Below are 57,023 nucleotides of genomic sequence, written 5' to 3' on the forward strand. Positions count from 1 at the left end.
TCCGTGCAGATGGTTGTCTTGGTCGATAACCCATCTACCGGAGACCTCACCGCATCCCGGTCACCGACACGCCCAGCCGATCTACCTCACAGCCAGGACCACAGGGCACTTATGACACACGGCCTAGAAGACCGGTACGCCCTCCCGGACCAGCCGCCAGTTCGGCTGGAAGAAGTCGGCCGGGTCGATGCTGCCCCGCTCCTGCGCCCAGTCGATCAGCAGCTGGCGGATCTCCTGCTGCGCGTTGTAGACCTGGGTCTTGACGATGCCCGGGAAGTTGCCGCCGCCGCTGCGCCGGTAGTTGTTCACCGCGACCACGAACTGGTCGGTGTCGGCGACCGGGGTGTCGGTGCCTGACCGGACGAGCCGGGTGATCCGCTGCCCCACCGGCCGGCTGATGTCGATGTCGTAGTCGACGCCGGAGAGGGCGTCGTAGTTGTAGTCCGGCACCGCCGGGTCGCTGATCTCCGCCGGGTCGACCGGTGCGCCCGGGCCGAGGGTCCGGAAGTACTTCGCCGAGTACTCCAGATAGGCCCGTACCTCGGCGCCGCTGAGCACCACCGCTTCCAGCGTGTTGTCGTAGATGTAGAGCCCGGCCACGTCCTTGATCCGTACGTCGCCGGCCGGGAAGACCGCGGTACGGCTGAACGGCGCGGCGATCGACAGCACCGGCAGGCTCGCGTACTGACTGCCGGCCAGCGCGGCGGTGACCACGTCGGTCTGCACCTGATTGATGTAGTCGAGGATCGGGGTGTCCTTGTACCGGGACTCCGCCGCCGACAGTTCCACCGCCGAGGTGGCGACGACCTGGTTGACGTAGGCGACGGTCTTGTCGTGCTGCCGGCGGACGGCCGCGAGTACCAACGGATGCTCCGGCACCGTGTTGGTGTTCAGCATGGTGGCCCGCTTGCCGGTGATCCGCCAGCGGCCGTGCTGCCGTTCCAGGGTGAAGTCCATCCGGGTGAGCCGCTGGCCCCACTTCGACGGCTCCGACATCAGCACCCGTTCGCCGGTGACCCGGTTGACGACAAACCGCTCGACCACCTCGGCGTGGGCGTGTCCGAACAGGATCGCGTCGATCCCGGGCACCTGTTCGGCGATGAGCGCGCACGGGTTCTCGTTCGGCAGTTCCGGGCCGTAGCTGGAGGTGCCGCTGTCGCCGCCGTGCGCGGAGATCAGTACGACGTCGGCGCCACGTTGCCGCATCACCGGCACCCAGCGCGCGGCGGTCGCCACCATGTCCTCGAACCGGAGTCTGCCCTCGACGTGGGCCCGGTCCCAGATCGCCGTACCCGGGTTGGTCAGGCCGAGGATGCCGACCCGCAGGGTCGGGGCGCCGGGTCCGAGCGAGACCTTCTTGATGACGTACGGGGTGAACGCCGGCTTGCCGGTCCTCTCGTTGACCGCGTTCGCGGCCAGCGCCGGGAAGCCGAGCTGCCGGATCCACCGGTCGAGCAGCGGCAGCCCGTAATTGAACTCGTGGTTGCCGAGCGTCACCGCGTCGTAGTCGAGGATGTTCATCGCCCGGGCCATCGGGTGCGTCTCACCGGTGGAGGTGATCGGTTCCTGCTTGGCGTAGTACGTGGCCAGCGAGGTGCCCTGGATCGTGTCACCGGCGTCCAGTACCAGCGTCGCGCGACCGCGCCGTTCGGCCCGGATCCGCGTGACGAGGCTGGCCAGCTTCGCCACGCCGACGTCGTTGTGTGCGCTGTCGTCGTACTCCGCGTCCCGGTAGTAGTCCCAGTTGTAGACGTTGCCGTGGGTGTCGGAGGTACCCAGCACGGTGAGGTCGTAGGTTTTCGGCCTGGTCGGACCGTGGGCCTGTGCCGGTGCCGCGGCGACAAGCGGCGCTGTCGCGGCGGCGGCGGCGACCGCGAGCACCTGGCGCCGGGAGGGGCCGGTGAGAGGGGACATGCCGAGCCTTTCTCAGGGGTTGACGAGCGCCTGGTGGGCGCCGAGGGCACCCTAACCATCGGCTCCGCCTCCTGCCAGCTCACCCGTTACCCGGCGGTGCCCCGAGCCCTCGTCGCCGACACTGTGGTCGGCACCGAAGTGTCCGGGACCTACCGTCGATGACATGGAAGAACCCCGTACCCGGCGCCGCCCCGGACCGGCCGAGACCTTCGCCGCGCTGCACCACCGCGTCGGCCGGCCATTCGTCCTACCCAACGCCTGGGACGTCACCTCCGCCCTGCTGCTGGCCGACGCGGGCTTCCCGGCGATCGGCACCACCAGTCTCGGCGTCAACGCCGCCGCCGGTTCCCCCGACGGCGACGGCGACGGCGCCGACCGCGCGGTGGAACTGGCCCGACGGCTCGTGCCCCGGCTTCCGGTGCCGCTCACCGTCGACCTGGAGAACGGCTACCACGACGACGCCGCCACGATCGCCGCGCTCGGTGCCGAACTCGCCGCGCTCGGCGTCGCCGGAATCAACCTGGAGGACGGCCGGGCCGACGGGCGGCTGCGTACCCCGGACGAGCAGGCGGCCATCATCGGCGCGGTCGTCGCCGCCGCGCCCGGACTCTTTGTCAACGCCCGCACCGACACCTACTGGCTGCGGACCGGGGCGGACGAGAACAGCAGGTTCGACGAGACCCTCCACCGGCTGACCCGGTACCGGGCCGCCGGCGCGTCCGGGGTCTTCGTACCCGGCCTCACCGACCCCGGCCGGATCGGGGTGGTGACGGCCGCGGTGCCGTTGCCGCTGAACATCCTCTGGTATCCCGGTGCCGACCTCGCCGGGCTCGGTGCCGTCGGGGTGGCCAGGGTCAGCACCGGCTCCGCCCTCTACCGGCACGCCCTGGCGGCCGCACTGTCCACCGCGGCCGCCGCCCGTACCGGGGCGGTGCCACCGGTCGACCCGGTCGACTACCACCGGATCCAGGAGCGGCTCCACCTCGCCGACGGGGCCACCGCCGAGCCCGGCGGGTCAGGAACCGTACCGGGAGCTGTTTCCGAGCAACCCTGAAAGCGCTGGTCACCACCGGGATGCGTGGCCGCCGCGACTGTCGGACCGGCCGGCCGGACGGATAGGATCTTGGGGATCGGTCGGACGAGCCGGCGGGGCGGCCGGAGAGGGCGGGGACACGATGGGCCTGCGAGCGGACGCGGCGGAGATCCAGGACGAACTCGCCATCCTGCGGCGGGAGTTGCACCAGATCCCGGAAATGGGGCTCGACCTGCCGCGTACCCAGGAACGGGTGCTCGCCGCGCTCGAACCGTTGCCCCTGGAGGTGAGCACCGGCAAGGGGCTCAGTTCCGTCACCGCCGTGCTGCGCGGCGGCCGCCCCGGTCCGGTGGTGCTGCTCAGGGGCGACATGGACGCGCTGCCGGTGACCGAGGAGACCGGTCTCGACTTCACCTCCCGACACCCGGGGTTCATGCACGCCTGTGGGCACGACCTGCACACCGCCGGCCTGGTCGGGGCCGCCCGGCTGCTCGCCGCCCGCCGCGCGGACCTCGCCGGCGACGTGGTCTTCATGTTCCAGCCGGGTGAGGAGGGCTACGACGGCGCCCGCCACATGATCGAGGAGGGCGTGCTGTCCGCCGCCGGGCGCCCGGTCGAGGCCGCGTACGGCCTGCACGTGCTGTCGTCGATCCTGGAGCGGGGGGTCTTCTCCTCCCGACCCGGGCCGTTGATGGCCGCCTCGGCCGGTCTTTTCGTCCGGGTGATCGGGGCCGGTGGCCACGGGTCCCGGCCGGAGTCGGCCCTGGACCCGGTGCCGGTCGCCTGCGAGATGGTCACCGCGTTGCAGACCATGGTGACCCGCCGGTTCAGCGCGTTCGAGCCGGTGGTGGTCACCGTCGGCACCTTCCATGCCGGTACCCGTCGCAACATCATCCCGGACGAGGCGGCGTTCGAGGCGACCGTCCGGACCTTCGATCCCGCCGTCGACGCACAGGTCGGGGCGTACGCGGTGCGGCTCTGTGAACAGATCGCCGACGCGCACGGTCTGCGGGTCGAGGCGCGGTACGAGCCGGAGTACCCGGTGACCGTCAACAACGCCGCCGAGCACGAGTTCGCCGCCGACACCGTCCGCGAGGTCTTCGGCGAGGAACGGTTCACGCCGATGGAGCACCCGATGACCGGCTCGGAGGACTTCTCCCGGGTGCTGGCCCGGGTGCCCGGGGCGTTCGTCTTCCTCGGCGCCTGCACCACCGACGACCCGGCCACCGCGCCGTCCAACCACTCGCCCCGGGCGGCGTACGACGACAGCGTGCTCGCCGACGGTGCGGCGCTCCTCGCCGAGTTGGCGGTACGCCGGCTCAGCCGGTGACCGGTGCCGGTCGCGCGGTGTGGCCCTCGGCGCGCACCGCCGCCGCGGCCGCGAAGGCTCGGATCGCCGGGTGCGGGACGGCCCCGTCCCCGGCCAGTTCCGGTTGGAAGAGGGTGGCGAGGAAGAACGGGTGTCCGGGAAGTTCGGCGATGCGGAGGTCACCGTCGGCGTCGAAGCCGCTGAGCCGAAGGCCGTACTCCTCGAGGGTCCGGAGATAGGACCGGTTGATGCCGTACGAGCAGTGGTAACGCTCCTGGCTGCGGCTGGTGCCCAGCACCCGTTCGGCGAGGGTGCCCGGTGTGGTCAGCACCGTCCCCTCCCGCCCGACCAGGGAGCAGGACAGCGCCTCGACCAGCAGGTTCTCCCCGTCCGGGGCGTTCTCGGCGTGCGCCACGTCGACCAGCCCGCAGACGTTGCGGGCGTACTCCAGCAGGGCGTGTTGGAAACCGCCGCAGGTGCCGAGGAACGGGACGGCGCTCTCCCGGGCGACCCGGACGGCGGCGACCGCGCCGGCCTCGCTGCGGTACGGGCTGCCCGGCACCAGCCAGATCCCGTCGAATCCGACCAGCGTCGTCGGGTCCTCGACGTCCGAGGTGGCGACCCAGTAGACGTCGAGGTCGAGTCGGTCGCGTTCACGGAGCGTGTCGAGCAGGGCGGGGATCCGGGCGTGTGCCCGTACGTGCGGGGAACGGTCGCCGACCAGGGCGATCCGGGCGCTGAACGCGCTGTGGTGCTCGGTCATGTCCCCATCCTCGGCGCTCCGGCCTGTACAGCGCAAACGATGATCCGTGCATGATCGATAAGCGATACTGATGGGGTGGACCCCCACCTGTTGCGTACCTTCCTGGCGGTGGCCCGGTGCGGCTCCTTCTCCGCGGCGGCGCACCAGCTCGGCTACACCCAGTCGGCGGTTTCCCAGCAGATCGCGGCTCTGGAACAGGACCTGGGCGTGGCCCTGCTGCACCGCCGACCGGTGGGCCCGACCGGCCCCGGCGAACGGCTGCTCGAGCACGCCGCGACGATCCTGCTCCGGCTGGACGCGGCCCGGGCGGACGTCCGGCGGGCCGGCGCCGAGCCACCCGGGCGACTTCGGCTCGGCGTGACCCCGCTCGCCGTACCGGAACGGGTGGCTCGGGCGCTCGCCGTCGTACGCCGGTCCCGGCCCGGCCTGGCGGTGACGATCGGCTCGGGCGGCCGGTCGGCGGTCGCCACCGGGTTTGTCACCGGCGAGTACGACGTCGGCCTTGTCACAGGTGTGGTCGCGCCCAGTGACCCGCTGCCGCTGGCCGACCTCGGCGTCACCGCCGGCGTCGCGATTGCCGAGGAACCACTGACGGTGCTGCTTCCCGACGGCCACCCGCTGGCCGGGCGCGCCGAACTCCGGTTGGACGACCTGCTGGACGCCCGCTGGATCGACGCCCCCGACGTGGCCGCGCCCCTGTCGGAACTGGGCGCCGCGGCCCGCTCCGACAGCCCGCGTTCCACCATCTGTTACGACGGCACCGACCTGCGGAATCTGCTCGTCCTGGTCGCGGCCGGCCACGGTCTCGCGGTACTGCCCGGGTCAGCGGTACCGGGTCTCGCCGGGGTCTGCATGGTGCCGCTCACCGCTCCGCGGCTGGTCCACCGCACCGAACTGCTGCGGGCGGCAGCGGAGGCGCCGGCGGTGGGTGCGTTCGTCAGCATCCTCATCGGAGCGTGACGGGTAGTGATGATATCTGGCCGGGCGGTAAGGTGTCCCGGTGTCCGAAGGGGAGGACGTGTCGGGGCCGCGACCGAACCCCTCACCGTCCGGTTCGCCCGTCCCGTCGATGCGGGTGAGAGTCGCCTCAGCCACCGTGTGGGGTTGGTGTTCCTGGAAACGATCCCGGGAGTGAATCGACGCTGCCGATCCGCTGTGGGCTGACCGGCCGTGCGCTGGGCCGGCGGGCAGATACCGACCCGACTGTCCGGTCTGCCCGCGCGGTTACGCTCCGGGGGGGAACTGAGATGTTCGGGTGCGGAGTCCGGTCTCCGGGATGCCCGCCCCGGAGGCGAGTGGTTGCCGGCCGGTCGTTCCCGGTGTCCGGTTCCGGTTGATGATCAACTCGATCCGGTGGAATGTTGGCGGGCTGGGGGTCGTTACATTACGCGTACGGCTGAGTAGCACGGCCGCTGGGCTGGGCTGATGGGTTCGGGTCTGGGAATGATCCGGGGTTGCCGGTCGTTACATATGGCGTTCGCTTGAGTGCCTGCCCCTCTTTGGTACGTGGCGATCGAGCTTCTGGTCCCCGGGAGAGTGTTGGTTCTTCTGGTGTGGGCCGTTCTCTTTCTCTGGCACCGCACACATGCCCCCCGTGTGTGTGGGTGTTCATCCCCGATTGGAAGGAACGAACGATCATGAACAGGATGCTGTTCGGTCGGTGGATTCCGGCCATCGCTGAGACTTCTCTGGTTCGTAGGACGGCGCTGGGTCTGACTGGTCTGGCGTTTGTTGGTGGCGCTGTCGCTGGTCCGGCGGTTGCCGCGCAGGCCGCTCCTGAGCATCACGGGGTGAACCTGGTGGCGCAGTCCGTGGTCGTGGACAAGGGCGATCACAAGCCGTCGCGGGACCGGCTGGTTCCGCATGGTGTGCAGGGTGCGCAGGCGTCGATTCCGATCTCGCCTGAGCAGGCGGACAACGTGAAGGCGATTGTGAAGGCGACGAAGAAGGCTGGTCTGGACGAGCGGGCCGCGGTGATCGCCGTGGGTACGTCGCTGCAGGAGTCGAAGTTGGAGAACCTGGGTGACCTGGGTGCCAACAACGACCATGACTCGCTGGGTCTGTTCCAGCAGCGTCCGAGTTCGGGTTGGGGTTCGCCGGACCAGATCATGGACCGGGAGCATGCCACGACCGCGTTCCTGGACGGGTTGAAGCAGGTGGATGGTTGGCAGGATCTGCCGCTGACCGTGGCCGCGCAGAAGGTGCAGGTGTCGGCGTACCCGGACGCGTACGCGAAGTGGGAGAACCAGGCTGCTGACCTGGTCGCCAATGCCTGGAACAACAGCTAAAGAAGCGTGAACGATCCGCTGGCCGGGTCCCCACCACGGGGACCCGGCCAGCGGTGCACCCGTGGGCCGACCCCGGTCAGCGTGGCCAGCCGGCCAGCTTCTCGCGGATCTGCCGCACCTGGTCGGCGTCCCGCCCGTAGCGGGCGAAGCGTCGGTCGGGCAGCCGGTCCAGGTAGCGGCCGACCGCAGGAACGTCCTCCGGGTCGATCGCCGGGTCGTACTCGTGGGCGAGCCGGAGCAGGTCGGCGATCGTGTAGCGGTCGAGCGCGGCGGCGATGTCGATGTAGTCCCGGACCTCACGCCTGGTGATCAGCGCGGCGGTCTTGCTGGCCACCAGGTCCTGGACGTGCATCACCGGGCCGAGGTCCATCACCACCGGGCTGCGGTGCCGGTCGAGTCTGCCCAGGCTGAGCCGCAGCCGCCGGCCGCCCTGGCCGACCAGGAAGTCCTTCATGTCGAGCGCGAACCCGTCGAACAGTCCGGCAAGATCGGCCGACGGGTCCTCGTCGGCGACGGTGAACCCGGCCGCCGCCAGGGCGGCCCGGACCTCCGCCGCCGCGTTCGCCGCCGCCCCGTCGACGTCGGCGAACAGGTCGACGTCCTCGGTGGGGCGGCTGACCAGACCGTGTGCGGCCCAGGCGATGCCGCCGCCCAGGACAAAACCGTGTTTGTCAGCCACGGAGAGGGCGACCCGGGCGACCTGACGGTAGAAGTCGTCGAGATGGCTGGTGGTCATGCCGCCAGGCGGTCGCCTGACGAGTCGGCGGCCGGGCCGCTGGCCAGCGACGGGTGCCGCGACTCCCAGGCCGTCCGTACCCCACGGGGCAGGTTGAGCGCCGGCCACACCCGGCGGAGCAGGTGGCCGTTGAGGTAGCGGCGCAGGTCCTCGGTGCGGGTGCTCTCCCGCAGCACGTTCTCGTACATCCAGAGCAGTTGGTCCGGGTCGGCCAGCTCGAAGACCCGGTCCGGACCCCACATCAGCCGCAGCGGCAGAGTCACCCGGCCCCGGGTCGGCCCGGTCAGCTCGGTCACGGTCGGCGTCACCACGGCCGGCCGGCCCGGTCGGGCGAGCGGGGTCACGGTGGTCGACGACGCCCCGGCGGCGTACTGCATGCGCTCAGGGTAGCCCGAAGGTCGCGGAGCCGGTTGATCCCTACCCGAATTCGCCGCTCCGTCCGACTCGGGGCGCCGGCCCGGGCCGCACGACGGCCAGGGGAGCAAATCCGGAATGCCGGACCCGTCCGCCTGGTTATGCCTGCTGGTACGCCCGCGAGCTCCGCCCCCTGGATCGCGGGCGTACCTCTTGCGTGCTGGGGCCCGTCGCGTCCAGCGCCACCTCCCGGAATCCAGATCGAAAGGGCAACCATCAGATGAACCCGATCTTCGGGCGATGGCTCCCCGCCATCGCGGAGACCGTCACCACGCGATGGCTGCCGGCCGTCGCACAGAATCCGGCCGTACGCCGCATCCCCGCCGCCGCGGAGACCGTCACCGCGCGGTGGCTGCCCGCCATCGCGTCGAGCCCGGCGGTACGCCACCTGCCCGCCCTCGCCGAGAAGCCGGTTGCCCGGCGTACGGCGCTGGCCGTCGCCGGCCTGACCTGCGCGGTCGCCTGCTCCGCCGTCGGCGGTGGGGTGTCCGGAGCGACGACGACCGCCGCCCCGGGCCAACCGGCGACCCCGGCCGGGTACACCCAGACGATGCCGGCGGACGCCCCGCAGGGCGGTGCGGCCCAGGACCGGCCCACCCAGGACCACAACACCGCCCCGGACAGGTCGGACGACGGGCGCTCGAACCCGGACGACAACCCGGGCCGGGACACGCTGGTCCCGCACGGGGTGCAGGGCGCCCAGTCGCACGTCGACCTGGACGACGACCAGTGGGACAACGCGCGGGAGATCGTGCGGGTCGCCCGGCGGCAGGACGTCGGGCCGCGAGGCGCCGTGATCGGGGTGGCCACCTCGCTGCAGGAGTCGAAGCTGCGTAACCTCGGCCACCTGGGCGCCTGGAACGACCACGACTCGTTGGGCCTGTTCCAGCAGCGACCGTCGTCCGGTTGGGGCGCACCCGACCAGCTCACCGACCGGGACTACTCGGCGGGTGCGTTCTTCAACGGGCTGAAGCGGGTCAACGACTGGCGGGACCTGCCGCTGACCGACGCCGCCCAGGCGGTGCAGGTCTCGGCCTACCCGTTCGCGTACGCGCAGTGGGAGGACCAGGCCGCGGACATCGTCGCGCACGTCTGGCGGGACGCGCGCTGAGCAGCCCCGGAAACGCGACATGGAGCAGTCCGGGAACGGACTGACCAGCCAGGAAAGGGGCCGGCCGGAGCCGGCCCCTTTTCGTGTCGCCGGCCGCCGCGACCCGCCGGTCCCGGAGGCAGATCCACTCCCTCCTTGCGGAAGACTCAGATCCACTCTTTCTTGCGGAAGACTCAGATCCACTCTTTCTTGCGGAAGACCAGGTACAGCGCGATCGCCAGGCCGAACGTCGCGACCAGCGAGACGATGAACTCGCCGTGGGTGTGCCGCCAGGGAAAGGCGAGGTTCTGGCCGAAGAACCCGGTCACCGCGGTCGGCACGGCGATGATCGCCGCCCACCCGGTGACCTGCTTGACGATCAGGTTCAACTGGTTGTTCTGCAGCGTCAGGTTCGTCTCGAGCATCGTGGTGTCGAGGTCACGCAGTGATTCACTCCACTCGATCACCCGCAGCACGTGGTCGTAGAGGTCCTGGTAGTAGGGGAGCATCTCGGTGTCGACGGCGTGCATCGTCGGCCGCATCAGCGCGTTCACCACCTCGCGCATCGGCAGGGTGACCTGCCGCAGCCGGACCAGGTCCCGGCGGGCCAGGAAGATCCGCTTCTGCACCTCGTTGCGGTTCATCGCCTGACGGTGGAACATCGCGTCCTGCACCTGTTCCAGCGACGCGTCGAGTTGCTGTACGGCCGCGAAGTGCCCGTCGATCAACGTGTCGAGCAGCCCGTGGAGCAGGAAGGCGACCCCGTACCGGGCCAGTTCGGCGCCCTCGTCCCACCGGGCCAGCACCTGACTGATGTCGAACCCCTCGTCGTAGCGGACCGTCACCAGCACCCGGGGCTTGATGAACGCCGACACCTCGACGTCCTCCAGGCCGCCGGACGCCTCGAGGCGGACCATGTAGGTGTTCAGGAACAGGTGGGTGTCGTACCGGTCGAGTTTGGCCCGCTGGGCCTGCTGGACCACGTCCTCCAGCGCCAGTTCGTGCATGCCCAGCTTCTCGGCGAGCAGCCGCAGGTCACGTTCCTCCGGCCGGCAGATGTCCAGCCAGGCAAACGTCTGGTCGTCGCGGTCGAGCCGGTCGCCCACCTCCTCGGGCGGGAAGTTCTCCTCGACCAGGGCGCCGTCGCGGTAGAGCCGGGTCAGGAAGGCGCCCACTCGTCGCCCCTCCGCTCCAGGTCCGGTTCCGGGATCCGCCCGGGGACGCCGGGCCGCGGCGTCGTCGCCTCGTCGAGGCAGGGCGGGACGACGCCGCGCGGCGCGTGGTCGGGCATGCGCCGGGATAGCCGGTGGCGAAAGCCCTAAACCACGAGCGGCCCGGAACTCCTCGAACGGTCGACAGCGGGCCCGGACGTACCCGGTCTCCCGACGCCGGGCCGGGCGGCCCGACCCCGGCCCGGCGGCCTGGTCGGGCGATGACCGGGAGACGGTCACCGCCCGACCGCGGCGTCCGACGTTTCTTGGCGTTCGGCTCCCGGCTCGGGGTCAGTCCGGCATCGCGACGCCGAGCGGCGCGCTCGGGGTGAACGTGCTCGGCATCGTCACGTAGCCGTTGATGATGCCGACACTCTCGTTCTGCCGGGTGCCGGCCTGGTCGATCACGTAGTCGGGCATCCGTTCCAGCAGCCGCTGCGCCATCAGCCGGAACCAGAGTCGGGCGTACTGCAGCCCCATGCAGCGGTGGATGCCGACGCCGAAGCTGGTGTGCCGGTTCGGTGTCCGGTCGAGGCGCACCTCGTCGGGCTCGGTGAAGACCGACGGGTCGCGGTTCGCGGCGGCGAAGGACATGAAGACCCGGTCGCCCTCCCGGATCTGCTGGCCGTTGACCACGGCGTTGCGGGTGGCGGTCCGGGCGAAGCCCATCGCCGGCGGGAAGATCCGGAGGAATTCCTCGGTGGCGTGCTCCCACAGGGCCGGGTCGACGCGCAGCCGCTCGCGGTGCTCGGGGTGTTCGGCCAGCCAGTTCATCGCGTGGGCGAAGAGCGCCGTGGTGGTGTGCACCCCGCCCTGGATGACCAGCAGCGCGATGATCACGACCTCCTCGTCGGGCAGCGCCCGACCGTCGATGTTGCCGTTGGCCAGGGCGCTCAGCAGACTCTCGTCGGGGGTTTCCCGCAGTCGCGGCAGCAGGGCGGCGATCGCGCCGCCGAGCTGACCCACCACCTGCACGTTGTGGGCGAAGTCGGGGTCGCTGGGCGGGCACGCGGCGAGTCGGTGCATCGGCTCGGCGTACGTCTGCCAGTCGTCCAGCGGCAGCCCGAGCAGCTTCATCGTGGCCAGTGCCGGCATCGGGTTGCCGAGGTCGAGGACGAGGTCCATCCGGCCGCCAGCGCAGACCCGGTCCAGCAGGGCGTCGACGGCCTGCGCGGCGAACGGCTCGCTGGCCCGGGCCGCGGTCGGGCTGAAGAACGGGTTCAGGATCCGGCGGTACGCGTTGTACTCCGGCGGGTCCAGTTCCAGCGGGATCTGCGGCAGCGGGTTCGGCGGGATGACGATGCCCTGGCGGGGGTCGGACGGGTCGGCGGTGTTGCGGCCCGAACTGAACGTGGCGTCGTCGCGCATCACCTGGTTGAGGCTGGCGTGGTCGGAGACCACCCAGAAGCCGCCGTAGGCGTCGGTCCGGGCCACCGGGCAGCGGGTCAGCAATTCGTCTGAGATCTTCCGCCAGTTGGTGCGGTACTCGGGGGAGTGGTGGTCGAAGTCGATACGTGGGGGAGTGGCCGGATCGGCATCGATAGATTGATCGACAGACATCGCGACAGCGTACTGCCGGAAACCGCTCCGCGGTGACCATCGTCCGGGCTACGGTCTGGGTGGGTTTCCGCGCTTCATCCCTTCTCGCAGGTCACGGCGTTTCCGGAACCGGACGGGGGTTTCCCGGTTCGGGGCGGGTCGCCGGGTTCCTGCCACCTGGACGGCGGGAACCGTGGGACGACCGGTGGTCGGGGCTGACCGACATTTCCTGGAGGGGGTGCTGGGCAATGGGGATCCGCACCTTCATCGAAGGGTGGCCGGTGTACCGGCAGCTCACCGGCACCGATCCGCTCGGCCGGGGGGCGGCGGCGCAGTCTCCCCGCTCCGCCGGGCTGACCCCGCGTACCGACACCGCCGACTCGGTGGCCCGCTCGGTCTGCCCGTACTGCGCGGTCGGCTGCGGCCAGCGGGTGTACGTCTCGGACGGCCGGGTCACCCAGATCGAGGGCGACCCGGACAGCCCGATCTCCCGGGGCCGGCTCTGCCCCAAGGGTTCGGCCAGCCTGAACCTGGTCACCAGCGAGCTGCGTCAGCAGAAGGTCCTCTACCGGCGCCCGTACGGCACCGAGTGGGAGGAACTCGACCTGCCGACCGCGATGGAGATGATCGCCGACCGGGTGCTCGCCGCCCGGGACGCCACCTGGGAGGACGTCGACGACCAGGGCCGCCCACTGAACCGCACCCTGGGCATCGCCTCGCTCGGCGGCGCCACCCTGGACAACGAGGAGAACTACCTCATCAAGAAGTTGTTCACCGCGATGGGGGCGATCCAGATCGAGAACCAGGCCCGGATTTGACACTCCGCCACCGTCCCCGGTCTGGGGACCAGCTTCGGTCGCGGTGGCGCGACGGCCTTCCAGCAGGATCTGATCAACAGTGACTGCGTCATCATCCAGGGCTCTAACATGGCCGAGGCCCACCCGGTGGGCTTCCAGTGGGTGATGGAGGCGAAGGAACGCGGCGCCAAGATCATCCACGTCGATCCGCGGTTCACCCGGACCAGCGCGCTGGCCAACAGCTACGTACCGATCCGGGCCGGCACCGACATCGCCTTCCTCGGCGGGATCGTGCACCACATCCTGGAGAACGAGCTGGACTTCCGGGAGTACGTGCTGGCGTACACCAACGCCGCGACCATCGTCAGCGACGACTTTCGGGACACCGAGGAACTCGACGGCCTCTTCTCCGGCTACGACCCGGAGACGGCCAGCTACGACCAGCGCAGCTGGCAGTACCGGGGGCAGGAGAGCAACGGGAAGAACGACACCGTCACCGAGCGGGAGAGCGCGGCCGGACTCCGGCACGAGTCGCACGGCGCGCCGATCTCCGGAAACACGATGCGGGACGAGACCCTGCAGCACCCGAACTGCGTCTACCAGATCCTCCGGCGGCACTACGCCCGCTACACCCCGGAGATGGTGGAGCGGGTCTGCGGGGTGCCCCGGGAGAAGTTCGAGGAGGTGGCGAAGGCCTGGACGGAGAACTCCGGTCGGGACCGGACCACCATGCTGGTCTACTCGGTCGGCTGGACCCAGCACACCGTCGGGGTGCAGTACATCCGGACCGGGGCGATCATCCAGTTGCTGCTCGGCAACATGGGCCGACCCGGCGGCGGCGTCCTCGCGCTGCGCGGGCACGCCAGCATCCAGGGGTCGACCGACATCCCGACCCTGTTCAACCTGCTGCCCGGGTACCTGCCGATGCCGCAGCATGAGCAGCACCAGACATTCGACGACTGGGTCACCGCCATCGCGCACCCCGGCCAGAAGGGCTTCTGGGGCAACGCCCGGGCGTACGCGGTCAACCTGCTCAAGGCGTACTGGGGCGCGGCGGCGACCCCGGAGAACAACTTCTGCTACGACCACCTGCCCCGGATGACCGGCGACCACGGCACCTACCAGACCGTGTTCAACATGATCGACGGCAAGGTCAGGGGCTACTTCCTGCTCGGACAGAACCCGGCGGTCGGGTCCGCGCACGGCCGGGCCCAACGCCTCGGCCTGGCCAACCTGGACTGGCTGGTGGTCCGCGACCTCTTCCTGATCGAGAGCGCCACGTTCTGGAAGAACAGTCGGGAGGTGGAGACCGGCGAGATCGTCCCGGAGCGCTGTCGTACCGAGGTCTTCTTCCTGCCGGCCGCCTCGCACGTCGAGAAGGAGGGGACCTTCACCCAGACCCAGCGGCTGCTGCAGTGGCGGGAGAAGGCCGTCGACGCGCCCGGCGACGCCCGCTCCGAGCTGTGGTTCTTCTACCACCTCGGCCGGATCGTCCGGGACCGGCTGGCCGGTTCGACCCGGCCCCGGGACCGGGCCCTGCTGGAGCTGGTCTGGGACTATCCCACGCACGGTCCGCTGGCGGAGCCGAGCGCCGAGGCGGTGCTGCGGGAGATCAACGGGTACGAGATCGCCACCCGCCGCCCGCTGGCCAGCTTCACCGAGATGCGCGACGACGGTACGACACTCGGCGGCTGCTGGATCTACACAGGTGTCTTCGCCGACGGGGTCAACCAGGCGGCCCGGCGCAAACCCGGCCGGGAGCAGAGCTGGGTCGCCCCGGAGTGGGGCTGGGCCTGGCCGGCGAACCGGCGAATGCTCTACAACCGTGCCTCCGCCGACCCGGAGGGCCGGCCGTGGAGCGAACGCAAACGCTACGTCTGGTGGGACGAGCAGGCCGGCCAGTGGGTCGGTGAGGACGTACCGGACTTCGAGAGGACCAAACCGCCGTCGTACCGGGCGCCCGAGGACGCCACCGGGGTCGCCGCGCTCGACGGCACCGACCCGTTCATCATGCAGGGTGACGGGAAGGGCTGGCTGTACGCGCCGGTCGGCGTACTGGACGGGCCGCTGCCCACCCACTACGAGCCGGCCGAGTCACCGGTGCGTAACCCGCTCTACGGCCAGCAGGCGAACCCGACCCGCAAGCTCTACCGTCGCACCGACAACCCGACGAACCCGAGCCCGCCGCAGCAGCACAGCGACGTCTTCCCGTACGTCTTCACGGTCAGCCGGCTCACCGAGCACCACACCGCCGGCGCGATGAGCCGGATGGTGCACCACCTCGCCGAACTGCAGCCGGAGATGTTCGTGGAGGTCTCGCCGGAGCTGGCGGTCGAGCGGGGGCTGACCCACCTGGGTTGGGCGCACATGGTGACCAGCCGGGGCCTGATCGAGGCCCGGGTGCTGGTCACCGACCGGATGGCCCCGATCCGGCTGGAGGGGCGGGTGATCCACCAGCTCTGGCTGCCGTACCACTTCGGCACCGAGGGACTGGTCCGGGGCGAGCCGGCCAACGACCTGTTCGGCGCCACCCTGGACCCGAACGTGCTGATCCAGGAGAGCAAGGTCGCCACCTGCGACGTACGGGCCGGGCGACGGCCGACCGGCCCCGCGCTGCTCGACCTGATCGCCGACTACCGCCGCCGGGCCGGCCTCGACGGTCACCACCCGCCGGTCGTCACCGCCGCCGAGCGGCCGGGCGACGGCGCCGACGACGGCACGGACCGGAAGGAATGAGCATGGTCGAGATCCGACCGGCCGTCGCGGTGAACCCCGCCGAACGGGCCGGGTACGTGGACCCGCCGCCCCGGATGGGGTTCTTCACCGACACCAGCCTCTGCATCGGTTGCAAGGCCTGCGAGGTGGCCTGCAAGGAGTGGAACCTGGTGCCGGTCAGCGGTCTCGACCTGCTCGGGATGTCATACGACAACACCGGAGCGCTGACCGCGAACTCGTGGCGGCACGTCGCCTTCGTGGAGCAGTCCCGTCCGGTCGGCTGGCAGGCGTCGGCGCCGCTGGCCGGTACCCCGACCGGGGCGCCGGTCGGGGTGGCCACCGCCGAGACCGGGGCCGGGACCGTCGTCGACACCGGCACGGATCCCGGGGTCCCGTCGGCGCCCGACCCCGCCCCGGCCGGCCGGATGGTCGACGGTACGCAGTTCCTCGGCATGCCCGGCACCGAGCTGCCCGGTCGGGGCGACCGGGGCGGGCGGGCCGACCTGCGCTGGCTGATGATGTCGGACGTCTGCAAGCACTGCACCAACGCGGCCTGCCTGGACGTCTGCCCGACCGGGTCGCTGTTCCGCACCGAGTTCGGCACCGTGGTGGTGCAGGAGGACATCTGCAACGGCTGCGGCTACTGCATCCCGGCCTGCCCGTACGGCGTCATCGACCAGCGCCGGGGCGACGGCCGGGCCTGGAAGTGCACCCTCTGCTACGACCGGACCAAGAGCGGCCGGACCCCGGCCTGCGCCCAGGCCTGCCCCACCGAGTCGATCCAGTACGGCGAACTCGACGAGCTGCGTGAGCGGGCCCGGGCCCGGGTCGAGCGGCTGCACGCCGACGGGATGCCGGAGGCCCGCCTCTACGGCCACGACCCGACCGACGGGGTCGGCGGGGACGGCGCCTTCTTCCTGCTCCTCGACGAACCCGAGGTGTACGGTCTGCCACCCGACCCGGTGGTGACCACCCGGGACCTGCCCCGGATGTGGCGGTGGGCCGGAGCGGCCGCGTTGACCATGGCGGCCGCCGCGGTGGCCGCGTTCGTCGGGCGGCCGTCGTGACCGGCCGCGGCCTGCCCGGCGAGCCGCTGGGGGAGCGGTTCCGGCAGTTCCGGGCCCGGCTGGAGCAGCCGAACGGCGGTGGGCTGCGTCGGGGCGCCCGCCGGGGCGGCTCGGCCGGGCCGGGCCTGGTGGCCGGTGAACCGCGGCCGGTGCCGCCCGCCGGGTTCGCCTCCTACTACGGTCGGCCGATCCTCAAGGCTCCGGTGTGGCGACACGACATCCCGGCGTACCTGTTCACCGGCGGGCTGGCCGCCGGGACCGCGCTGCTGGCCGCCGGTGCCGACCTGACCGGTCGTCCGGCGCTGCGCCGGTCCGGCCGGCTGGTGGCGCTCGGCGCGGTCGCCGCCAGCACCTACTTCCTGATCAACGACCTCGGCCGGCCCGCCCGGTTCCACCACATGCTCCGGGTGGCGAAACCGACGTCGCCGATGTCGATGGGTACCTGGATCCTCGCCGCGTTCGGTCCGGCCGCCGGGCTGGCGGCGGTCAGTGAGGCGGCTCCGCTGCTGCCCCGGCACGGGGTGTCCGGGCTGGCCCGCCGGCTGCTGCCGGTAACCGGTCGGGCCGCCGGTCTGGCCGCCGCCGTCACGGCGCCGGCCCTGGCGACGTACACCGGGGTGCTGCTGGCGGACACCGCGATGCCGGCCTGGCACGACGCCCACCCGGATCTGCCATTCCTGTTCGCCGGCAGCGCGCTGGTGGCCGGCGCGGGTGCCGGCCTGGTCGCCGCCCCGGTCGGCCAGGCGGGCCCGGCGCGCCGGCTGGTGGTGGCCGGGGCCGTGGTGGAGACGCTGGCCGAGCACCGGATCTCCCGGCTGGGGCTGACCGGCGAGCCGTACCGGGTGGGACCCGGCGGGCGGATGCTGCGGAGCAGCCGGCTGCTGCTCGCCGTCGGGACCGCCGGGGCGTTGCTCGGCCGGCGCAGCCGGGTGCTCTCGGTGCTCTCCGGTGCCGCCCTGCTGGCGTCGTCGGTGCTGACCCGGTTCGGGGTCTTCGAGGCGGGGGTCGTCTCCGCCCGCGACCCGAAATACACGGTCGTGCCACAGCGGGAGCGGCTGGAGCGACAGGCGTCGACGTCGGCCGGTGGGCCGGCGGCGGCGCCGGGTGGGTGAGCGTCGAACCATCAGGGGGAACCATGGGCTTCAAGACACCCGACCAGATCGCGACCACGGCGGTCAACGCCGGCGTGGTCAAGGCGAACCTCAGCCCCGACCGCATGCTCGTGGGCGGGATCCTGGCCGGTGCCTACATCGCCTTCGCCGGCCTGCTCGGCGTTGTCGTCACCGCCGGCATGCCCGTCGCGGTCTGGGGGAACCTCTCCACCCTGATCTTCGGGGCGGTCTTCGCCGCCGGCCTGATCTTCGTCGTGATCGCCGGCTCCGAGCTGGTCACCGGCAACATGGCGCTGCTACCGCTGGCGCTGACCTCCGGACGGACGACAGTCGGACGGGCCGCGACCAGCCTGCTGCTGGTGACCGTCGGCAACCTGATCGGTTCGCTGTTCGTCGCCTACGTGCTCGCGATCCGGACCGGCGTCATCGGCGACGCGGGTTCCGCCGCCGGGACCGGGGGAGCGCTCACCTTCGCCAAGCTCGCCGCCATCGCCGAGGGCAAGGCACTGAACGAGGACAGCGTCCAGATCTTCCTGCGGGCGCTCGGCTGCAACTGGCTGGTCTGCCTCGCCGTCTGGATGTCCTACGCGGCCGAGGACATCGCCGGGAAGATCCTGGCGATCTTCTTCCCGATCATGGCGTTCGTGGCGCTCGGCTTCGACCACGTGGTCGCCAACATGTTCTTCCTCCCGGCGGCGATGTTCGCCCACGTCCCGGGGATCGGCGCCTGGGATGTCGTGCACAACCTCCTGCTCGCCTTCGCCGGCAACCTGGCGGGCGGAGCGCTCTTCGTCGCGGGCTTCTACTGGTTCCTCTACCTGCGCGGGCAGGCCCGGCCGCTCGCGCCGGACGGGGTCCAGGTCACCCCGACCCCGGACAAGCGCAGCAAGGGCGGCCAGGACGCGGCCGGCCCGCGCTGACCACCGGACGGCCCACCGCGACGACGCCGTCCGGCCGAGTCCGGTCACCGATCGTCCGACACGCCATCCGGCCAACGGTACGCCGCGGGTCACCGTTCCCGGTGCTTCCGGTGCCGGTGCCGGTGTATCCCCGGTCACCGGAGGCCGGCGGGCCGGCAAGCCCCGGGCCGGACGACCGGGTGACCGGGGTCTGACCTGGGCCACCCGACGTGATCGGGTTCAGGTGCACCCGATATGGTCCGGACGAGTCGCCACGGGTGCTTGCGGCGGCTGAGCGGACCAGCAGCACGTCCCCGGGGCGTCCCGCCCTTCGCAGGACGCGCCGCCGCGTGTGTTCTTGCTCTCTTTTTCCGCCCCGGCGGGCCGCCACAACCGACCCGCTGGCCTGCGCCTGCCTCGCTACTCACAGTAGTTGCGCGTCTGGTGGTGTTGACCACTGGATTGACGCCCAGGACACGGCACCGAAATGTTGCGAAACAAGTTCGCCTCCAATAAGTTTCACGCGGCAACAAAACAGTGTCAGCGATGACGAGCTGCCCGGAGGCAACAATGATGTTGGTGACGTGGCGCGGCCACCGGCCGCCGGACGCGTCCGGATCCCTCCGGCGCCGCGGTGACGGAGGCCACGCGGTTCCGGCCACGAGCGGTCCGTACGTCGTACGGGCCCGGCTCGGGGAGCGTGTGTCATGAGCCCCGCACCTGTCCTGCTGGAGATGCGCGGGATCACCAAGGAGTTCCCGGGGGTCAAGGCGCTCTCCGACGTCAACCTGGTGGTCCGCAAGGGCGAGATCCACGCGATCGCCGGCGAGAACGGGGCCGGCAAGTCGACCCTGATGAAGGTGCTCAGCGGGGTCTATCCGTACGGCAGCTACTCCGGCCAGATCCTCTACCAGGGCGCGGAGAGCCGGTTCTCGGACATCCGGGCCAGCGAACAGGCCGGCATCGTGATCATCCACCAGGAACTCGCCCTGGTACCCGGCATGTCGATCACCGAGAACATCTTCCTCGGCAACGAGCCCGGCCGGGCCGGCGTGATCGACTGGAAGGCCGCCAACCGCCAGGCGCTGGAGCTGCTGGCGCGGGTCGGTCTCCAGGAGGACCCGGACACGCTGATCAAGGACATCGGCGTCGGCAAGCAGCAGCTCGTGGAGATCGCCAAGGCCTTCGCCAAGAACGTCAAGCTGCTCATCCTCGACGAGCCGACCGCCGCGTTGAACGAGGCGGACTCCCAGCACCTGCTGGACCTGCTCCTCGGCTTCAAGCAGCGGGGCATCACGTCCATCATCATCTCGCACAAACTGAACGAGATCGCCCAGATCGCCGACTCGATCACCATCCTGCGTGACGGTCACACCATCGAGACCCTCGACATCAAGGCGGACGGGGTCGACGAGGACCGGATCGTCCGGGGCATGGTCGGCCGGGAACTGCACAGCCGGTTCCCGGACCACACCCCGAAGATCGGCGAGGTGTTTTTCGAGGTCCGCGACTGGACCGTCCGGCACCCGATCTCGTCCGACCGGCTGGTCGCCAAGGGCTCCAGCTTCTCCGTGCGGCGGGGCGAGATCGTCGGCTTCGCCGGGCTGATGGGCGCCGGCCGGACCGAACTGGCGATGAGCCTCTTCGGCCGCTCCTACGGGACGTACGTCTCCGGGCAGATCTTCAAGGACGGCCGGGAGATCGTGCTGCGGACGGTGGCGGACGCCATCGACCACGGGTTGGCGTACGTCAGCGAGGACCGCAAGTCGCTCGGGCTGAACCTGCTCGACGACATCAAGACCTCGGTGACCGCGGCCAAGCTCGGCAAGATCACCCGCCATGGCGTGCTCGACCACGTCGCGGAGCACCGTGCCGCCGAGGGCTACCGGACCAGCCTGCGGGTCAAGACCCCGACCGTCGACGAGGGCGTCGGCAAGCTCTCCGGCGGCAACCAGCAGAAGGTCGTGCTGGCGAAGTGGATGTTCACCGACCCGGACCTGCTGATCCTCGACGAGCCCACCCGGGGCATCGACGTGGGCGCCAAGTACGAGATCTACGGCATCATCCAGCAGCTCGCGGACCAGGGGAAGGGCGTCATCGTCATCTCGTCCGAGCTGCCGGAGCTGATCGGGCTCTGCGACCGGATCTACACGGTCTTCGAGGGCGCGATCACCGGCTGCATCGAGCGGCGGGACGCCGATCCGGAACTCCTGATGAAGCAGATGACCTCAGCGAAGAAGGCATGACGCCATGAGCCGCGTGAAAGAACTCCAGAAGTCCCTCTTTGCCGGGACGCAGTCCAACGCCCGCCAGTTCGGGATGATCTTCACGCTGGTGGCGATCGTCCTGCTGTTCCAGATCCTCACCGACGGGCTGACGCTCAACTCCAGCAACCTGATCTCGCTGGTGAGCCAGTACTCGTACATCCTGATCCTGGCCATCGGCATGCTGATGGTGATCGTCGCCGGCCACATCGACCTGTCGGTCGGCTCGATCGCCGCGGTGGTCGGCATCATCGTCGCCAAGCTGATGCAGGACTACAACGTCCCCTGGCCGCTGGCCATCGTCCTCGGCCTGGTGGTCGGCGCGGTGATCGGTGCCTGGCAGGGCTTCTGGGTGGCCTACATCGGGGTACCGGCGTTCATCGTCACCCTGGCCGGCATGCTGCTCTTCCGGGGCATGAACCAGTACATCGGCAACGCCAACACCATCCCGGTGCCCGAGGGGTTCCGCGAGATCGGTGCCGGCTACCTGCCGGAGGTGGGCCCGAACACCGGCTACAACAACCTCACCCTGCTACTCGGTCTGCTGGTCAGCGCCGCGGTGGTGGTCCGCGAGTGGCGGCTGCGCCGGACCCGCCGGGAGATGGCGGCTGACGTCGCCCCGATGTGGATCTCGCTGATCCGGGTCGCCGTGCCGGTCGTCGTGATCCTCTTCGCGGCCTTCCGGTTCGCCGGCGGTCGGGTCGGCACCAGCTTCCCGATCTCCGGCATCATCCTCGGCGTCCTGGTGGTGTTCTACTCCTTCGTCACCCGGAACACCGCCGGTGGTCGGCACATCTACGCGGTCGGCGGCAACGCCCGGGCCGCCGAGCTCTCCGGGGTGAAGCTCAAGCGGGTCAACTTCCTGGTCATGATGAACATGTCGATCCTGGCCGCGCTGGCCGGCATGATCTTCGTCGCCCGGTCCGCCGCCTCCGGCCCGCAGGACGGCCTCAGCTGGGAACTCGACGCGATCGCCGCGGTCTTCATCGGTGGCGCCGCCGTCTCCGGCGGTCTCGGCACCATCAGCGGTTCGATCGTCGGTGGCCTGGTGATGGCGGTACTCAACAACGGCCTGCAGCTGATGGGCGTCGGCATCGACCGGGTCCAGATGATCAAGGGTCTGGTTCTGCTGCTCGCGGTCGCGCTCGACGTCTACAACAAGAACCGTGGCCGCTTCTCGATCATCGGGAGCATCACGCGGCCATTCCGCCGGGAGGCACCCGCCACCCCGGCGACGCCGGTCGAGACGGGCCACGAGCCCGCCAAGACTCCGGTGGCCGGCTGACGGCCACCCGGCAGGGGACCGGAACACCTCCGATCCCGGTCCAAATCCAAAGAAGGGCAACCTGAAATGCGCAAGTACCTTGCCAGGGGTGTGGCCGCTGGTGCCATCGCCCTGCTGGCACTGACCGCCTGCTCCGAGCGCTCGGACTCCTCCGGCGGCGGCTCGGCCGACTCCGGGAAGGGCTTCGCGGCCAACTCGCTCATCGGCGTGGCGCTGCCGGCGAAGACCTCGGAGAACTGGGTGCTCGCCGGTGACCTGTTCAGCAACGGCCTCAAGGAGGCCGGCTTCCAGTCCGACGTCCAGTACGCCGGTGCCTCCAGCACCGTCGCCGACCAGCAGGCGCAGATCTCCGCCATGGTCACCAAGGGCGCCAAGGTCATCGTCATCGGCGCGACCGACGCCGCCCAGCTGAGCACCCAGGTCAAGCAGGCCAAGGAGGCCGGCGCGACGGTCATCGCCTACGACCGGCTGATCAAGAACACCCCGGACGTGGACTACTACGTCGCGTACGACAACTTCAAGGTCGGCGAGCTCCAGGGCCAGGCCCTGCTGGACGGCATGAAGGCCAAGAAGCCGAACGGCCCGTACACGGTCGAGCTCTTCTCCGGCTCGCCGGACGACAACAACTCGGCGGTCTTCTTCGACGGCGCGATGAGCGTGCTCAAGCCGGAGATCGACAAGGGCAACGTGGTGGTCGGCTCCGGCCAGACCGACATCAAGCAGACCGCCACCCAGGGCTGGAAGGCCGAGAACGCCCAGCAGCGGATGGACTCCCTGCTGAACTCGACCTACAGCAGCAAGACCCTGGACGGCGTGCTGTCGCCGAACGACACCCTGGCCCGGGCCATCCTGACCTCGGTCAAGGGCGCCGGCAAGCCGGTGCCGGTGGTCACCGGTCAGGACTCCGAGGTCGAGTCGGTCAAGTCGATCATGGCTGGCGAGCAGTACTCGACGATCAACAAGGACACCCGCAACCTGGTCAAGCAGACCATCGAGATGGTGAAGGCCCTGCAGGCCGGCAACACCCCGCAGGTGAACGACACCGACTCGTACAACAACGGGGTCAAGGTCGTCCCGTCGTACCTGCTGCCGCCGCAGATCGTCACCAAGGCGAACGCCGCCGAGGCCTACGCCAACGACCCGACCCTGGCGCCGCTCACCAAGTAAGCGCACCAGGACACGACCGCCACCCGGCAGCCGTCGGGCACGGCAGCCACGGGCCCCCGGAACTCCAGTTCCGGGGGCCCGTGTCGTGCCGGCCGTGGACCGGCGGGCCGGGCCTCAGCCGCGGACCAGCAGGGTCGTACCGTCAGGTCGGGCCGGCAGCAGTTCACCGACCACCGGGTGGCCGGGCAGTTCCCCGGCGACCAGCAGCCCGCCGGAGGTCTGCGCGTCGGCGAGCAGCAGCAACTCGGGCTCGTCGACGCCGTCGGCCAGCAGGTGCGGCGCCACCCAGGCCAGGTTCCGGCGGCTTCCGCCGCTGACGTGACCATCGGCCAGTGCCTGCCGGGCCCCGTCCAGGTACGGTACGGCCGCGGCGTCGATCCGGGCGGTCAGCCCGGACGCCCGGGCCAGCTTGTGCAGATGGCCGAGCAGGCCGAAACCGGTCACGTCCGTCCCGCACCGGATCGCGGCGGCGACCGCTGCCGCCGACGCCGCCCGGTTGAGTTCCGTCATCGTCGCCACCGCCTGTGGGAACACCTCCCCGGTCCGCTTGTGCCGACTGTTCAGCACACCGATGCCGAGCGGCTTGGTCAGGGTCAGCGGCAGCCCGGCCTCGCCGGCGTCGTTGCGGATCAGCCGCTGCGGGTCGGCGATCCCGGTGACCGCCATGCCGTACTTCGGTTCCGGGTCGTCGACACTGTGCCCGCCGGCCACGTGGCAGTCGGCCAGCCGGGCCACGTCCAGACCACCGCGCAGCACCTCGGCGGCGAGTTCCAGCGGCAGCACGTCACGCGGCCAGGCGAGCAGGTTCACCCCCACCACCGGGGTGCCGCCCATCGCGTAGACGTCGGAGAGGGCGTTGGCGACCGCGATCCGCCCCCAGTCGTACGGGTCGTCGACGACCGGGGTGAAGAAGTCGGCGGTCGCCACCACCGCCGTACCGGACTCCAGCCGGACCACCGCCGCGTCGTCGCCGTCGTCGAGGCCGACGAGCAGTTCGCCGGGGCCGGCCGGGAGGGCCGGGCCGAGCAGGCCGGCGACCACGCTCTCCAGCTCACCCGGCGGGATCTTGCAGGCACAACCACCGCCGTGCGCGTACTGGGTCAGGCGGTACCGCTCCATCGTGGTCACCGGACCACTGTCCCATCCGACCGCGCGTGATCGCAGCTGCCGCGGTTTCGGCAGCCGCCCGACCTGACGGTCGCATCGGACATTCCGCCCACACCGAGCGGTCACCCGTGGTTAAGTGCCCAGGGTGAAGGAGCGCGGAACGAGGTGGCGATGAACGGGGCCGGCGACCCTCGACGGCGGGTGCCACGTACCGACGTGCTGCTCGCCGACCCCCGACTGGTCGCCGCCGAGGCGACCCTCGGTCGGACCCGGCTGCGGGAGATGGTCGGCGAGGTCCAGAACCGGGCCCGCCGCGGCGAGATCCCGCCGGAGCAGGTGCTCGCGGTCGCCGTCGCCGAACTGTCCGACACCGCCGCCGGACTGCGCCCGGTGCTCAACGCGACCGGTGTCGTCCTGCACACCAACCTCGGCCGGGCACCGCTGTCGGCGGCGGCGGTGAACGCCGTCGTCGCCGCCGCCGGGCACACCGACGTGGAACTCGACCTGCGGACCGGGCGTCGCGCCCGCCGCGGTCGGGGCGCGCTCGCCGCCCTCGCCACGGCCGTGCCGACCGCCGGCGGGGTACACGTGGTGAACAACGGCGCCGCCGCGCTCGCCCTGGCCGCCACCGTGTTGGCCGGCGGCGGACGGGAGATCGTGGTCAGCCGGGGTGAACTCGTGGAGATCGGCGACGGGTTTCGGCTGCCGGACCTGCTGACCAGCACCGGAGCCCGGCTGCGTGAGGTCGGCACCACCAACCGCACCTCGCTGGCCGACTACGCCGCCGCACTCGGACCGCAGACCGCGTTCCTGCTCAAGGTGCACCCGTCCAACTTCGTCGTCCGGGGATTCACCACCGCCGTACCCGTCGGGAGGTTGGCGACCCTCGGCGTACCCGTGGTGGCGGACATCGGCTCCGGACTGCTGGCTCCGGATCCGCTGCTGCCCGCCGAACCCGACGCCGCCTCCGCGCTGCGGGCCGGCGCCGCCCTGGTCACCGCCAGCGGTGACAAGCTGCTCGGCGGCCCGCAGGCCGGGCTGCTGCTCGGTGACACGGAACTGGTCGAGCGGCTGCGCCGGCACCCGCTGGCCCGGGCGTTGCGGGTGGACAAACTGACCCTGGCCGCGTTGGAGGCGACCCTGACCGGCCCGGAGACTCCCACCTGGCGGGCACTGCGGACCACCCCCGGCGCGCTGCGACTGCGGACCGAACGGCTGCGGGACCAGTTCGCCGCGGCCGGGCTGCGCACCGAGGTCGTCCCCACCACCGCCGTCGTCGGTGGCGGGGGCGCCCCGGACGTCACGCTCGAGTCGTGGGCACTCGCCCTGCCCGAGACGTACGCGGCCGCGCTGCGCCGGGGTGACCCACCGGTGATCGGCCGGGTGGACCGGGGTCGGCTGTTGCTCGACCTGCGTTGCGTACCCGCCGGGTACGACGACGCGGTGCGCAGCGCCGTGCTGCGGGTACCCGGGTCGTGGCGGGAGAACTGACGTGCCGTCGGGCCCGTCGCGCGGCTGTGTCGGCAGCGGTGACATGCGGGTCGTCGCCACCGCCGGCCACGTCGACCACGGGAAGTCCACCCTGGTCCGGGCGCTGACCGGGATGGAACCCGACCGGTGGGCCGAGGAACGGCGCCGGGGCATGACCATCGACCTCGGGTTCGCCTGGACCACCCTTCCCTCCGGCACGGCCCTCGCCTTCGTCGACGTACCCGGACACCAGCGGTTCGTACCGAACATGCTGGCCGGGGTCGGTCCGGCGCCGGCCGCGATGCTGGTCGTCGCCGCCGACGAGGGATGGAAACCGCAGTCTGCCGAGCACCTGGCCGCGCTGCACGCGCTCGGGGTCCGGTACGGCCTGCTGGTGGTGACCCGCACCGACCTGGCCGATCCCGCCGCCGCGATCACGCAGGCCCGGGCGGAGATCGCCGGCACCTCGCTCGGGGTGGTCGAGACGGTCGCGGTCAGCGCGGTCACCGGCGCCGGTCTGCCGGAACTGCGGCGGGCGCTGGACCGGCTCGCCACCCGGCTGCCGGTGCCGGACCCGACGGCGCCGGTACGGCTCTGGGTGGACCGGGCGTTCACCGTCAGGGGCAGTGGCACGGTGGTCACCGGAACCCTCGGCGCCGGCGAACTCCGGGTCGGTGACGAGCTGGAACTGACCGGCACCGGGACGCGGGTTCGGGCCCGGGGCCTGCAGGCGCTGGGCGCGGCGCTACCCCGGGTGACCGGGGTGGCCCGGGTCGCGGTGAACCTGCGCGGTGTGTCGAGGGAGCGGGTCGGCCGGGGCGACGCGCTGCTCACCCCGGAACTGTTCCGGCACACCGACCTGGTCGACGTCCGGTTGGCCGGCGACCCGGTGCGGAACCTCCCGGCGGAGGTGATGCTGCACGTCGGCTCGGCCGCCGTACCGGCCCGGGTACGTCCGCTCGGTCCGGACACCGCCCGGCTGCGGTTGGCCCGGCGACTGCCGCTGCGGGTCGGTGACCGGGCCCTGCTGCGGGATCCGGGGCGGCGGCACGTGGCCGGCGGGGTGACCGTGCTCGACGTCGTACCTCCCGGGCTGGCCCGGCGCGGCGCGGCGGCGCTGCGCGCCGGTGTCCTGGCCGGGTTGGACGGCCGCCCCGACGAACACGGCGAGCTGCGCCGTCGTGGCCTGGCCCGGCGGCGCGACCTGGAACGGATGGGGGTCACCGTGACCACGGCTCCGGTGGCTGGGGACTGGCACGCCGACCCCGGACACTGGCACGACCTGCGCCGCCGGCTCGGCGCCGAGGTGGCCCGGTGGTCGGCGGCCCACCCGCTGGAGTCGGGAGTGCCGGTCGAGACCCTGCGCCGGCTGCTCGACCTGCCCGACCGCTCGCTGGTCGAGGCGCTGGTGGTCGCGCCGTCGGTCGGTTCGCCGTTGGCCGTCCACAACGGCCGGGTCGGGCCGGGGGCGGCGGCCGGACCGCCCGAGCAGGTCGTCCGGGCGGTCCGGCGGATCGGGACGGAGTTGGCTGATCGGCCGTTCGTCGCCCCGGAGGCGGCCCGGCTCGCCGAGGTCGGCCTCGGACACCGGGAGATCGGCGCGGCGGTCCGGGCCGGTCTGCTGCTCCGGCTCGCGGACAACGTCGTGCTGCTGCCGGACGCGGCCGACAGGGCGGTGCGGGTGCTGGCCGGACTGCCCCAACCGTTCACCCTCAGCACCGCCCGGCAGGCGCTCGGTACGACCCGCCGGGTCGCCGTGCCACTGCTGGAACTGCTCGACCGCCGGGGCGCCACCCGGCGCCTGCCGGACGACGCCCGGATCGTGCTCGCGGAGTCCGGATCCGGGCCGGAATCGGCGTCCGGGTCCAGGTCCGGGCCGGAGCACGGGCCGGAGCACGGGTCGGAGTCCGAGTCCGGGCCAGGCCCGGCCTTCGTCGCCGACCGCGTCGAGGTGGGCCGCGCGGGCTGAGCCCGGCCGAACCCGGCCGGGTCGGGCGGTGCGGGCGTTAGCGTGGGGGCATGGATCCGTCGGCGGTCTGGCGGGACCGGACCCACCGGTGGCGGATCGAGGCGTACCGCGCCCCTGACCTGCGGTTCGCCATCTACGCGACGAACGGCACCACCGAGTCGGCGCCGCTGTGGCTGTACGGCATGACGGCGCTGGCCCGCTGGCTGATGCTCCAGAACATCGCGCTGGACGATCTCGAGGTGGTCTGACGGGACGACCGGTGGACCTGACGGTCATCCGGTGCCGACGCTGGCGGCGCGACCAGATGGCCGCCGAGACCGGCGTGCCGTGGGTACTGCCCAGCCCGAACATGCCGACCCCGGACACCGCCCTGGTCTATCCCGGCACCGGGATGTTCGAGGGCGTCGCGTCGATGACCGAGGGGCGGGGTACGACCCGGCCGTTCGAACTGGTCGGCGGGCTGGCCACCGAGTTCGACAACCACTGGGCGGACCGGCTCGCCGCCCGGAACCTGCCGGGGGTGGAGTTCCGCGAGGCGTACTTCTCCCCGACCATCGCCGGGCAGAAGCCGGACCTGCTCAACAAACTCTGCGCGGGAGTGGAGGTGAAGGTTGTCGACCCAGCCCGGTTCGACCCGATCCGTACTGCGGTGGCGATGCTGGTCGAGGCCCGCAGATATCCGGCGTTCGCCTGGCAGGCGGACAGTTGGGACGCGACCCGGCCGTACTGGATCGACAAGCTCAGCGGTTCGACTCGGCTGCCTACTGACCGTAACGGCCGGGTTTCACAGTCCGGTGCACTCCCGGTCCGCCACGACGCAGCCGGAGGGCTGTTTCGGGCCGAGCAGCCCGTCCTGCTTCACCTCGAACCGGATCGTCACCGCCTCGTCGGCGGCGAGCCGGGGACCGCTGAAGGTCACCCGCCGGTCCTCCTGCCGGTAGTCGGCGCCGGTGGCTGACGACACCTCGGCGGCGCCGGGCAGCGTGATCACGACGGTCCAGCCGGTGGCCGCCCCGTCGCCCTCGTTGGTCACCACCACCTCGCCCTGGTAGTCCAGCAGGTCCCGGTCGACGGTGGCGTACCGGGCGGCGAGCCGGGGCTGCCCGGTACGGCCCGGGGGCCGGGAGGCGCCGGCGCCCGGGGTGCGGCGCGGCGTCGGCGTGGTCGATCTGCTCGGCTGGACCGGGGCGACCCCGACCGCCGGGGTGCGTGGCGCCGGGCTGCCCGAACCGGCTCCGCCGGTCGGGTCCCCGTCGGCGGCGCGCGGCGCCCCGCTGGGGGACTGGGCCGCCCGGCCGTTGACCAGACCCACCGCGACCACCACGCCGCCGACGAGTAGTGCGACCACCGCCAGTCCGGCGCCGAGACGGTACCGGGAGCGGCGGGCGGACGTGGCCGGTCCACGACCCGTCGGGGCGACCGCCGCCCCGGCGGTCAGCGTCGGCGCGGCGAGGACCGATCCGGCGGCCGGGTCCGGTCCGGACGGTGGGGCCGGGAAGTCGACCTCACCGAAGGCCAGCCAGTCCAGGACGGCCGGCAGCCTGGTCTCGAGGACCCGCTGGTAGCAGCGCTCCCGCAGGTCCGGGTCGGCGAGGTCCCACGGCTCCTGGTCGTCGGACTGGGTGACGGTGAGCTGACAGCCGTCGGCGGTCGGGGTCAGTTCGCACACCAGCCGGGTGTGCTGCCCGGACTCCGGCCAGCGCAGCTCGAGACGCCGGGGCGGGTCGAGTTCGACCAGTTCGACGGTGACCCGCTCGGCCAGCTCGGGCAGGTCCACCGGTCGCAACTCGAAGCGGCTGATCGACGAGGGGCGCGGCTGTACCGAGGCGAACCACTTGGGCAGCAGTTCGGGGTCGGTCAGGGCCTGCCAGACCCGGTCCGCGGGGTGGCGGAGGTCGACGCTGGTCCGGAGTTGGGTCACGGCGTGACTGTACGACGGCGGGTCCGGGCGCCACGACGGGCCCCGTGACCCCCGCCACGGTCCGTCACCCGGACCGGGGGTGGTCCGGCGACGGGCGGATTCCGACGCGCGGGAACCCTAGGGTGATTTGCGTGAAAAACAAGGGATTGCGGACGGTGTTGTCGATCGGTGCCGCGCTCGCGGTCATCTACTTCGGCAACCGGCCGGAGGACGGACGCGGCGTCACCAACACCGTCCTGCTCCTGGCGGTCCTGGTCGGACTGGCCGTCTGGTACCTGACCCGCCCCGGCGGCAAGCCGGTGAGCTGACCGCCGGTCCGCTCACCGGACTGCCGCCGAACCGCCGGCGGCCCTGGTCAGTTCGCCGACCGACGCCTGGCCCAGGGAGACCCGGACCAGCGCGGAGACCAACCGGGGAAAGTCGTTCCCGCCGGCCAGTCGGGCCAGCCGGTCCGGCGCGGACGGCAGCCCGAGCCGCTCGGCCGCCCCGGCCACCCGACGATCGGTGTACGGGCGCAGGTCCGTCCACACCGCCTGCGCCTCACGCAGGAAGATGTCCGCACCGGTGGGGCCGATGCCCGGAAACTCCGTCAGCAGCCGACGCAGTCCGGACCGGTCACCGGCGGCGGCCCGACGCATTCGACGCAGGTCGCCACCCCAGCGCTCCAGGCACAGGTCGGCCGACCTGCCCAGCATCGTCGCGGTCCGCTCGTCGTACCGCCGGTAGTGGCCCCGGCCGAGCGCGTCGACCCGTTCCTGCCAGCTGGTCGCCGCCGTGCCCTGCGGCGTACGACACCCGGCGGCGAAGAGTTCCCGGGCGGCGGCGACCGCCACCCCGGCCCGGATCCGGGTGCTGAGCAGCGTGGTCAGCAGCAGCAACTGGTACAACGGTCCCGGCCGGTCGACGAGCCGGATCCCGGCCTCCTCGGCGTAGCTGCGGCCCTCCCGGTCGAGCAGGACCCGGACCAGTGCGCGTTGACGATCCACCCGTTCCGGCTACCCACCAGCCGCCCCGGCACACCGTACCGCCGGCACGCCGTTGAGCGGGCACAGCGGCCACCGACGGCCGAGGGCGCTGGCGGCCCCGGCGGCGGGTCCGGGGCGCGGGCGAATGCCGCCACCGGCGTCGGGTAACCACAGCGTGGGCGTGCCGGAGGTGTGATCGGACGGTCCGAAACCGTACACACCGCGCGGCGACCACCAGGTCGTCGGATGCCTCCGCCGGACGGCGGACGGCGAGCGACCGGCGCGCCGGCGGAAGGGGATGACGATGACCAACGTGCAGCAGCCGGAGATGCGCCGCAACGGGCTGAACCCGACGGTGCAGGACAGCAAGGGTCCACGACCGGGCGAGCCGACCCGGACCAACGGCGGCGGCGGGCGACGGATGCCCCCTGACCAGGTCTCCCCGTACGGCCAGGCGTCGCGCCCGGTCGCGGAGGACCCGGACCGACGGGCAGCCGGCCGCAGCACGGCCCGTCCGGCCGCCGGCGGCGGTCGTGACTGACCGGCCCAGGTCCAGCGTGCCGGTCCGGAGCACGGCCGGCCGGGCGACGACGGTCAGGCGGCCCGACCCTGGCTCAGCTGGTGCAGGGTGGCCACCGCGGCGACCCCGTACGCCAGGTGCGGCACGATGTCCGACCACCAGTCGGCGGCGCTCCAGCTCCGCGGATCGGTGACCCGCAGGGCGGTCAGGAATCCGTCCGCGGTCGCCATCACGCCGGCACCGAAGAGCGTGGCCGCGACCGGTGTCGGTAGCCGCCGGAGCCCGAGCGCGGTGAAGGCGGCACCGCAGAACAGACCGGTGGCATAGCCCAGGAGGGGTCCGAGGCCCGAGCGGCGGTTCGCCGCCCGGTCCTCGGGCCCCAGACCGATGTGCAGAGCCTGGGTCAGACGCCCGGCGCTCTCCTCCGGGGTGCTGCTCGCCGGCCGTGCCCGCACCGTCATGTCCAGGTACGTCACGACGTTCAGCGCGACGCTGCCGACCGCACCCGCGATCAGCCCGTCGACGGCGTGCTCACCGACCGACGCCCGTTGAGGCCGGCCGCCCAGTAACGGCAGGATGGCCATCTTCGCCCGGCCGGTCATCTCGGCTCTCCCCGGCCACGCTCACCCTTCGGGCCGAGCCCTCGCTCACCGCGGACGAAGCCGGGCCGGTCCTGCTGTTCCCGCAGCTCACGGTTTGCCGCCTCGTCGGCCTTCTTGTCGTTGGCGCGTCCCGAGTTCTCGATGCGTTTGCGCAGTCGCGCACGTTCCACGTCGTACGCGTTGCTACCGGGTCGTGGTCCTGGCATCAGGCCGCCTCCGTCCGTCGTGTCGGCGCCGTACCGGGGCGGTCTACCCGCCCGGCTCCGGGCCATTCGCCGATCAGGTGTCCGGGACGAGGTCGGACAACGTCGTACTCTCGTCGATGAATCCGAAGGACGGTGTGGAACCACTACTCCGGCCGGACAGATGCGGCGTTATGGGACGATTGAGTGGAATGTCCGTCGGGGACGGCGGAGGGCGGCGGGACCCGGCGACCGCGGACAGGAGGGGCGACCCGGTGATCGGCCGTGCGTGACGTGTTGGACGAGTTGGCCCACTGGTGGCGGGCCGGCGAACCGGTCGGGTTGGCCACGGTCGTGGGCACTTGGCGCTCCGCGCCCCGCCCCGCCGGGGCGACGATGCTGGTCGGCCCGGACGGCACCGTGGTCGGGAGCGTCTCCGGCGGATGCGTGGAGGGCGCCGTCTACGACCTGGCCCGGGAGGTGGCCCGTACCGGCGTCCCCGCGCTGCGCCGGTACGGCGTCACCGACGACGACGCCTTCGCGATCGGTCTGACCTGTGGCGGCATCCTCGACGTGTACGTCGAACGGGTCGACCCGACCGGCTTCCCGCAGTTCGCCGAGGTCGCCTCGGCGATCCGGGCGGGCCGGCCGACGGCGGTGGTCAGCTGCGTGGAGAGCACCGGCGGCGATCCGGCGGACCGGGTCGGCCGGCGGCTGGTGGTCTGGCCAGACCGGACGATCGGCTCGCTCGGCACCGACCGGTTGGACGCGGCGGTCGCCGACGATGCCCGGGGGCTGCTCGCGCTCGGCCGTACCGGCACCCTTCGGTACGGGTACGACGGCCAGCGGCGCGGCGACGACCTGCGGCTCTTCGTGGCGACGTACGCGGCCCCGCCCCGGATGGTCGTGTTCGGGGCGATCGATTTCGCCGCCGCGGTGGCCCGGATCGGCACGTTCCTCGGATACCGGGTGACGGTCTGCGACGCCCGGGCGGTCTTCGCCACCGCCCGCCGGTTCCCGGACGCGGACGAGGTGGTGGTCGACTGGCCACACCGGTACCTGCGGGCCGAGGCGGAGGCGGGTCGTGTGGACGGCCGGACGGTGGTCTGCGTCCTGACCCACGACCCGAAGTTCGACGTACCGGTGCTGGAGGTGGCGTTGCGGCTGCCGCTGGCGTACGTCGGCGCGATGGGGTCCCGGCGGACCCACCTGGACCGGCTGGCCCGGCTGCGGGCCGTCGGGCTGACCGAGGCGGAGCTGGAGCGACTCTCCTCCCCACTCGGCCTCGACCTGGGGGCACGGACCCCGGAGGAGACCGCGGTCAGCATCGCGGCGGAGATCGTCGCCGGCCGGTGGGGCGGCAGCGGCGGTCGGCTCTCGGCGCTGGACGGTCGGATCCACCACGACACCCCGGCCCCCGGTGAGGGCCGGACAGAACCACCGGACGAAGTGCCGGTCCCACCGACCGCAGCCGTGAATCCACTGCCGGCACCGGGCTGAACCACGGCGGCCCGGACCGACGGCGTCCACGGATCGGCCGCACGCCGCCACCAGGCGGGACCGGGTCGCGGTCACCAGGGCCGCCACCACCGCGACGGAGCCGGTGTGGCCGGCAGCGCGGCGATTCTGGGTCCACGTCGAGTACGGCGAGCGCGTCGGGCCGGGTCGCGGCGCGGTCGAAGGCCGCGACGTAGGCCAGTTTCTCCGCTGGCGTGCCGAGGGCGTCCCGGGGTGAGGCGTAGCGGCTGGAGTCGGAGGTCCTCCCGGAGCGGGCCGGGCCTCGAGCTACCGCCTACCGAGCCCATCGACAAGGTCAGATTCGATGGAGGTCGATCCCGATCGCCGGGGTACGCGGGACGCGCCGAGTCGCCGGCGCGGTGTGGGCGTGCGGACCCCGGGTCGACCGGTCGCGGATCTAGCGGCGTGCGTCGATGGTCTGGTAAGAATTCCTTCAACATCGCTCGGTTGTATCAAGGAATCCTTCATCCCCCTCTGGAGGTCCCCGTGACCGGCAACCCCCTGTCCCGCCGTGACGTCGTACGTGGCGCGGTTCTGCTCGGCGTCGGTGCCGCCACCGGTGGTCTGTCCCTCGCCGGCACCAGCCCCGCCCTGGCCGCGCCCGACACCGGCGCCCTGCTCGCGCCCGACACCGGCGCCCTGCTCGCGGTCGAGCCGCCGACGATCGCCAGCTGCGCCACCTGGGGCGCCCGCACCCCCGGCTCGCTCAGCGTGATCTCGTCGAACCCGGACAAGATCCTGATCCACCACACCGCCGGCCCGAACAGCACCACCTACACCCAGGCCCACGCGTACTCGGTGGCCCGCAGCATCCAGAACTTCCACATGAACGACAACGGCTGGTCCGACTCGGGGCAGCACTTCACCATCAGCCGTGGCGGCTACGTGATGGAGGGCCGACACAACAGCCTCACCCGGCTGCGGGCCGGCAGCGGGATGGTCGTCGGGGCGCACTGTCCCGGCCAGAACGACAAGGCGATCGGCATCGAGAACGAGGGCACCTACACCAGCGCCACCCCACCGGCGGCCCTCTACGACCGGCTGGTGCAGTTCTGCGCCTACATCTGCGACCAGTACGGCATCGCCGCCTCCCGGATCTACGGCCACCGTGACTACGTCGCCACCGCCTGCCCGGGCAACGTGCTCTACGGCATGCTTCCGCAACTGCGCGCCGACGTCGCCGACGCGCTCTCCGGCGGCGGCACCCCGCCACCGGCGTTCAGCACCATCGTCGACAACACCACCGCCGGCCGGTTCACCGCCAGCGCGAACTGGCTGACCTCCTCGTACTCCGCCGAGCGCTACGGCGCCGACTACCGGTACGCCAATCCGGAGCCGATCAGCGACGTCGCCTGGTACAAGGCGAACATCCCGGCCGAGGGGACGTACCGGGTGGACGCCTGGTATCCCGGTATCGCCGGCTACAACACCGCGACGCCGTACATCGTGGTGACGAAGAGTGGTAACCAGACCGTGGTGGTCGACCAGAGCACCGGCGGCGGCGCCTGGCGCTCGCTGGGCACCTTCACCCTGACCGCCGGGGACCGCAACGTCGCCGGGGTGAGCCGGTGGAGCGGCGCCAGTGGGTACGTCGTCGCCGACGCCATCCGGATCACCCGGGTCTGAGCCGGCCACCCAGGTCCGGGGCCGGTACGCATCATAACCGTCACCCCGGGTAACGACCTGCGGTGGCCGGTGTGGTGCCGGGTCGCGGACGCCGGAGGTGGGGGAGTGCGGTACGACGAGTTCCTGGCCAAGGTGCGGGATCGTGGCGAGTACGCCGACCCCGCGGAGGCGGAGCGGGTCACTCATCTGGTCCTCGGCATCCTGGCCCAGCGTCTGCATCCGGACGAGGCCGAGGACCTGGCCGCCCAGCTGCCCGGACCACTGGCGGCCACGCTGATCTCGGCGGCGCAGGGCGGCCCGGCGGGGTTCGGGGCGCGGGAGTTCCTGGGGCGGGTGGCGACGGGTGCCGGGGCGACCGCCCGGACCGCCGAGTGGGACGCCAGCGCGGTGCTCTGCACGGTCGCCGAGGCGATCTCCGGCGGGGAACTGAACGACGTGCTGACCCAGTTGCCCTCCGGGTACGCCCCGCTGTTCGGCCGGGCCAATCTGAGCGGCTGATCCGCATTCGCCGGCCCTCTCCTCGGTGTCGAGGAGAGGGCCCCGCCAGCAGTGGGCCCATCGAGGGCGGCGCGACAGGACAGCCCGACCAAACACGCTAGCATCCTAGGATGCCGTACGGGGTGTGGCCCACCCCACATCCACCAGCCGCCACGAACCGACACCGTCTCGGCGCGCGCGGCGGAGGGAAAACACGAGGCCGGATATAGTGGCTCAGCGTTGAGCAGCCCGGGGTCGAGATGTCTGGATCCCGGGCCGCTGTCAGAACACCGGCGTCCCCGGTCGGCCTCGTCGTCCGGGGGAGGGCCGGCCGGAGCGCGTACCGGTTCCTGGATCGCCGCCCGTTGACGCGGGCGGGTCGACCGGGCCAGGCGCGGAGGGAGGATCGGTGGCGCGTCGGCCGGCGCGGGCGTCTGAGGCCCGGTCAACCGGTGGCGACGGCTCCGAGCAGACCGCCGCGATGGGCCGGATCCTCACCGTGCCCAACCTGATCAGCTTCGCCCGGTTGCTCGGCGTACCGGTCTTCCTCTATCTGTTCCTGGTCGTCCGGACCGATGCCGCCGACGTCGCCGCCGTGGTCATCCTGGCGGTCGGCGGGCTGACCGACTGGGTCGACGGTTACGTCGCGCGTCGGCTGCGGCAGGTCAGCCGGCTCGGTGAGCTCCTCGACCCGGTCGCGGACCGGCTCTACATCCTGGCCACGCTGGTCGCGTTGACCGTCCGGGAGGTCGTGCCCTGGCAGTTCACCGTGGCACTGCTGGCCCGGGACGTGGTGATGACGGTCAACCTCGCGGTGCTGCGGCGGTACGGCTACCAGCCACCACCGGTCCACTACCTCGGTAAGACGGCGACGTTTGTCCTGCTGCTCGCGTTTCCGGTGCTGCTGCTGGCGCACACCGTGTCGGGGGCGGCGGCGACCGCCGGGGCGATCGGGTGGGGGCTGGCCTGGTGGGGTCTGGCCCTCTACTGGCTGGCCGGCGTGCTCTACCTGGTGCAGGCGGCGCGGCTGATCCGGTTGGCCCGGTCCGTTCGGGCAGGGGCGGGATGACCGATCGCGGCGGGCGGACCTTCACGCCGGACTTCCTCACCGAGTTGTTCCGTAATCCGCTCGACCCGGGTTACGCCGCGGCGGCGGAACAGCGGCGGCGCAACGCGGCCGCTGGGCGTACCGTCGCCGGGTGGCGGCGGCCGTCGATGCGGGTGGTGAGTGTGCTGACTCTGGTCGCCCTGGGTTTCCTGCTGGCCGTGGCCTACCGCCAGACGGTCGCGGCGGAGCCGGGTCGTAGTGCGGCGCGGGCCGGGCTGGCGGAGCAGATCAAGCAGCGGGAGGCGGAGAACGCGGCGTTGACGGCGCGGGCCGAGCGACTCCGTGCGGAGGTGAACCGGCAGCGGGACGCGGCGCTCTCCGGTAGTGCGGTGGCGAGGCTGCGGCAGTTGGAGGCGGCGACCGGTCTGGGTCGGGTTCGTGGGGATGGTGTGGTGGTGCGGGTCGCGGACGCGCCGTCGAACGCGGATGCGGTGACCGGGGCCGGTGGGACGAATCTGGGTCGGGTCCTCGACCGTGATCTTCAGGACATCGCGAACGCGTTGTGGAGTGTCGGAGCGGAGGCGATAGCGATCAACGGTCAACGGCTCACCAGTACGTCGACCATCCGGGCGGCGGGTGGGGCGATCCTGGTGGATTTCAAGCCGGTCATCGGGCCGTACGAGGTGTCGGCGATCGGGCCGGGTCGGATGGGTCGGCGGTTCGAGGACAGTGCCGCCGCGCGGTTGTTGCGCAGTGTCGCGGAGGAGTACGGGATGTCGTTCGACGTCCGTGATGCTGACGATCTGACGTTGTCGGCCGCGACCGAGCCGCAGTTGCGGTATGCGGTGCCTGATGTCGAGCCCTCCGCCTCCTCGTCCGGGGTGCCGTCGTCGTCCGGTTCCGGGGTGTCGCCCCGACCGTCCGGTGGTGGCCGATGATCCCGGTGGTGGCGTTGCTCGTCGGGGTGGTTCTTGGCGTCTGGCTGGACCCGTCGGTGCCGTCGGCGTTGCAGCCGTATCTGCCGATCGCGGTGGTGGCCGCGTTGGACGCGGTTTTCGGTGGGGTGCGGGCGAAGCTGGACGGGATTTTCGACGACAAGCAGTTTGTCGTCTCGTTCATCTCGAATGTGCTGGTGGCGGGGATCATCGTGTATCTCGGGGACCAGCTCGGGGTGGGGGGCCAGCTGTCGACGGGTGTGGTGGTCGTGCTGGGCGTGCGGATCTTCGGCAATGTGGCGGCTATTCGTCGTCACCTGTTCCGGGCGTAGGTTGGCACGATGGTGGAGAAGGGCGAGGGCGACGTCGGTGGTCCGACGGGGTCGGGGGATTCCGTCGGGTCGGTGGGTGCGGACGGTGTGGTGTCGGGTCCGGATGCGGTGGGCTCCGCCGATGGTGTGGTGTCGCCGTCCGGTGACGTCGGGTCGGATGCCGAGGTGACGGTGCCGGTCAGCGCCGGCGAGGTGACGGTGCCGCTCGGGTCGGCGGACCGGGCGGAGGCCGTGGGCGGGGAGTCGGTGGCCCAGGCGGCGGTGCCCGGGGCGGCCGGTCGGTCGCGGTTCAGTTCGGCGAGCGTGATGATCGCGGTGCTGTTGGCGGTGCTGGGGTTCACGCTGGTGGTGCAGTTGCGGACGAATTCGACGGACGCGTCGTTGGAGTCGGCCCGGCAGGAGGATCTGGTACGGATCCTGTCGGATCTGGACGCGCAGGAGGAACGGGTCCGGCAGGACATCGCCGGGTTGGAGGAGAGTCAGCGGCAGCTGAGTTCCGGGGCCGAGGGTCAGCAGGCGGCGTTGGACGAGGCGACCCGCCGGGCGGACGAGTTGGGGGTGTTGGCGGGGACGTTGCCGGTGCGGGGTCCGGGGTTGGCGGTGACGTTTCGGTCGGTGGGTAAGCCGATCGCGGCGTCGCGGGTGCTGGACGCGGTGCAGGAGTTGCGTGGCGCGGGTGGTGAGGCGATGCAGATCACCGGTGGTGACGGTGCCGCGGTGCGGATTGTGGCGTCGACGTACTTTCTTGATGCCGACGGTGGGATTTCGGTGGGTGGGCGGCGCCTTGTCGGGCCGTACACGATCCTGGTGGTGGGTGATCCGACGACGATGCGGACCGCGTTGAACATCCCGGGCGGGGTGGTGGCGTCGGTTGGTGGCGACGGCGGTAACGTGACGATCGAGGAGCGGGACGTGGTCGAGGTGACGGCTGTGAGCCCGCAGAAGGACCTGCAGTATGCGCGACCGGTCTCGTGACCGGCGTTGCCGGGTCGGGTGGTCCGGCCTGGTGGATCGGTGCGATGGAGAAGGACGCGTCTGGTGATTCCTGAGGAGCTGCGCTACACCGCCGAGCACGAGTGGGTGGCGGGTGACGGTAGTGGGCCGGTGCGGGTGGGGATCACCCACTTCGCGCAGGACGCGTTGGGTGACATTGTGTACGTGCAGCTGCCCGAGGTGGGGGCGGCGGTGGAGGCCGGGGAGTCGTTCGGCGAGGTCGAGTCGACCAAGAGTGTGTCGGAGTTGTACGCGCCGGTGAGCGGTACGGTGGTGGCGCGTAATGATCAGTTGGTTGATACTCCTGAGGTAATCAACACCGACCCGTACGGGGCGGGCTGGTTGGTTCAGCTTGCGCCGAGTGATCCGGCCGCGGTGGCCGGGTTGCTCAGTGCGGAGGCGTACCAGGAGCTGACCGGGAGCTGATGGCGGTGAGGCCGGCGTGTGGTTGTGTCCGCGCGTCCGGTTGCTCTGTTTTTCGGCGCTGGCTAGGCTCGCCCAGTCGACCGAGAACCAAATAGTTGCGCGTTGCGGAATTGCCTTCCCGGGCACGGGGGAGCCAGCCGCTGGGCTCGGAGACGGCCCGGCGGCCAGACCCGTCACACCCGACGCCGACCGAACAGATCCGTGAGGTGGTCCTGAATGACGCGCCCAGACGACGAGTTCCCCCCACTCGACGTCACGTCGACGCTCAACCTTGGCTCGCTCGACGAGATGCTGGAGGGCCCGGAGACCGATGTGGTGCCGAGCCGCATGTCGGGCTCGTTGCCGCCGGGTATGGCGCTGCTCGTGGTACGTCGGGGTCCGAACGCGGGTGCCCGGTTCCTGTTGGACCATGACGTGACGACGAGTGGGCGGCATCCGGACAGTGACATTTTCCTGGACGATGTGACGGTGTCGCGTCGTCATGCTGAGTTCCATCGGGACGGCGGTACGTTCACTGTTCGGGATGTCGGGAGTTTGAACGGTACGTACGTGAATCGGGAGCGGGTCGAGGCGGCGACGCTCAGTAATGGTGATGAGGTGCAGGTCGGTAAGTTCCGGCTGGTGTTCATCGCTGGTCCGCGTGCGGAGGAGGGGGCCTTCCGGGGGTGAGTGAGCGCGCGGCGGCGGCTGTTCCCGGGGCGGGGGCGGCCGCTCGGGGCCAGCCACTGATGAGTATCGGTGAGGTGCTGGCGCAGCTACGGGTGGAGTTTCCCGACACGACGATTTCGAAGCTGCGCTTTCTCGAGTCCGAGGGTCTGGTGGAGCCGCAGCGCACCCCGGCGGGTTATCGGAAGTACAGCTGGGATGACGTGGCGCGGTTGCGGTTCGTGTTGACCGCTCAGCGTGACCAGTATCTGCCGTTGCGGGTGATCCGTGAGCAGTTGGCGGAGGCGGATCGGGAGGGGTTGCCGGGGCCGGAGCGGCCGCGTCCGTCGTTGGTGGCGGTGGGGCCGGATGGTGAGGTGCCGGGCCGGGAGCCGGTTGTCGAGTCGTCGGATGGTCGGTTGGGTCGGGGCGAGTTGGTGTCGCGGAGCGGCATTGACGAGTCGTTGTTGGCGGAGTTGGAGCGGATGGGGTTGGTGGTGTCCCATCCGCCGGGTTGGTATGACGGGGACGCGTTGTTGATCGCGCGGGCGGTGGCGGGGTTGGCGGGTTATGGCCTGGAGCCGCGGCATCTGCGGGGTTACCGGACGGCGGCGGACCGCGAGGTGGGGTTGTTCGCGCAGTTGGTGGCGCCGTTGGTGCGGCAGAGTGATCCGGCGGCGCGGGCTCGGGCGGCGGAGGTGGCGCGGGAGTTGGTGGGGTTGTCGCAGCAGTTGCATGCCGCGTTGGTGCGGGTGGGGTTGCGGGGGACGGTGGGTCGCTGACGGGTGGTCGGCGGTGGTGTGGGTTGGTCGGGGTGGCGGGAAAGATCTGTGGCGGTGGGCGTGGCGTAGGCTTCCGGGGGTAAGCCCTGGTGGGTGCGGCGGGGTGGGCGGCGCGCGTGGGGCGTCGGTATCCCGGTCCGTGTACCGTGCAGGGCAGGGGCATGCCGGCGTTGGCGGTGGAGTTGTCTGTCGCCGTTCGTCGGTGGTGGGAAGACGACGACGACGACACGGAGGCTGCGGTGCGCGAGCTGAGCGTGGTCGGGGTTCGGGTGGAGTTGCCCACGAACCAGCCGATCGTGTTGCTCAGGGAGGTCGAGGGCGACCGTTACCTGCCGATCTGGATAGGTGCGGTGGAGGCTACGGCGATCGCGTATGAGCAGCAGGGGGTCAAGCCGGCGCGACCGTTGACGCATGATCTGCTGCGGGACATCCTGGCCGCGTTGCAGGCGCCGTTGCGGGCGGTGGAGATTGTCGAGTTGAAGGAGAACGTCTTCTACGCGGATCTGTTGATCGGTGACGGGGTGCGGGTGTCGGCTCGGCCGAGTGATTCGATCGCGTTGGCGTTGCGGGTGGGTGCGCCGATCCGGTGTGCGGAGCAGGTGCTGTCGGAGGCGGGCATCGTGATTCCGGACGAGCAGGAGGACGAGGTGGAGCGGTTCCGGGAGTTCCTGGAGCAGGTGCGTCCGGAGGATTTCGCGGGCTGACCCTCGGGTGGTCTGTTGCCCGGTCGTGTCTGGCCGGGTTCGGTGTTGTTTCCGGTGTTCGCGGTGGGGTGCGCGTGGGGTGACGGCTGCGGTGCGGCGTGTCGTGGCTTCTTCTGCGGGGTAACCCTCCAGCCGGGCTATAGGGTTGGCGTGTCGAGGGGTGCGCGTCCCGGAAACGACGTGTCACCGCACGGGCGGGGAGGTTGTCCGATGCTTGAGTCGCGGGACCCTGATCCGGGTGTGTCAGATCATCAGCGTCTGATGGAGGGGCGTGCGCTGGCGGACGGTGGAGTTGCTGGTTCGTCGGTGGAGGATGGTGCGGTCGGCTATCGGGGTGTGACGGCGTGTCATGCCGTGGGCATCAGTTACCGGCAGTTGGATTACTGGGCGCGTACCGGTCTGGTGGTGCCGAGTGTGCGGGACGCGTCGGGTTCGGGGACGCAGCGGCTGTATTCGTTTCGTGACCTGGTGGTGTTGAAGGTCGTGAAGCGGTTGTTGGACGCCGGTGTGTCGTTGCAGAACATTCGTCGGGCGATTGAGACGTTGCGGTCGCGTGGGGTGGCGGATCTGGCGGGTATCACGCTGATCTCGGACGGGACGACGGTGTACGAGTGCCGGTCGCCGGAGGAGGTTGTTGACCTTCTGCAGGGTGGGCAGGGGGTTTTCGGGATCGCGATCGGTGGGGCGTTCAAGGAGATCCAGGGCTCGTTGTCGCATCTGCCGGCGGAGCCGGCGGGTGAGTTGCCGGTGTCGGTTGAGGACGGGCCGGGGGCCGGGGACGAGTTGGCGGCGCGTCGGGCGCGGCGTCGGGCTGGTTGATCGTCGCCGCCTGGTGGACCGTGCGGCCCGGGTGGGGTGTTCTGTTGTCGCCTAGGGGTTGCTCCACGGGGGGCCGGCTGCGGCGTGTGACCGGATAATCGGCTGTGTGGCTGAGATGGTGTCGTTGGTGCCGCCTGACCGGGGTCGCCGTTGGCGGCGGCGGATTCTGGTGTTGACGCTGGTGGTGGTGCTGTTGTCGGCGGCGCTGGTGGTCGGCAGCGGGATGTGGGTGCGTCGGTCGGCGCAGGGGTACGTCTACGACGTGGCGGGGGTTCCGGCGGCGCCGGTGGCGTTGGTGCTCGGGGCGCAGGTGTATCCGGATGGTTCGCCGTCGCCGTTTCTGGCGGCCCGGTTGGGGTTGGCCAGACAGTTGTGGGCGGCCGGGAAGGTTCGGGTGATCCTGGTTTCCGGGGATCATCGGCGGTGGGACTACGACGAGCCGGGTGCGATGCGGCGGTGGCTGGTCGACCGGGGGGTGCCGGCGGGGCAGGTGGTCGAGGACCATGCGGGTTTCGACACCTATGACTCGTGTCTGCGGGCGCGGCGGATTTTCGGGGTGGAGCGGGCGGTGGTGGTGACGCAGGGTTTCCACATTGATCGGGCGGTTACGGTGTGTCGGCGGGTGGGGGTTGACGCGGTGGGGGTCGGGGATCAGAGCGTGCGTCGGTTCGAGCGGGCTTGGGCGTGGGGTGCGTTCCGGGACCGGTTCGCGGCGGTGAAGGCGGTGTACGACGTGGTGAGTGGTCGTGATCCGGTGTTTCTGGGGCGGCCGGAGTGGGGTGTCCGGGACGCGTTGCGGGGGTGACCGTCGTGGGTGGATGGTCGGTGTGGGCAGCGGGTATCGACAGTTGTTGACGAACAACTGTACGGAAGACCCGATTCGGGTTTGATGACACGGTACGGGTGGGCGCGGTAGTGTTCCCTCCCAGTGCCGCTCGGCGGCGGTCGCCGGGTGGGCCGAGTTGTGTGTCAGCGACCCCGCGCCGCGCGACCCGTCTCGCGCTGGAAGGATGACCGTGACGGAACCACAGGACAGCGTCGTGTCGCCGTCGGCGACCGACGTCAGCACCGTCCGCGACGGCAGGGCCCCGCAGCCGTCGTACCACGGACGGATCGGTGGGGCGGCGGCGGTCAGGCAGGCCGTGTGGCTGTCCTGCGGCCGGGTGTCGGCCGGCATGGTGGCGGGCGTCTGATCGTGGACGTCGCCCGTCTCAAGCAGAGCTGGCAGATGGTCGCCGCGCACGGGGATCAGGTGCCGCTCTATTTCTATTCGACTCTGTTTCTCGCCCATCCCGAGACCCGGCAGATGTTCCCGACGAACATGGCGGGTCAGCGGGACCGGCTGGTGACCGCGTTGGGTCACATCGTCTCGCATGTGGACCAGGTGGAGCAGCTTGTCGGGTTCCTGCAGTCGCTCGGTGCGGACCACCGCAAGTTCGCGGTGCGGCCGGAGCACTATCCGGCGGTCGGGGAGGCGCTGCTGGCAACGTTGCGGCATTTTCTCGCCGAGCACTGGTCCGAGGACTTGTCCCAGGACTGGGCGGCGGCGTACGGGCTGGTCGCGAAGGTGATGGTGGACGGCGCTTCGGCGGCGGAGAACGTCAGCCCGCCGTGGTGGGTCGGCGAGGTGGTGGCGCACGAGCCCCGGACGTTCGACGTGGCGGTGTTGACGCTGCGTCCGCAGTATCTGTTGCCGTTCGAGCCGGGGCAGTCGATCGGGGTGTCGAGTCCGGCGACCCGGGCGTGGCGGTACTACTCGCCGGCGAACGCGCCCCGGTCCGACGGCACGATCGAGTTGCACGTGCGGGCGGCTCCGGGTGGGGCGGTCAGTTCTCGGCTGGTGTACGGCACGAGTGTCGGTGATCAGGTGCATCTGGCGGCTCCGGTGGGGGAGCGGTTGACGTTGCGCCAGGCGGGGGCGGGTGACCTGCTGTTGATCGGCAACGGTACCGGTCTGGCGCCGTTGAAGGCGCTGGTGGAGCAGGTGGCGGCGGAGGGTGGTGGCCGGCGGGTCGACCTGTTTGTCGGTGCCCGGTCCCGTACGGAGTTCTACGACGTCGACGCGTTGGAGAAGCTTGCCGCGGCGTGTCCGTGGCTGCGGGTGTCGTACGTGGTGAACGCGGATCCGGCCCGGCCGGGTGAGTTCACGCAGGTGGTGGACCGGGTACTGGCCGAGGGTGACTGGCGCGGACGGCACGTCTTCCTCTGCGGCTCGGATCTGATGGTGTCGAGTGCGGTCAGTGGGTTGGCCCAGGCGGGTTTCCACGCGGGGCAGGTGCACTACGAGGCGCTGGGTGGGCAGTGGTATTCGCCGGGGCGGCGGGTCGGTGCCGGGCAGGAGCAGAGGCCGGCAGATGGAGGTGCGCAGTGAGCGTCAGCCCGATCAGCGAGTACGACCGGGCCACCGCGGTGACCGGCCAGCGCGTCCGGTTGACCGCGGACCGGGTGCGGCGGTGGGAGTTCTCGTCGTCGTCGTTCACCCGGCGGGGGTACGACGACCGGGACGTGGACCGGTTCCGGCATCAGGTGGCCGACGAGTTGGATCTGTTGGCGTCCCAGTTGGCGGATCTGCGGGCGGAGAACGAGCGGCTGCAGGACCGGGTGGAGTTGCATCGGCACGGGGTGTTGCCGAGTGCCAGTGGTGTGGCGCAGTTGCCGGGGCCGAAGGAGGTGAATCTGCTGTCGGCGGCGCAGCGGGAGGCGGAGCAGATCATCGCCCAGGCGCACGACTATGCCCGGCGGGTCGCCGAGTACGCGCGGACGCAGTACGAGAACTATCTGCGGGCGGCGGCGGAGGAGGCCCGTAACGAGGCGGAGCGGGCGGTGCAGGAGTATCGGGCGTCGGCGGGGGCGACGTTCGACGACACGGTCGCGACCCGGGAGGCGTTGCGGATCTTCGGCGAGATGATGATCTCGCACATGCAGGCGGCGGCCCGGCATCTCGACGACGGCAGTGAGCATCTGGCGCGGACGATGGACCGGATCGTCCGGGAGGCGGGGCCGGGGGTCGCGGCGGCGGCCGGTGACCGGCCGGCGTTGTCGCCGCGTCCGAGTCCCGGACGCTGAGGCCGGTCCGCCGGTTGGCGCGGACCCGGATCGTGTGGGGCGTCGGTGGGCCGGGCGAGGTCGCCCGGCCCACCGGTGTGGTCAGGCGGCGCCGAGGTGGCTTTCGATCTCGGTCAGTTCGGCGTCGGTGAGGGTGAGGTTGTCCAGGGCGGCGACGTTGGTCTCCAGTTGGGTGACGCTGCTGGCGCCGATGATGAGGCTGGTCATCCGGGGGTCCCGCAGCGCCCAGGCGAGTGCCAGCTGGGCCAGGGTCTGGCCGCGGCGGGTGGCGATGTCGTGCAGGGCCCGTACGGTGGCCATCGTCGAGTCGGTGAGGTCGCTCTCGTTGAGGAAGACGCTGGTGCGGACGCGGGAGTCGGCCGGGATGCCGTCGAGGTAGCGGTCGGTGAGCACGCCCTGGGCGAGGGGGCTGTAGGCGATGCAGCCGGCGCCGACCTGTTCGAGGGTGTCGAGCAGGTGGTCGGCCTCGGTCCAGCGGTTGAGCATCGAGTACGACGGTTGGTGGATCAGCAGCGGGGTGCCGAGGTCGGCGAGGATCGCGGCGGCCTGTGCGGTCTGGGCCGAGTTGTAGTTCGACAGGCCGACGTAGTGGGCCTTGCCGGCCCGGACGACGGCGTCGAGGGCGGTCATCGTCTCCTCGATCGGGGTGTCCGGGTCGGGGCGGTGGTGGTAGAAGATGTCGACGTGGTCGAGTCCCAGCCGGCGCAGTGACTGGTCGAGGGAGGAGACGAGGTACTTGCGCGATCCCCATTCGCCGTACGGGCCGGGCCACATCCGGTAGCCGGCCTTGGTGGAGATGACCAGCTCGTCGCGGTAGGGGGCGAGGTCGGTGGCGAGGATCCGGCCGAAGTTCGACTCCGCGGTGCCGGGCGGCGGGCCGTAGTTGTTGGCCAGGTCGAAGTGGGTGACGCCGAGGTCGAAGGCGCGTCGGCAGATGTCCCGCTGGGTCTGCCAGGGGCGGGCGTCGCCGAAGTTGTGCCACAGGCCGAGCGAGATCGCGGGCAGGTGGAGGCCGCTGCGGCCGGTCCGGCGGTAGGTCATCGTGTCGTAGCGGTCATCCGCGGCAACGTAGGTCACGATCCACAGACTATGCCGCTGCTGGTGGCCGATGGCCCGGGACCACGGTCGGCGGCCGGTCAGATGCCGGTCGCCCGGGTGCCGCAGGGCACCAGCGGTGCCAGACCGAAGTCCAGCGTCTCGGTGACGCCGGCGGTGACCCGGTGCCGCAGCGTCTCCGGCAGCCAGCCGTCCTTGGCGACGATCACGTCGTAGCGGCCCTGGGGCAGCCAGTAGGCGTATGCCCCGGCGGAGTCCGCGACGATCGTGTAGCCGATCGACGGGTCGGCGAGGTTGACCAGCCGGACCGTCGCCTTGAGCCCGGCGGGTGCGCCGGTGCACGGCTCCGAGGTGACGGCGCCCCGCACCTTGCCCCAGTTGTTCGGCGGCGTGACCAGCATCGTCACGTCGACCTCGGGGGCGGTGTACGGGGTGTTCGCGGCGGCGGTCAGACCGGCGGTGAGGGTGCCGGGTTGGGTGACGCCGGCCTCGGCGGTGGCGGTCAGGGTGACCTGCACCGTCCGGGACGCGCCCGGCTCGAGGGTGAACTCGGCGGGGTTGGCGGACAGCCACGGCAGGTCGCCGACGTTGCCGCACTCGTCGAGTCCGGCGAGCTGTTCGGCCCTGGGGGTGCCGGTCCACGGCTGCACCATGCCGCCGACCTTGTACACCCCGCAGGCGCCGGCGCCCCGGTAGACCGCCAACTGGGCGTTGGGCAGGTCGGTCCAGGCTCCGGTGACCGGGTCGTAGGCGATCGACCGGTTGGTGATGGTGTTGGAGTTGTTCGTCACGCCACCGCTGATGACCAGCAGGCCGCTGGCCGCCGTGTACGCCGAACCCCACAGGTCGAGCGGCAGGTCCGGCAGCCGGGTCCAGCTGTCGCCGGCCGGGTCGTACACCCAGGCGTCGGTGACGGCGGTGTCGCCGGAGAGGCCGCCGCCGCAGTAGACCTTGCCGCCGACGCCGCCGCAGGACATCCACGACGTGCTGTGCGGGTAGCCGGCCACCTGGCCGAAGGTGCCGGTGGCGGCGTCGAAGACGACCACCTTGTCGGATTCGGCGCAGGTGTTGGTGAGGCAGCCGCCGACCAGGTACACCTTGCCGTCGGCGACGGCGGTGCCGGCGGCCGCGGCGGGTGTCGGGTTGGTCGTCGGCAGGGTGCTCCAGGTGCCGGCCGCCGGGTCGAACACGTCGACGGTGTTGACCGGGGTGCCGCCGGGTGCCCAGCCGCCGAAGACGTACAGCTTGCCGCCGAGTTCGACGGCGGAGGGGCGGGCCCGGCCGGTCGGCAGGTTCGGCAGGGCGTCCCAGGTGCCGTCGGCGGGGTCGTACGCCCAGGCCCGGGTGTGGTGGCCGACGTCGGTGCCGCCGCCGACCGAGTACACCCTGTCGTCGACGGTGGCGGTCGCGTTGTCGTACAGGTTGACGGGGAGGTTGGCGACGTTGGTCCAGGTGTCGGCCGCCGCGGTGACGGCGGCCGCCGGGCTGGTGCCGGTGACGGGCCGGCCGGTCTGGGCCGGGCTGATGCCCTTGACCCAGTGTTCGACCAGCGGTGCCCCGGCCCGGCCGAGGAGGCTGAAGTCGCCGGCGCGTTCCAGCATCTGCACGGTCGCCGGGGCGCTGCCGGTGTTGCGGACGGTGACCGTGGCGGTGCGGGACTTCCCGTACTGCTGGGTGGTCTCGACGGTGCCGGTCAGGGTGACCCGGCCGGCGGTCAGGGTGTGGTCGGCGTCGGTGACGCGGTCGGCGGTGACGGTGACGGACCGGGTCGCCGGCTGGTAGCCGCCCCGGGTGGCGGTGAACTGTTGGCTGCCGACCTGGTCGGTGAAGAGCCAGTAGAAGCCGTCGCCGAGGGCCGGGTCGGCCGGGGTGGCGGCGGAGACGGCCGTGTCGGCCGGGTCGGTGACGCTGGCGACGGTGACGCCGTTGACGCCGCCGCCGGTGTTGCGGTCGGTGGTGGTGCCGACGACGAGTCCGCCGGGGACCGGTTCGCAGGCCCGGTTGACGATGCTGATGTTGTCGAGCTGCCACCACCAGGCGAAGCTGCCGGTGTAGTGGAACCGGACGCGGACGTCAGCGGCGCCGCCGGCGCCGGTGAGGGCAAGTTCCTCGACGACCGGGCCGCGGCGGCTGGCCGTGGTCCAGCGGCTGAGGTTGGTCCAGGTGGTGCCGCCGTCGGTGGAGACGTCGACGTCGGCGCCGCCGTTGCCGAACCCGTTGTAGTCGCTGTTGAACCGCAGGACCGGGTTCGGTACGCCGGTCAGGTCCAGCGGCCGGGTGACGAGTTCGGTGTCGAGGCTGGTGCCGCTGCCGGCGGTGTCGCTGTCGGCGATGGCGAAGCGGCCACTGCCGCCGGTGTTGTTGCCGCGCGAGCCGGGGTCGGTGAAGCTCCAGCCGCCGTGCGGGGTGTGGTTGACGACCGTCCAGCCCTGCGGCGGGTCGGTGCCGTCGAGGGACTCGGCGACGACCGGGTCGCCGTAGTCGACGGCGTAGCCGGTGGCGGTGCAGCCGGCGTCGACGGGGACCGCGACGTCGACGGTGGCGCCGGTGTCGCCGACGGTGACCTCGGTGCTCACCGTCTGGTAGGCCGGGTAGACCGGGGTGGTGGTGACGGTGTAGGTGGCGTTCGCCGGCACCTCGACGGTGTATTCGCCGGTGACCGGGTTGGTGTGGACGGGGTCGCCGGGGCGGCCGCTGACCTGGACACGGGCGTAGAGCGGCCAGCCGTGTCCGGAGCCGTCGGTGACGGTGCCGGAGACGGTGACCGCGGCGGCGGAGACGAGGGCGAAGTCCTCGGTCGAGGTTTCGCCGTTGACGACGGTGACGGTCGCGGTGCGGCTGTGGTAGCCGTACGCGGAGACGGTCAGTTCGACCTCGCCGGCGGGGACCCGGACCTGGTAGCGGCCGGTCGCGTCGGTGGTGGTGGAGCGGGTGCCGTGGTCGACGGTGGCGCCGGCGACCGGGGTGCCGCCGTCGGCGGCGGTGACGGTGCCGACGATGGTGCCGGTCTCACCGCGCGGGGCGAGGGTGACGGCCTCGTACGCGTCGAGGCGTCCCTCACCGAAGTTGTTGTTGTCGTCGACGGTGCCGCCGCAGCCGGTGGAGTCGACGTCGATCGCGGTCTCGTCGAGCAGGGCCCGGGTGGCGGTGATGTCGCCGTGTACGGCCGGGGCCGCGGACCAGAGCAGCGCGACCGCGCCGGACAGGTGCGGGGTGGCCATCGAGGTGCCGGTGAAGGCGGCGTAGCTGTTGCCGGGGATGCTGGAGCGGACGTTGACCGCGGGTCCGGAGATGTCGGGCTTGGTGGCGCCGTCGACACCGGAGCCGCCGCGGCTGGAGTTGATGTAGATGTTGTTGTTGATGTCGTAGCCGCCGACGGCGTACGAGTTCGGGTAGTCGCCGGGGGAGCCGGCGGTGTTGCAGCCGGGTCCGGCGTTGCCGTTGGCGAAGGACGGGAAGATGCCGGCGGCGACCCAGGCGTCGACGATCTGCTTGTACCACAGGTCGCCGCCGTCTCCGCCCCACGAGTTGTTGACGATGTCGGCGTGCAGTTCGGGGCGGGGGTTGTTGCCGGCGAGGTCGGTGGGGGCGAGGACGAACTGGCCGGCGGCGAGCAGGGCCGCGTTGGAGCAGAACTGGCCCTCGCAGCCCTTGGCGGCGATCCAGGTCGCGGCGGGTGCGACACCGATCTGGTTGCCGGCGCCGTCGTCGCCGACCATGGTGCCCATCGTGTGGGTGCCGTGGCCGTTGTTGTCACACGGGGTGTTGTTGGCGCACAGTCCGGTGGGGTCGAACCAGTTGTAGTGGTGTTCGACGGTGCCGCCGGTGTTGCCGCGGTAGCTGGCGGCGAGCGCCGGGTGGTCGTACTGGACGCCGGTGTCGATGTTGGCGACCACGATCCCTTCGCCGCGGACGCCGTACTCGGACCAGACCTGGGGGGCCTTGACGCTGGTGACGCCCCATTCGGCGGCCTGCGGGGCGGCGTCGGCGGCGGTGGTCGCGGTCGGGGTGACCAGCGGGACGTGTGTGATCTCCTCGATCCGTTCGACGGCGGCGTCGGCGGCGATCGTGTCGACCAGGGCGGCGTCGCCGGTGACCTTGAGCGCGTTGGCGATCCAGTACGCCTGGTAGCGGATCTTCTTCGCGTCGAGTTGGCGGCGCAGCTCGGACTGGCTGCGGCTGGCGGTCGTGGTCAACTGCCGGTAGACGCCGGCGGCGCGGGCGTCGGTGTCCCGGGCGCTGGCGGCGGCGCTGAGGTCGGCGCGGTCCTTGAGGTAGACGATGAAGTCGGTGGTGCCGCCGTCGGTCAGTTCGGCGCGTAGTGCCGGGCTGACGGCGGCGGGGTCGGCGCCGGGTGGTGCCGCGGCGGCCGGTTGTGCGGCGATTCCGACCAGGAGCGCCGACGCGGCGGCGACGAACGCCGCCGCTGTTCGGTGCAGCCCGGCTGGCCGGGATCGGTGTTGATGGACCACGTACTCCTCCTCAGGTCGCGGATTCGGCCTGGTGGGCCGGTTCCGGTACGGCGTCGGGCTGTCCGGGCGCCGTGGACGTGCGGGGAGTGGATCGTGTCTGTGTGTCGCCTCCCCGCCACACCCTGCACACATGCTCGGTGGGCGGAAGGACTTGATCAATGACTGTGGCTGGGCAATCATTGATCATGTTCTGGGTCGTTGTGTTGCGGTGACATGAAACCGACGAGTCGCTGTCGCGTCCGGCGATACGTGCGACGTCAGGGCCGCGGCACCGGCCGACCATGGGGAGGCGACTGTCGGTGACGGGTTCCGAGGTGCCGTTGGTGGTGTGTGTCTCGTCGGACACGAAGTTCCGGGAGTGGCTGGTGCGGCAGGTCGACCGGCGTACGCCGGTGCTGGTCTGCGCCGACCTGGACGAGCTGCGGGCGATGCTGTTCCGTCCGTTGTCGCCGGTGGCCGTCGAGCACCGCCGGCCGCCTGCGGTGGAGAGCCGGCCGGCGCCGGCGGTGTCGTTCGGTGACCTCGTCGTTGACGCGGCGGCCCATCAGGTGACGTGGCGGGGTGACCTGCTGACCACCACCCGCCGCGAGCGGGAGCTGCTGGTGCGGCTGGCCGGGCGGCCGTTGACGGTCTGGTCGTACGAGCGGCTGTTCGCCGAGGTGTGGGGTGGGGCGTATCTCGGTGACACGTCGATCCTGCACTCGGCGGTGAAGCGGCTGCGTCGCAAGCTGGCGGCGATCGACGGCGGGCCGTCGGTGGAGACGGTGCGTGGTGTCGGCTACCGCCTGGTGGGTCTCGCCTGATCCGACGATCCGCCCGCCGGCGGTGACCGGCGGTGTAGCGGTGATGGACAGCCTGTGATGCTCGATGTTCCATGGCTCACGGGACGCCCTGTCATCCCCGGATTTTCCGACGAACCGTGATATCTGATCGGTACGCCCCGGGTCGCCGATGATTGTCGACCACGCTTGCCGCCGAGTCTGGCGCCGTCGGAAGGAACGTCATGGCATACCTGGACAACCGGCCCGCCACTCCGGCCGAGGCGCTGGACGAGCTGCTTGCCGGCAACACGCGGTTCGTCGACGGTACCCGCGTGCATCCGCACCAGGACGCCGAGCACCGGGCCGTGGTCGCCGCCGTCCAGCGGCCGTTCGCGGTCGTGTTCGGCTGCTCCGACTCCCGGCTCGCCGCCGAGATCATCTTCGACCGGGGGTTGGGTGACCTGTTCGTGGTCCGCACCGCGGGTCACATCGTCGGCGTCGAGGTCACCGCCAGTCTCGAGTACGGCGTCACGGTGCTCGGCGCGCCCCTGGTCGTGGTCCTCGGCCACGACTCGTGCGGGGCGATCCAGGCCACCCACGCCGCGATGACCGGCACCCGGCTGCCCGGGCGGGAACTCGGGGCGATCGCCGAGCGGGTCACCCCGAGCATCTGGCAGGCGAACGCCCGGCAGGTCACCGACTACGACGAGGTCGGGATGATCCATGTCCGGCGGACCGTCGAGATGCTGACCCGGCCCGGCACCGAACTCGGTGACGCGGTGGCCGCCGGACGGTGCGACGTGGTCGGCATGTTCTACCGGTTGGCCGACGGGCGGGTCAGCGTGCTCGCCGCCGAGTCGGCCGGGGAGTAGCCGGCGCGTCCCCGCGTCGGCACCCCGGCGGCGCGGACACCACCACACGCCCGGTCAGGCGGTTGATTCGCCGGCCGGGAGCACTGGGGGGTGCAGCCGGCCGGCGTTGACGTCGCCCCGTCCACGATCCGCGTCCGGAGCCGGGGACCAGCCGCCCGTCGTTCTCCTGGACCGTCCGGTCGCCGGCGCCGCCGGTCAGGATGAGTGGGTGTGTGTGGGCCGCCGCGCCCAGCCGCGGGTGGGCATGATGGTGCGGGAGGGCTCAGGGGATGTGCTGTGGGGTCGTGGTGGCCGCCGCGCGTTCGATGGCGGCAAGGAGCCGGTGGTGACGCAGGGCGGCCTCGAAATCAGGGTCAGGCCGACGCCCTTCGGCGATGGCGGCGGCGACCTCCTGGTAGAGGGCCGCGATGTTGGCGGGTGGGCCCGCGGGGATGCCGGCGGGCACGGTCCGGTAGGAGTCGGGCACCGCCAGGAGGTCACCGTCGACCCGAATCTCCCAGTCGCTCCAGTGCATGAACGACCCCCGTTCCGTGGGGGTTGCGGTCAGTGTGCCGGCGCTGCCCGCGAGCTTGACCAGGAACTCGTCCCGGATACGTCGGTTGCCGCCGTGGATGGTCACCGACGCGGTGGCGCCGCCCTCCAGCAGCCCGTGCACCAGTACCTGGTCGGGAGTGGCGTTGGCCTGGGTGCGCTCCGTGCCGGCGACCCGGACGCGTTCGTGTAGGCGGGGCAGTCGCGCGGAAACCTCGGTGAGCCGGCCCGCGGCCCGTTCCAGGGTTGCCAGGAAGTGGCCAGCCATGATCGTGAGTATCGAGTTCCCCGCCGCGGGGTCGAGGCTCCAGGCCAGGTCGGCCGGGATGCTGCTACCGCCAAAGGGGTCGCCTGCCGCGACGACCACGGCCGACTCGAGCGTGCCGATCCGCCCCTCGGCGAGCAGGTCGGCGGTGAACCTGGCGCTCGGGGAATGGCGGCCCTGCAGGACGACTGCATGGCACACGCCCGCCGCCGAGGCGGCATCGGCCAGTCCACGTGCCTCCTTTTCGTCGACGGCCAGCGGCCACTCGGACACGACGTGCTTGCCCGCGTCGAGCGCGGCGCGGATCACTGCGGCGTGCCCGGTCACACGCACCGAGACGACGACCAGGTCGACATCGGGGTGAGCGGCGAGCGTGGCCGCGTCCGCGAAGGCGTGCCGGACGCCGTACACCGCGGCTACGCGATTCGCGCTGGCCTGGTTGGTCGTCGCGACCGCGCTCACCTCGTACTCGGGAAGCGCGGTGAGCGCGGGCAGGTGTGAGCCGTCCGCCCATCCGCTCGCCCCGACCACTCCGACTCGGATCATGTACCACCCCTTAGTTATGTACCTTCCGGTAAAAAACTAGAGGCGCCGAGGCGTGGACGCAAGAGGTAACCTACCGATAGGTACAAAACTTTCGGGAAGCGCGGAGGACACCATGCCCGGCGGACGCCCACGCTCGTTCGACGCCGACGCCGCACTGGACCGCGCTCTGGAGGTGTTCTGGCGCCAAGGCTACGAGGGCACCTCGCTGACCGACCTGACCACCGCGATGGGCATCAACAAGCCCAGTCTCTACTCCGCCTTCGGCAACAAAGAGGAACTGTTCGGCAAGGTGCTCGCCCGCTACCTGGAGGGCCCCGGCAGCTACGCCGCCACCGCACTGGACGCGCCCACCGGCCGCGAGGTCATCCGGCTCCTGATCCATGGGGCCGTCGACCTCACCGCAGGGCAGGACGCGCCGCAGGGATGCCTGTGCGTCAAGAGCGTCCACGCCGGCGGGCCCGACTCGGAGCCGGTGCGGCGGGACGCGGTCGCGGTGCGCAAGGCCGGGGAGACGGCGCTGCGCAGACGACTGGAACAGGCCGACGACCTGCCGACCGGCTACAGCCCGGCCGACCTCGCCGCACTCGTCCACACCATCTCCGACGGCATCGCCGTCCAGGCGGCCGCCGGGCGCACCCGCAACGAACTGAGCCGAGTCGCCGAAACGGCGCTGCGCGCCCTCCTCGGCTGAACATCCCGGCAACCGGTGTACCGGAAGTGGGCCCGGCCTCGACCTCCGTTCCCGGTACGGCGGTTCGTCCGCATCGTCGAGGATCGCCGCCGCCGAATGTAGGCGATCGCCGGTCGAACGGGGCGAACCGGCCAACTACGGAACAAACAGCCACGGTCCGACCGGAAACTGTCCCTACCTGATCGCTCAACCGGTTCTGTCGACCCGCGCCGGACGAGGCCGCACCGGCCGGCGCCGACCTCCCTGCCAGCATCGGCGGTGATCTTCCCGTGCCGGGTGAAACCCGACCGAAACCCGGCCACTGGTACCGTTGCCAGCGCCGACCACCTCGCGAGCGAGAGACCGCCGGGTATCCGCCCGGATGGCGCCGAAGGGGCAAATCCTCCCCGGAACCTCTCAGGCAAAAGGAGTTCGCGGGCAGGCGACTGTGGAGCGCCCCGCGACGCCGCGTGGACGTGACAGAGGGGGAGGTTGCCCCGTCGACCTCGCCCGGGAGTGCCGCCCATGACCGCACCACGCTTCGCCGACCGCCACATCGGCCCCGACGCCGCCGCCCGAGGGCGCATGCTGGAGACCGTCGGATACGACACCGTCGACGACCTGATGGACGCCGCGATCCCCGAGGTGATCCGTTGGACCGGCACCCTCGACCTGCCGCCGGCCGCCACCGAGGAGGAGGTGATCGCCGAACTGCGCGCGGTCGCCGCCCGCAACACCGTCGCCGTCTCCATGATCGGCCTCGGCTACCACGGCACCCACACCCCGGCGGTGATCCGCCGCAACGTGCTGGAGAACCCGGCCTGGTACACCGCCTACACCCCGTACCAGCCGGAGATCAGCCAGGGCCGGCTCGAGGCCCTGCTCAACTTCCAGACCGTGGTCACCGACCTGACCGGGCTCACCACCGCGAACGCCTCCATGCTCGACGAGGGCACCGCCGCGGCCGAGGCGATGACCCTGGCCCGCCGCGCCACCAAGGTCAGCAGCCCGGTGTACGTCGTCGACGCCGACACCCTGCCGCAGACGATCGCCGTCCTGGCCACCCGCGCCGAACCCCTCGGCATCGAGGTCCGGGTCCTCGACCTGGCCACCGAACCGCTGCCGGAGGCGTTCTTCGGCCTGCACCTGCAGTACCCGGGCGCCTCCGGCGCGGTCCGGGACCACACCGCGCTGGTCGAGGCCGCCCACGCCGCCGGCGCCCTGGTCACCGTCGCCGCCGACCTGCTCGCCCTGACCCTGCTCCGCCCGCCGGGTGAGATCGGCGCCGACATCGCCGCCGGCACCACCCAGCGGTTCGGCGTACCGATGGGCTTCGGCGGCCCGCACGCCGGCTACCTCGCGGTCCGCGCCGGCCTGGAGCGGATGCTGCCCGGCCGGCTCGTCGGAGTCTCCCGCGACGCCGCCGGCGAACCCGCCTACCGGCTCGCCCTGCAGACCCGCGAACAGCACATCCGCCGGGAGAAGGCGACCAGCAACATCTGCACCGCCCAGGTGCTGCTCGCCGTGATGGCCGGCATGTACGCCGTCTACCACGGCCCGGACGGTCTGCGGGCGATCGCCACCCGGGTCCACGAGCGGGCCACCACGCTCGCCGCCGGCCTGCGTACCGTCGACGGCGTCGACGTCGTCCACGACACGTTCTTCGACACCGTGCTGGCCCGGGTCCCCGGCCGGGCCGCCGAGGTCGTCGCCGCCGCCGAACGCCACGGGATCAACCTGCGGCTCGTCGACGCCGACCTCGTCGGGATCTCCTGCGACGAGACCACCACCGCCGAGCACGTCGCCACCGTGTGGCGGGCCTTCGGCGGCGTGGCCGGCGACCCGGCGGCCACGCCGGCCCTGCCGGCGGCGCTGCGCCGCACCGGCGACTTCCTCACCCACCCGGTCTTCCACAGCCACCACTCGGAGACCGCGATGCTGCGCTACCTGCGCCGCCTCGCCGACTTCGACTACGCCCTGGACCGGGGCATGATCCCACTCGGCTCCTGCACCATGAAGCTGAACGCGACCACCGAGATGGAGCCGGTCAGCTGGCCCGAGTTCGCGAACCTGCACCCGTTCGCCCCGGACACCCAGACCGCCGGCTACCGCGACCTGGTCGCGTCGCTGGAGGGCTGGC

51 protein-coding genes, 2 pseudogenes and 1 riboswitch (1 of these 54 running past the window's edge) are annotated in these 57,023 nt (G+C 71.5%); of the genes and pseudogenes, 38 read left to right on the forward strand and 15 right to left on the reverse strand.

What is annotated here, in order from left to right:
- Positions 1–123 precede the first annotated feature (123 nt).
- Complete coding sequence (locus ABGB05_RS29445; protein ID WP_347657184.1) at positions 124–1,914, reverse strand: 5'-nucleotidase C-terminal domain-containing protein; 1,791 nt, start codon at positions 1,912–1,914, stop codon at positions 124–126.
- A 163-nt stretch (positions 1,915–2,077) separates the two neighbouring features.
- Between ABGB05_RS29445 and ABGB05_RS29450 the strand changes: the two genes are divergently transcribed.
- Complete coding sequence (locus ABGB05_RS29450; RefSeq protein WP_347657185.1) at positions 2,078–2,968, forward strand: isocitrate lyase/phosphoenolpyruvate mutase family protein; 891 nt, start codon at positions 2,078–2,080, stop codon at positions 2,966–2,968.
- 121 nt (positions 2,969–3,089) lie between these two features.
- A complete protein-coding gene (locus tag ABGB05_RS29455; protein ID WP_347657186.1) occupies positions 3,090–4,277 on the forward strand; it encodes a M20 family metallopeptidase in 1,188 nt (395 codons plus the stop codon).
- On the opposite strand, the gene ABGB05_RS29460 is transcribed toward ABGB05_RS29455, so the two are convergent.
- On the reverse strand, positions 4,267–5,019 hold the full coding sequence (locus ABGB05_RS29460; RefSeq protein ID WP_347657187.1) for a hypothetical protein: 753 nt from the start codon (positions 5,017–5,019) through the stop codon (positions 4,267–4,269). The genes ABGB05_RS29455 and ABGB05_RS29460 overlap by 11 nt on opposite strands.
- 75 nt (positions 5,020–5,094) lie before the next feature.
- Here ABGB05_RS29460 and ABGB05_RS29465 point away from each other — a divergent pair, with 75 nt between their 5' ends.
- Together ABGB05_RS29465 and ABGB05_RS29470 are read left to right on the forward strand one after the other, a co-directional pair.
- A complete protein-coding gene (locus ABGB05_RS29465; RefSeq protein ID WP_347657188.1) occupies positions 5,095–5,979 on the forward strand; it encodes a LysR family transcriptional regulator in 885 nt (294 codons plus the stop codon).
- 677 nt (positions 5,980–6,656) lie between these two features.
- Positions 6,657–7,307, forward strand: coding sequence for a hypothetical protein (locus ABGB05_RS29470; RefSeq protein WP_347657189.1), 651 nt, complete (start codon positions 6,657–6,659; stop codon positions 7,305–7,307).
- 76 nt (positions 7,308–7,383) lie between these two features.
- Here ABGB05_RS29470 and ABGB05_RS29475 read toward each other — a convergent pair whose 3' ends face one another.
- Both ABGB05_RS29475 and ABGB05_RS29480 read right to left on the reverse strand, forming a co-directional pair.
- Positions 7,384–8,043, reverse strand: a complete 660-nt coding sequence (locus ABGB05_RS29475; RefSeq protein ID WP_347657190.1) for a nucleotidyl transferase AbiEii/AbiGii toxin family protein — start codon at positions 8,041–8,043, stop codon at positions 7,384–7,386.
- The gene (locus tag ABGB05_RS29480) at positions 8,040–8,420 is read right to left on the reverse strand and encodes a hypothetical protein (protein ID WP_347657191.1); all 381 of its coding nucleotides are present in this window, start codon (positions 8,418–8,420) and stop codon (positions 8,040–8,042) included. The genes ABGB05_RS29475 and ABGB05_RS29480 overlap by 4 nt, the downstream gene beginning before the upstream one ends.
- 257 nt (positions 8,421–8,677) lie before the next feature.
- Between ABGB05_RS29480 and ABGB05_RS29485 the strand changes: the two genes are divergently transcribed.
- On the forward strand, positions 8,678–9,568 hold the full coding sequence (locus ABGB05_RS29485) for a hypothetical protein (RefSeq protein WP_347657192.1): 891 nt from the start codon (positions 8,678–8,680) through the stop codon (positions 9,566–9,568).
- A 173-nt stretch (positions 9,569–9,741) separates the two neighbouring features.
- On the opposite strand, the gene ABGB05_RS29490 is transcribed toward ABGB05_RS29485, so the two are convergent.
- A complete protein-coding gene (locus tag ABGB05_RS29490) occupies positions 9,742–10,722 on the reverse strand; it encodes a magnesium transporter CorA family protein (protein ID WP_347657193.1) in 981 nt (326 codons plus the stop codon).
- A gap of 327 nt (positions 10,723–11,049) precedes the next feature.
- Complete coding sequence (locus ABGB05_RS29495) at positions 11,050–12,318, reverse strand: cytochrome P450 (protein ID WP_347657194.1); 1,269 nt, start codon at positions 12,316–12,318, stop codon at positions 11,050–11,052.
- A gap of 227 nt (positions 12,319–12,545) precedes the next feature.
- Here ABGB05_RS29495 and fdh point away from each other — a divergent pair, with 227 nt between their 5' ends.
- The 7 genes from fdh (at position 12,546) to ABGB05_RS29530 (ending at position 23,603) form a co-directional block, all read left to right on the forward strand.
- Positions 12,546–15,830 carry a formate dehydrogenase gene (gene fdh / locus ABGB05_RS29500; RefSeq protein WP_347657195.1) on the forward strand — a complete coding sequence of 1,095 codons (3,285 nt, stop codon included), beginning with the start codon at positions 12,546–12,548 and terminating at the stop codon, positions 15,828–15,830.
- Between the two features lie 2 nt (positions 15,831–15,832).
- Positions 15,833–16,876: a 4Fe-4S dicluster domain-containing protein gene (locus tag ABGB05_RS29505; RefSeq protein ID WP_347657196.1), complete on the forward strand. Its 1,044-nt coding sequence runs from the start codon at positions 15,833–15,835 to the stop codon at positions 16,874–16,876.
- Positions 16,873–17,988 carry an NrfD/PsrC family molybdoenzyme membrane anchor subunit gene (gene nrfD / locus ABGB05_RS29510; protein WP_347657197.1) on the forward strand — a complete coding sequence of 372 codons (1,116 nt, stop codon included), beginning with the start codon at positions 16,873–16,875 and terminating at the stop codon, positions 17,986–17,988. The genes ABGB05_RS29505 and nrfD overlap by 4 nt, the downstream gene beginning before the upstream one ends.
- Before the next feature lie 23 nt (positions 17,989–18,011).
- The gene (locus ABGB05_RS29515) at positions 18,012–18,908 is read left to right on the forward strand and encodes a formate/nitrite transporter family protein (RefSeq protein WP_347657198.1); all 897 of its coding nucleotides are present in this window, start codon (positions 18,012–18,014) and stop codon (positions 18,906–18,908) included.
- 686 nt (positions 18,909–19,594) lie between these two features.
- The gene (gene mmsA / locus ABGB05_RS29520; protein ID WP_347657199.1) at positions 19,595–21,133 is read left to right on the forward strand and encodes a multiple monosaccharide ABC transporter ATP-binding protein; all 1,539 of its coding nucleotides are present in this window, start codon (positions 19,595–19,597) and stop codon (positions 21,131–21,133) included.
- A 4-nt stretch (positions 21,134–21,137) separates the two neighbouring features.
- On the forward strand, positions 21,138–22,436 hold the full coding sequence (gene mmsB / locus ABGB05_RS29525) for a multiple monosaccharide ABC transporter permease (protein WP_347657200.1): 1,299 nt from the start codon (positions 21,138–21,140) through the stop codon (positions 22,434–22,436).
- 66 nt (positions 22,437–22,502) lie between these two features.
- Complete coding sequence (locus ABGB05_RS29530; protein ID WP_347657201.1) at positions 22,503–23,603, forward strand: sugar-binding protein; 1,101 nt, start codon at positions 22,503–22,505, stop codon at positions 23,601–23,603.
- Between the two features lie 114 nt (positions 23,604–23,717).
- Here the strand turns inward: ABGB05_RS29530 and selD are convergent, their stop codons facing one another.
- Positions 23,718–24,722, reverse strand: a complete 1,005-nt coding sequence (selD, locus tag ABGB05_RS29535) for a selenide, water dikinase SelD (protein WP_347657233.1) — start codon at positions 24,720–24,722, stop codon at positions 23,718–23,720.
- Positions 24,723–24,881: 159 nt separating this feature from the next.
- On the opposite strand from selD, the gene selA reads away from it, so the two are divergent.
- Genes selA through ABGB05_RS29555 form a run of 4 tightly spaced genes read left to right on the forward strand, consistent with a single transcriptional unit; the run spans position 24,882 to position 29,107 of the window.
- Positions 24,882–26,201: an L-seryl-tRNA(Sec) selenium transferase gene (selA, locus tag ABGB05_RS29540; RefSeq protein WP_347657234.1), complete on the forward strand. Its 1,320-nt coding sequence runs from the start codon at positions 24,882–24,884 to the stop codon at positions 26,199–26,201.
- A gap of 43 nt (positions 26,202–26,244) precedes the next feature.
- Positions 26,245–28,149: a selenocysteine-specific translation elongation factor gene (selB, locus tag ABGB05_RS29545; RefSeq protein ID WP_347657235.1), complete on the forward strand. Its 1,905-nt coding sequence runs from the start codon at positions 26,245–26,247 to the stop codon at positions 28,147–28,149.
- 50 nt (positions 28,150–28,199) lie between these two features.
- Positions 28,200–28,397: a hypothetical protein gene (locus ABGB05_RS29550; protein ID WP_347657202.1), complete on the forward strand. Its 198-nt coding sequence runs from the start codon at positions 28,200–28,202 to the stop codon at positions 28,395–28,397.
- A gap of 11 nt (positions 28,398–28,408) precedes the next feature.
- Positions 28,409–29,107: an exo-beta-N-acetylmuramidase NamZ domain-containing protein gene (locus ABGB05_RS29555; RefSeq protein WP_347657203.1), complete on the forward strand. Its 699-nt coding sequence runs from the start codon at positions 28,409–28,411 to the stop codon at positions 29,105–29,107.
- 579 nt (positions 29,108–29,686) lie between these two features.
- Here the strand turns inward: ABGB05_RS29555 and ABGB05_RS29560 are convergent.
- A pseudogene (locus tag ABGB05_RS29560) lies at positions 29,687–30,070 on the reverse strand (SRPBCC domain-containing protein); the annotation flags it as partial.
- Positions 30,071–30,228: 158 nt separating this feature from the next.
- Here ABGB05_RS29560 and ABGB05_RS29565 point away from each other — a divergent pair.
- Complete coding sequence (locus tag ABGB05_RS29565; RefSeq protein ID WP_347657236.1) at positions 30,229–30,378, forward strand: amidophosphoribosyltransferase; 150 nt, start codon at positions 30,229–30,231, stop codon at positions 30,376–30,378.
- A 12-nt stretch (positions 30,379–30,390) separates the two neighbouring features.
- Here the strand turns inward: ABGB05_RS29565 and ABGB05_RS29570 are convergent, their stop codons facing one another.
- Positions 30,391–31,056 (reverse strand): hypothetical protein, encoded by a 666-nt coding sequence (locus ABGB05_RS29570; protein ID WP_347657204.1) that lies wholly within the window; start codon positions 31,054–31,056, stop codon positions 30,391–30,393.
- Between the two features lie 283 nt (positions 31,057–31,339).
- On the opposite strand from ABGB05_RS29570, the gene ABGB05_RS29575 reads away from it, so the two are divergent.
- Complete coding sequence (locus ABGB05_RS29575; protein ID WP_347657205.1) at positions 31,340–31,576, forward strand: hypothetical protein; 237 nt, start codon at positions 31,340–31,342, stop codon at positions 31,574–31,576.
- A gap of 53 nt (positions 31,577–31,629) precedes the next feature.
- Here ABGB05_RS29575 and ABGB05_RS29580 read toward each other — a convergent pair whose 3' ends face one another.
- Entirely contained in the window at positions 31,630–32,157 is a 528-nt protein-coding gene (locus ABGB05_RS29580; RefSeq protein ID WP_347657206.1) for a hypothetical protein, read from the reverse strand.
- The gene (locus ABGB05_RS29585; RefSeq protein ID WP_347657207.1) at positions 32,154–32,363 is read right to left on the reverse strand and encodes a phosphatidylethanolamine-binding protein; all 210 of its coding nucleotides are present in this window, start codon (positions 32,361–32,363) and stop codon (positions 32,154–32,156) included. The genes ABGB05_RS29580 and ABGB05_RS29585 overlap by 4 nt, the downstream gene beginning before the upstream one ends.
- 261 nt (positions 32,364–32,624) lie before the next feature.
- Between ABGB05_RS29585 and ABGB05_RS29590 the strand changes: the two genes are divergently transcribed.
- Positions 32,625–33,839, forward strand: a complete 1,215-nt coding sequence (locus ABGB05_RS29590) for an XdhC family protein (protein WP_347657208.1) — start codon at positions 32,625–32,627, stop codon at positions 33,837–33,839.
- A 127-nt stretch (positions 33,840–33,966) separates the two neighbouring features.
- Here ABGB05_RS29590 and ABGB05_RS29595 read toward each other — a convergent pair.
- Positions 33,967–34,077: pseudogene (locus ABGB05_RS29595) on the reverse strand (hypothetical protein); the annotation flags it as partial.
- A 266-nt stretch (positions 34,078–34,343) separates the two neighbouring features.
- On the opposite strand from ABGB05_RS29595, the gene ABGB05_RS29600 reads away from it, so the two are divergent.
- From ABGB05_RS29600 to ABGB05_RS29670, 15 genes are all read left to right on the forward strand, one after another.
- Positions 34,344–35,483 carry an N-acetylmuramoyl-L-alanine amidase gene (locus ABGB05_RS29600; RefSeq protein WP_347657209.1) on the forward strand — a complete coding sequence of 380 codons (1,140 nt, stop codon included), beginning with the start codon at positions 34,344–34,346 and terminating at the stop codon, positions 35,481–35,483.
- A 105-nt stretch (positions 35,484–35,588) separates the two neighbouring features.
- On the forward strand, positions 35,589–35,981 hold the full coding sequence (locus tag ABGB05_RS29605; protein ID WP_347657210.1) for a DUF2267 domain-containing protein: 393 nt from the start codon (positions 35,589–35,591) through the stop codon (positions 35,979–35,981).
- 388 nt (positions 35,982–36,369) lie between these two features.
- A complete protein-coding gene (locus ABGB05_RS29610; RefSeq protein ID WP_347657211.1) occupies positions 36,370–37,029 on the forward strand; it encodes a CDP-alcohol phosphatidyltransferase family protein in 660 nt (219 codons plus the stop codon).
- Positions 37,026–37,946 (forward strand): DUF881 domain-containing protein, encoded by a 921-nt coding sequence (locus tag ABGB05_RS29615; protein ID WP_347657212.1) that lies wholly within the window; start codon positions 37,026–37,028, stop codon positions 37,944–37,946. Before ABGB05_RS29610 ends, ABGB05_RS29615 begins: the two co-directional genes overlap by 4 nt.
- Positions 37,943–38,275: a small basic family protein gene (locus ABGB05_RS29620; protein ID WP_347657213.1), complete on the forward strand. Its 333-nt coding sequence runs from the start codon at positions 37,943–37,945 to the stop codon at positions 38,273–38,275. Before ABGB05_RS29615 ends, ABGB05_RS29620 begins: the two co-directional genes overlap by 4 nt.
- 9 nt (positions 38,276–38,284) lie before the next feature.
- Positions 38,285–39,250, forward strand: coding sequence for a DUF881 domain-containing protein (locus ABGB05_RS29625; RefSeq protein ID WP_347657214.1), 966 nt, complete (start codon positions 38,285–38,287; stop codon positions 39,248–39,250).
- Between the two features lie 63 nt (positions 39,251–39,313).
- Entirely contained in the window at positions 39,314–39,694 is a 381-nt protein-coding gene (gene gcvH / locus ABGB05_RS29630; protein WP_347657215.1) for a glycine cleavage system protein GcvH, read from the forward strand.
- Between the two features lie 216 nt (positions 39,695–39,910).
- Entirely contained in the window at positions 39,911–40,363 is a 453-nt protein-coding gene (locus ABGB05_RS29635; protein ID WP_331215152.1) for an FHA domain-containing protein, read from the forward strand.
- Positions 40,360–41,121 carry a MerR family transcriptional regulator gene (locus ABGB05_RS29640; protein WP_347657216.1) on the forward strand — a complete coding sequence of 254 codons (762 nt, stop codon included), beginning with the start codon at positions 40,360–40,362 and terminating at the stop codon, positions 41,119–41,121. The genes ABGB05_RS29635 and ABGB05_RS29640 overlap by 4 nt, the downstream gene beginning before the upstream one ends.
- A 239-nt stretch (positions 41,122–41,360) precedes the next feature.
- Complete coding sequence (locus ABGB05_RS29645; protein ID WP_331215150.1) at positions 41,361–41,825, forward strand: bifunctional nuclease family protein; 465 nt, start codon at positions 41,361–41,363, stop codon at positions 41,823–41,825.
- Positions 41,826–42,086: 261 nt separating this feature from the next.
- Positions 42,087–42,644 carry a MerR family transcriptional regulator gene (locus ABGB05_RS29650; protein WP_347657237.1) on the forward strand — a complete coding sequence of 186 codons (558 nt, stop codon included), beginning with the start codon at positions 42,087–42,089 and terminating at the stop codon, positions 42,642–42,644.
- Positions 42,645–42,759: 115 nt separating this feature from the next.
- A complete protein-coding gene (locus ABGB05_RS29655; protein ID WP_347657238.1) occupies positions 42,760–43,449 on the forward strand; it encodes an ElyC/SanA/YdcF family protein in 690 nt (229 codons plus the stop codon).
- 211 nt (positions 43,450–43,660) lie between these two features.
- Positions 43,661–43,837 (forward strand): hypothetical protein, encoded by a 177-nt coding sequence (locus tag ABGB05_RS29660; protein WP_347657217.1) that lies wholly within the window; start codon positions 43,661–43,663, stop codon positions 43,835–43,837.
- A gap of 2 nt (positions 43,838–43,839) precedes the next feature.
- Positions 43,840–45,015, forward strand: coding sequence for a globin domain-containing protein (locus tag ABGB05_RS29665; RefSeq protein ID WP_347657218.1), 1,176 nt, complete (start codon positions 43,840–43,842; stop codon positions 45,013–45,015).
- On the forward strand, positions 45,012–45,710 hold the full coding sequence (locus ABGB05_RS29670) for a DivIVA domain-containing protein (RefSeq protein ID WP_347657219.1): 699 nt from the start codon (positions 45,012–45,014) through the stop codon (positions 45,708–45,710). The genes ABGB05_RS29665 and ABGB05_RS29670 overlap by 4 nt, the downstream gene beginning before the upstream one ends.
- An 81-nt stretch (positions 45,711–45,791) precedes the next feature.
- Here the strand turns inward: ABGB05_RS29670 and mgrA are convergent, their stop codons facing one another.
- Positions 45,792–46,787 carry an L-glyceraldehyde 3-phosphate reductase gene (mgrA, locus tag ABGB05_RS29675; protein WP_347657220.1) on the reverse strand — a complete coding sequence of 332 codons (996 nt, stop codon included), beginning with the start codon at positions 46,785–46,787 and terminating at the stop codon, positions 45,792–45,794.
- Between the two features lie 59 nt (positions 46,788–46,846).
- Positions 46,847–51,205 (reverse strand): S8 family serine peptidase, encoded by a 4,359-nt coding sequence (locus ABGB05_RS29680; RefSeq protein ID WP_347657239.1) that lies wholly within the window; start codon positions 51,203–51,205, stop codon positions 46,847–46,849.
- Between the two features lie 332 nt (positions 51,206–51,537).
- Between ABGB05_RS29680 and ABGB05_RS29685 the strand changes: the two genes are divergently transcribed.
- Complete coding sequence (locus ABGB05_RS29685) at positions 51,538–52,041, forward strand: winged helix-turn-helix domain-containing protein (RefSeq protein WP_347657221.1); 504 nt, start codon at positions 51,538–51,540, stop codon at positions 52,039–52,041.
- Positions 52,042–52,241: 200 nt separating this feature from the next.
- Positions 52,242–52,871, forward strand: a complete 630-nt coding sequence (locus tag ABGB05_RS29690; protein WP_347657222.1) for a carbonic anhydrase — start codon at positions 52,242–52,244, stop codon at positions 52,869–52,871.
- Positions 52,872–53,133: 262 nt separating this feature from the next.
- Here the strand turns inward: ABGB05_RS29690 and ABGB05_RS29695 are convergent, their stop codons facing one another.
- The gene (locus ABGB05_RS29695) at positions 53,134–54,213 is read right to left on the reverse strand and encodes a Gfo/Idh/MocA family oxidoreductase (protein ID WP_347657223.1); all 1,080 of its coding nucleotides are present in this window, start codon (positions 54,211–54,213) and stop codon (positions 53,134–53,136) included.
- A gap of 112 nt (positions 54,214–54,325) precedes the next feature.
- Here ABGB05_RS29695 and ABGB05_RS29700 point away from each other — a divergent pair, with 112 nt between their 5' ends.
- On the forward strand, positions 54,326–54,904 hold the full coding sequence (locus ABGB05_RS29700; RefSeq protein ID WP_347657224.1) for a TetR/AcrR family transcriptional regulator: 579 nt from the start codon (positions 54,326–54,328) through the stop codon (positions 54,902–54,904).
- Positions 54,905–55,227: 323 nt separating this feature from the next.
- A riboswitch (glycine riboswitch) is annotated at positions 55,228–55,326 on the forward strand.
- Between the two features lie 82 nt (positions 55,327–55,408).
- Positions 55,409–57,023: the 5' portion of an aminomethyl-transferring glycine dehydrogenase gene (gene gcvP / locus ABGB05_RS29705; RefSeq protein WP_347657225.1), read on the forward strand. It continues 1,205 nt past the right edge of the window; the window shows 1,615 of its 2,820 coding nt (coding positions 1–1,615); the start codon lies at positions 55,409–55,411; its stop codon lies off the right edge, out of view.

Source organism: Plantactinospora sp. B5E13, assembly GCF_039871775.1.
In the GTDB taxonomy this organism is placed as follows: Bacteria; Actinomycetota; Actinomycetes; order Mycobacteriales; family Micromonosporaceae; genus Plantactinospora.

Excerpts from the sequence above, each read along its gene's own strand:
- ABGB05_RS29445 (WP_347657184.1), bottom strand. The coding sequence starts at position 1,914 with ATGTCCCCTCTCACCGGCCCCTCCCGGCGCCAGGTGCTCGCGGTCGCC.
- ABGB05_RS29450 (WP_347657185.1), top strand. The coding sequence starts at position 2,078 with ATGGAAGAACCCCGTACCCGGCGCCGCCCCGGACCGGCCGAGACCTTC.
- ABGB05_RS29455 (WP_347657186.1), top strand. The coding sequence starts at position 3,090 with ATGGGCCTGCGAGCGGACGCGGCGGAGATCCAGGACGAACTCGCCATC.
- ABGB05_RS29460 (WP_347657187.1), bottom strand. The coding sequence starts at position 5,019 with ATGACCGAGCACCACAGCGCGTTCAGCGCCCGGATCGCCCTGGTCGGC.
- ABGB05_RS29470 (WP_347657189.1), top strand. The coding sequence starts at position 6,657 with ATGAACAGGATGCTGTTCGGTCGGTGGATTCCGGCCATCGCTGAGACT.
- ABGB05_RS29475 (WP_347657190.1), bottom strand. The coding sequence starts at position 8,043 with ATGACCACCAGCCATCTCGACGACTTCTACCGTCAGGTCGCCCGGGTC.
- ABGB05_RS29480 (WP_347657191.1), bottom strand. The coding sequence starts at position 8,420 with ATGCAGTACGCCGCCGGGGCGTCGTCGACCACCGTGACCCCGCTCGCC.
- ABGB05_RS29485 (WP_347657192.1), top strand. The coding sequence starts at position 8,678 with ATGAACCCGATCTTCGGGCGATGGCTCCCCGCCATCGCGGAGACCGTC.
- ABGB05_RS29495 (WP_347657194.1), bottom strand. The coding sequence starts at position 12,318 with ATGTCTGTCGATCAATCTATCGATGCCGATCCGGCCACTCCCCCACGT.
- ABGB05_RS29505 (WP_347657196.1), top strand. The coding sequence starts at position 15,833 with ATGGTCGAGATCCGACCGGCCGTCGCGGTGAACCCCGCCGAACGGGCC.
- ABGB05_RS29515 (WP_347657198.1), top strand. The coding sequence starts at position 18,012 with ATGGGCTTCAAGACACCCGACCAGATCGCGACCACGGCGGTCAACGCC.
- mmsA (WP_347657199.1), top strand. The coding sequence starts at position 19,595 with ATGAGCCCCGCACCTGTCCTGCTGGAGATGCGCGGGATCACCAAGGAG.
- mmsB (WP_347657200.1), top strand. The coding sequence starts at position 21,138 with ATGAGCCGCGTGAAAGAACTCCAGAAGTCCCTCTTTGCCGGGACGCAG.
- ABGB05_RS29530 (WP_347657201.1), top strand. The coding sequence starts at position 22,503 with ATGCGCAAGTACCTTGCCAGGGGTGTGGCCGCTGGTGCCATCGCCCTG.
- selD (WP_347657233.1), bottom strand. The coding sequence starts at position 24,722 with ATGGAGCGGTACCGCCTGACCCAGTACGCGCACGGCGGTGGTTGTGCC.
- selA (WP_347657234.1), top strand. The coding sequence starts at position 24,882 with ATGAACGGGGCCGGCGACCCTCGACGGCGGGTGCCACGTACCGACGTG.
- selB (WP_347657235.1), top strand. The coding sequence starts at position 26,245 with ATGCGGGTCGTCGCCACCGCCGGCCACGTCGACCACGGGAAGTCCACC.
- ABGB05_RS29550 (WP_347657202.1), top strand. The coding sequence starts at position 28,200 with ATGGATCCGTCGGCGGTCTGGCGGGACCGGACCCACCGGTGGCGGATC.
- ABGB05_RS29575 (WP_347657205.1), top strand. The coding sequence starts at position 31,340 with ATGACCAACGTGCAGCAGCCGGAGATGCGCCGCAACGGGCTGAACCCG.
- ABGB05_RS29580 (WP_347657206.1), bottom strand. The coding sequence starts at position 32,157 with ATGACCGGCCGGGCGAAGATGGCCATCCTGCCGTTACTGGGCGGCCGG.
- ABGB05_RS29585 (WP_347657207.1), bottom strand. The coding sequence starts at position 32,363 with ATGCCAGGACCACGACCCGGTAGCAACGCGTACGACGTGGAACGTGCG.
- ABGB05_RS29615 (WP_347657212.1), top strand. The coding sequence starts at position 37,026 with ATGACCGATCGCGGCGGGCGGACCTTCACGCCGGACTTCCTCACCGAG.
- ABGB05_RS29620 (WP_347657213.1), top strand. The coding sequence starts at position 37,943 with ATGATCCCGGTGGTGGCGTTGCTCGTCGGGGTGGTTCTTGGCGTCTGG.
- ABGB05_RS29625 (WP_347657214.1), top strand. The coding sequence starts at position 38,285 with ATGGTGGAGAAGGGCGAGGGCGACGTCGGTGGTCCGACGGGGTCGGGG.
- ABGB05_RS29635 (WP_331215152.1), top strand. The coding sequence starts at position 39,911 with ATGACGCGCCCAGACGACGAGTTCCCCCCACTCGACGTCACGTCGACG.
- ABGB05_RS29650 (WP_347657237.1), top strand. The coding sequence starts at position 42,087 with ATGGAGGGGCGTGCGCTGGCGGACGGTGGAGTTGCTGGTTCGTCGGTG.
- ABGB05_RS29655 (WP_347657238.1), top strand. The coding sequence starts at position 42,760 with ATGGTGTCGTTGGTGCCGCCTGACCGGGGTCGCCGTTGGCGGCGGCGG.
- ABGB05_RS29690 (WP_347657222.1), top strand. The coding sequence starts at position 52,242 with ATGGCATACCTGGACAACCGGCCCGCCACTCCGGCCGAGGCGCTGGAC.
- ABGB05_RS29695 (WP_347657223.1), bottom strand. The coding sequence starts at position 54,213 with ATGATCCGAGTCGGAGTGGTCGGGGCGAGCGGATGGGCGGACGGCTCA.
- ABGB05_RS29700 (WP_347657224.1), top strand. The coding sequence starts at position 54,326 with ATGCCCGGCGGACGCCCACGCTCGTTCGACGCCGACGCCGCACTGGAC.